The sequence below is a fragment of the Streptomyces sp. NBC_00287 genome, assembly GCF_036173105.1.
Classification (GTDB): Bacteria; Actinomycetota; Actinomycetes; order Streptomycetales; family Streptomycetaceae; genus Streptomyces.
Window position 1 is genome coordinate 6,663,910 of sequence record NZ_CP108053.1, and the last position, 56,641, is coordinate 6,720,550.

At 69.5% G+C, this 56,641-nt stretch carries 55 protein-coding genes (1 of these 55 cut by a window edge); 48 read left to right on the plus strand and 7 right to left on the minus strand.

Annotated features, from left to right (window positions below; all coding sequences use genetic code 11):
• Nucleotides 1-544, minus strand: the start of a protein-coding gene (locus tag OHT76_RS30550; protein ID WP_328874072.1) for an HSP90 family protein. 1,286 nt of this gene lie to the left of the window's left edge; the window shows 544 of its 1,830 coding nt (coding positions 1-544); the start codon lies at nucleotides 542-544; the stop codon falls past the left edge of the window.
• A gap of 188 nt (nucleotides 545-732) precedes the next feature.
• Here OHT76_RS30550 and recG point away from each other — a divergent pair, with 188 nt between their 5' ends.
• The 8 genes from recG (at nucleotide 733) to mutM (ending at nucleotide 7,933) form a co-directional block, all read left to right on the plus strand.
• Nucleotides 733-2,940, plus strand: a complete 2,208-nt coding sequence (recG, locus tag OHT76_RS30555; RefSeq protein WP_328874073.1) for an ATP-dependent DNA helicase RecG — start codon at nucleotides 733-735, stop codon at nucleotides 2,938-2,940.
• Nucleotides 2,941-3,004: 64 nt separating this feature from the next.
• Nucleotides 3,005-3,610 carry a 16S rRNA (guanine(966)-N(2))-methyltransferase RsmD gene (rsmD, locus tag OHT76_RS30560; protein ID WP_328876655.1) on the plus strand — a complete coding sequence of 202 codons (606 nt, stop codon included), beginning with the start codon at nucleotides 3,005-3,007 and terminating at the stop codon, nucleotides 3,608-3,610.
• Between the two features lie 26 nt (nucleotides 3,611-3,636).
• Nucleotides 3,637-4,116, plus strand: a complete 480-nt coding sequence (gene coaD / locus OHT76_RS30565; protein WP_328876656.1) for a pantetheine-phosphate adenylyltransferase — start codon at nucleotides 3,637-3,639, stop codon at nucleotides 4,114-4,116.
• Between the two features lie 58 nt (nucleotides 4,117-4,174).
• Complete coding sequence (locus tag OHT76_RS30570) at nucleotides 4,175-5,206, plus strand: ATP synthase F0 subunit B (protein ID WP_328874074.1); 1,032 nt, start codon at nucleotides 4,175-4,177, stop codon at nucleotides 5,204-5,206.
• A gap of 133 nt (nucleotides 5,207-5,339) precedes the next feature.
• On the plus strand, nucleotides 5,340-5,993 hold the full coding sequence (locus OHT76_RS30575) for a YceD family protein (protein WP_328874075.1): 654 nt from the start codon (nucleotides 5,340-5,342) through the stop codon (nucleotides 5,991-5,993).
• Between the two features lie 2 nt (nucleotides 5,994-5,995).
• A complete protein-coding gene (rpmF, locus tag OHT76_RS30580) occupies nucleotides 5,996-6,169 on the plus strand; it encodes a 50S ribosomal protein L32 (protein WP_003951102.1) in 174 nt (57 codons plus the stop codon).
• A 7-nt stretch (nucleotides 6,170-6,176) separates the two neighbouring features.
• On the plus strand, nucleotides 6,177-6,992 hold the full coding sequence (gene rnc / locus OHT76_RS30585; RefSeq protein ID WP_443049855.1) for a ribonuclease III: 816 nt from the start codon (nucleotides 6,177-6,179) through the stop codon (nucleotides 6,990-6,992).
• A gap of 80 nt (nucleotides 6,993-7,072) precedes the next feature.
• Nucleotides 7,073-7,933, plus strand: a complete 861-nt coding sequence (gene mutM, locus OHT76_RS30590; RefSeq protein WP_328874076.1) for a bifunctional DNA-formamidopyrimidine glycosylase/DNA-(apurinic or apyrimidinic site) lyase — start codon at nucleotides 7,073-7,075, stop codon at nucleotides 7,931-7,933.
• Here mutM and OHT76_RS30595 read toward each other — a convergent pair.
• On the minus strand, nucleotides 7,906-8,307 hold the full coding sequence (locus OHT76_RS30595; RefSeq protein ID WP_328874077.1) for a winged helix-turn-helix transcriptional regulator: 402 nt from the start codon (nucleotides 8,305-8,307) through the stop codon (nucleotides 7,906-7,908). The genes mutM and OHT76_RS30595 overlap by 28 nt on opposite strands.
• 108 nt (nucleotides 8,308-8,415) lie before the next feature.
• Between OHT76_RS30595 and OHT76_RS30600 the strand changes: the two genes are divergently transcribed.
• Nucleotides 8,416-9,000, plus strand: a complete 585-nt coding sequence (locus tag OHT76_RS30600) for a flavodoxin family protein (protein WP_328874078.1) — start codon at nucleotides 8,416-8,418, stop codon at nucleotides 8,998-9,000.
• 55 nt (nucleotides 9,001-9,055) lie between these two features.
• Here OHT76_RS30600 and OHT76_RS30605 read toward each other — a convergent pair whose 3' ends face one another.
• Nucleotides 9,056-10,171 (minus strand): CAP domain-containing protein, encoded by a 1,116-nt coding sequence (locus OHT76_RS30605; RefSeq protein ID WP_328874079.1) that lies wholly within the window; start codon nucleotides 10,169-10,171, stop codon nucleotides 9,056-9,058.
• A 160-nt stretch (nucleotides 10,172-10,331) separates the two neighbouring features.
• Between OHT76_RS30605 and OHT76_RS30610 the strand changes: the two genes are divergently transcribed.
• The 4 genes from OHT76_RS30610 (at nucleotide 10,332) to OHT76_RS30625 (ending at nucleotide 16,579) form a co-directional block, all read left to right on the plus strand.
• Nucleotides 10,332-10,613: an acylphosphatase gene (locus OHT76_RS30610; protein ID WP_328874080.1), complete on the plus strand. Its 282-nt coding sequence runs from the start codon at nucleotides 10,332-10,334 to the stop codon at nucleotides 10,611-10,613.
• Nucleotides 10,614-10,990: 377 nt separating this feature from the next.
• Nucleotides 10,991-11,194, plus strand: a complete 204-nt coding sequence (locus OHT76_RS30615) for a hypothetical protein (RefSeq protein WP_009327638.1) — start codon at nucleotides 10,991-10,993, stop codon at nucleotides 11,192-11,194.
• Between the two features lie 213 nt (nucleotides 11,195-11,407).
• Complete coding sequence (smc, locus tag OHT76_RS30620) at nucleotides 11,408-14,980, plus strand: chromosome segregation protein SMC (RefSeq protein WP_328874081.1); 3,573 nt, start codon at nucleotides 11,408-11,410, stop codon at nucleotides 14,978-14,980.
• A 186-nt stretch (nucleotides 14,981-15,166) separates the two neighbouring features.
• Nucleotides 15,167-16,579, plus strand: a complete 1,413-nt coding sequence (locus OHT76_RS30625; protein WP_328874082.1) for a sugar porter family MFS transporter — start codon at nucleotides 15,167-15,169, stop codon at nucleotides 16,577-16,579.
• 93 nt (nucleotides 16,580-16,672) lie between these two features.
• Here the strand turns inward: OHT76_RS30625 and OHT76_RS30630 are convergent, their stop codons facing one another.
• The gene (locus tag OHT76_RS30630) at nucleotides 16,673-17,644 is read right to left on the minus strand and encodes an LLM class flavin-dependent oxidoreductase (RefSeq protein ID WP_328874083.1); all 972 of its coding nucleotides are present in this window, start codon (nucleotides 17,642-17,644) and stop codon (nucleotides 16,673-16,675) included.
• Nucleotides 17,645-17,749: 105 nt separating this feature from the next.
• Here OHT76_RS30630 and ftsY point away from each other — a divergent pair, with 105 nt between their 5' ends.
• Nucleotides 17,750-18,958: a signal recognition particle-docking protein FtsY gene (gene ftsY / locus OHT76_RS30635; RefSeq protein ID WP_328874084.1), complete on the plus strand. Its 1,209-nt coding sequence runs from the start codon at nucleotides 17,750-17,752 to the stop codon at nucleotides 18,956-18,958.
• Between the two features lie 101 nt (nucleotides 18,959-19,059).
• On the opposite strand, the gene OHT76_RS30640 is transcribed toward ftsY, so the two are convergent.
• Entirely contained in the window at nucleotides 19,060-19,716 is a 657-nt protein-coding gene (locus tag OHT76_RS30640; RefSeq protein ID WP_328874085.1) for a bifunctional DNA primase/polymerase, read from the minus strand.
• Nucleotides 19,717-20,174: 458 nt separating this feature from the next.
• Here OHT76_RS30640 and nsdA point away from each other — a divergent pair, with 458 nt between their 5' ends.
• From nsdA to ftsH, 6 genes are all read left to right on the plus strand, one after another.
• The gene (gene nsdA / locus OHT76_RS30645) at nucleotides 20,175-21,665 is read left to right on the plus strand and encodes a transcriptional repressor NsdA (RefSeq protein WP_328874086.1); all 1,491 of its coding nucleotides are present in this window, start codon (nucleotides 20,175-20,177) and stop codon (nucleotides 21,663-21,665) included.
• A 314-nt stretch (nucleotides 21,666-21,979) separates the two neighbouring features.
• On the plus strand, nucleotides 21,980-23,317 hold the full coding sequence (locus tag OHT76_RS30650) for an ammonium transporter (protein WP_328874087.1): 1,338 nt from the start codon (nucleotides 21,980-21,982) through the stop codon (nucleotides 23,315-23,317).
• Nucleotides 23,314-23,652: a P-II family nitrogen regulator gene (locus OHT76_RS30655; protein ID WP_003997576.1), complete on the plus strand. Its 339-nt coding sequence runs from the start codon at nucleotides 23,314-23,316 to the stop codon at nucleotides 23,650-23,652. The genes OHT76_RS30650 and OHT76_RS30655 overlap by 4 nt, the downstream gene beginning before the upstream one ends.
• Before the next feature lie 30 nt (nucleotides 23,653-23,682).
• On the plus strand, nucleotides 23,683-26,130 hold the full coding sequence (locus OHT76_RS30660; protein ID WP_328874088.1) for a [protein-PII] uridylyltransferase: 2,448 nt from the start codon (nucleotides 23,683-23,685) through the stop codon (nucleotides 26,128-26,130).
• 83 nt (nucleotides 26,131-26,213) lie between these two features.
• Entirely contained in the window at nucleotides 26,214-27,767 is a 1,554-nt protein-coding gene (ffh, locus tag OHT76_RS30665) for a signal recognition particle protein (protein ID WP_328874089.1), read from the plus strand.
• A gap of 96 nt (nucleotides 27,768-27,863) precedes the next feature.
• Nucleotides 27,864-29,801: an ATP-dependent zinc metalloprotease FtsH gene (ftsH, locus tag OHT76_RS30670; RefSeq protein WP_328874090.1), complete on the plus strand. Its 1,938-nt coding sequence runs from the start codon at nucleotides 27,864-27,866 to the stop codon at nucleotides 29,799-29,801.
• 36 nt (nucleotides 29,802-29,837) lie between these two features.
• On the opposite strand, the gene OHT76_RS30675 is transcribed toward ftsH, so the two are convergent.
• Nucleotides 29,838-30,695: an SAM-dependent methyltransferase gene (locus OHT76_RS30675; RefSeq protein ID WP_328874091.1), complete on the minus strand. Its 858-nt coding sequence runs from the start codon at nucleotides 30,693-30,695 to the stop codon at nucleotides 29,838-29,840.
• Between the two features lie 198 nt (nucleotides 30,696-30,893).
• Between OHT76_RS30675 and proS the strand changes: the two genes are divergently transcribed.
• From proS to OHT76_RS30765, 18 genes are all read left to right on the plus strand, one after another.
• Nucleotides 30,894-32,306 (plus strand): proline--tRNA ligase, encoded by a 1,413-nt coding sequence (proS, locus tag OHT76_RS30680; RefSeq protein WP_328874092.1) that lies wholly within the window; start codon nucleotides 30,894-30,896, stop codon nucleotides 32,304-32,306.
• 259 nt (nucleotides 32,307-32,565) lie between these two features.
• Entirely contained in the window at nucleotides 32,566-33,162 is a 597-nt protein-coding gene (locus OHT76_RS30685) for a hypothetical protein (RefSeq protein WP_186282930.1), read from the plus strand.
• A 301-nt stretch (nucleotides 33,163-33,463) separates the two neighbouring features.
• On the plus strand, nucleotides 33,464-33,886 hold the full coding sequence (gene rpsP / locus OHT76_RS30690; protein ID WP_328874093.1) for a 30S ribosomal protein S16: 423 nt from the start codon (nucleotides 33,464-33,466) through the stop codon (nucleotides 33,884-33,886).
• 2 nt (nucleotides 33,887-33,888) lie between these two features.
• Nucleotides 33,889-34,128: an RNA-binding protein gene (locus OHT76_RS30695; RefSeq protein WP_031107040.1), complete on the plus strand. Its 240-nt coding sequence runs from the start codon at nucleotides 33,889-33,891 to the stop codon at nucleotides 34,126-34,128.
• A gap of 88 nt (nucleotides 34,129-34,216) precedes the next feature.
• Complete coding sequence (gene rimM, locus OHT76_RS30700; RefSeq protein WP_328874094.1) at nucleotides 34,217-34,759, plus strand: ribosome maturation factor RimM; 543 nt, start codon at nucleotides 34,217-34,219, stop codon at nucleotides 34,757-34,759.
• Entirely contained in the window at nucleotides 34,759-35,592 is an 834-nt protein-coding gene (gene trmD, locus OHT76_RS30705) for a tRNA (guanosine(37)-N1)-methyltransferase TrmD (protein ID WP_328874095.1), read from the plus strand. Before rimM ends, trmD begins: the two co-directional genes overlap by 1 nt.
• Nucleotides 35,593-35,724: 132 nt before the next feature.
• The gene (gene rplS / locus OHT76_RS30710) at nucleotides 35,725-36,075 is read left to right on the plus strand and encodes a 50S ribosomal protein L19 (RefSeq protein ID WP_328874096.1); all 351 of its coding nucleotides are present in this window, start codon (nucleotides 35,725-35,727) and stop codon (nucleotides 36,073-36,075) included.
• 45 nt (nucleotides 36,076-36,120) lie between these two features.
• Nucleotides 36,121-36,837, plus strand: a complete 717-nt coding sequence (gene lepB / locus OHT76_RS30715) for a signal peptidase I (RefSeq protein WP_328874097.1) — start codon at nucleotides 36,121-36,123, stop codon at nucleotides 36,835-36,837.
• The gene (lepB, locus tag OHT76_RS30720) at nucleotides 36,830-37,924 is read left to right on the plus strand and encodes a signal peptidase I (protein ID WP_328874098.1); all 1,095 of its coding nucleotides are present in this window, start codon (nucleotides 36,830-36,832) and stop codon (nucleotides 37,922-37,924) included. Before lepB (OHT76_RS30715) ends, lepB (OHT76_RS30720) begins: the two co-directional genes overlap by 8 nt.
• Complete coding sequence (lepB, locus tag OHT76_RS30725; protein WP_328874099.1) at nucleotides 37,806-38,774, plus strand: signal peptidase I; 969 nt, start codon at nucleotides 37,806-37,808, stop codon at nucleotides 38,772-38,774. The genes lepB (OHT76_RS30720) and lepB (OHT76_RS30725) overlap by 119 nt, the downstream gene beginning before the upstream one ends.
• 109 nt (nucleotides 38,775-38,883) lie before the next feature.
• Nucleotides 38,884-39,621 carry a signal peptidase I gene (gene lepB / locus OHT76_RS30730; RefSeq protein WP_328874100.1) on the plus strand — a complete coding sequence of 246 codons (738 nt, stop codon included), beginning with the start codon at nucleotides 38,884-38,886 and terminating at the stop codon, nucleotides 39,619-39,621.
• A 19-nt stretch (nucleotides 39,622-39,640) separates the two neighbouring features.
• Nucleotides 39,641-40,117, plus strand: a complete 477-nt coding sequence (locus OHT76_RS30735) for an NUDIX hydrolase (RefSeq protein ID WP_328876658.1) — start codon at nucleotides 39,641-39,643, stop codon at nucleotides 40,115-40,117.
• Between the two features lie 57 nt (nucleotides 40,118-40,174).
• The gene (locus tag OHT76_RS30740; protein ID WP_003965949.1) at nucleotides 40,175-40,483 is read left to right on the plus strand and encodes a DUF2469 domain-containing protein; all 309 of its coding nucleotides are present in this window, start codon (nucleotides 40,175-40,177) and stop codon (nucleotides 40,481-40,483) included.
• An 88-nt stretch (nucleotides 40,484-40,571) separates the two neighbouring features.
• On the plus strand, nucleotides 40,572-40,934 hold the full coding sequence (locus OHT76_RS30745) for a YraN family protein (RefSeq protein WP_328874101.1): 363 nt from the start codon (nucleotides 40,572-40,574) through the stop codon (nucleotides 40,932-40,934).
• Nucleotides 40,934-42,559: a YifB family Mg chelatase-like AAA ATPase gene (locus OHT76_RS30750; protein WP_328874102.1), complete on the plus strand. Its 1,626-nt coding sequence runs from the start codon at nucleotides 40,934-40,936 to the stop codon at nucleotides 42,557-42,559. The genes OHT76_RS30745 and OHT76_RS30750 overlap by 1 nt, the downstream gene beginning before the upstream one ends.
• Nucleotides 42,556-43,716, plus strand: a complete 1,161-nt coding sequence (gene dprA / locus OHT76_RS30755; RefSeq protein ID WP_328874103.1) for a DNA-processing protein DprA — start codon at nucleotides 42,556-42,558, stop codon at nucleotides 43,714-43,716. The genes OHT76_RS30750 and dprA overlap by 4 nt, the downstream gene beginning before the upstream one ends.
• A gap of 283 nt (nucleotides 43,717-43,999) precedes the next feature.
• Nucleotides 44,000-44,842 (plus strand): RNA polymerase sigma factor WhiG, encoded by an 843-nt coding sequence (gene whiG, locus OHT76_RS30760; RefSeq protein WP_328874104.1) that lies wholly within the window; start codon nucleotides 44,000-44,002, stop codon nucleotides 44,840-44,842.
• An 85-nt stretch (nucleotides 44,843-44,927) separates the two neighbouring features.
• Nucleotides 44,928-45,485, plus strand: coding sequence for a TetR/AcrR family transcriptional regulator (locus OHT76_RS30765; RefSeq protein WP_328876659.1), 558 nt, complete (start codon nucleotides 44,928-44,930; stop codon nucleotides 45,483-45,485).
• Between the two features lie 14 nt (nucleotides 45,486-45,499).
• On the opposite strand, the gene OHT76_RS30770 is transcribed toward OHT76_RS30765, so the two are convergent.
• Nucleotides 45,500-46,030, minus strand: coding sequence for a M23 family metallopeptidase (locus OHT76_RS30770; protein ID WP_328874105.1), 531 nt, complete (start codon nucleotides 46,028-46,030; stop codon nucleotides 45,500-45,502).
• A gap of 271 nt (nucleotides 46,031-46,301) precedes the next feature.
• On the opposite strand from OHT76_RS30770, the gene rpsB reads away from it, so the two are divergent.
• The 10 genes from rpsB to OHT76_RS30820 all read left to right on the plus strand — a co-directional run bounded on the left by rpsB (nucleotide 46,302) and on the right by OHT76_RS30820 (nucleotide 56,604).
• The gene (rpsB, locus tag OHT76_RS30775) at nucleotides 46,302-47,213 is read left to right on the plus strand and encodes a 30S ribosomal protein S2 (protein ID WP_328874106.1); all 912 of its coding nucleotides are present in this window, start codon (nucleotides 46,302-46,304) and stop codon (nucleotides 47,211-47,213) included.
• A 158-nt stretch (nucleotides 47,214-47,371) separates the two neighbouring features.
• Nucleotides 47,372-48,208, plus strand: a complete 837-nt coding sequence (gene tsf, locus OHT76_RS30780; RefSeq protein ID WP_328874107.1) for a translation elongation factor Ts — start codon at nucleotides 47,372-47,374, stop codon at nucleotides 48,206-48,208.
• A 186-nt stretch (nucleotides 48,209-48,394) separates the two neighbouring features.
• Entirely contained in the window at nucleotides 48,395-49,153 is a 759-nt protein-coding gene (gene pyrH / locus OHT76_RS30785) for a UMP kinase (RefSeq protein ID WP_328874108.1), read from the plus strand.
• Between the two features lie 143 nt (nucleotides 49,154-49,296).
• Nucleotides 49,297-49,854, plus strand: coding sequence for a ribosome recycling factor (gene frr, locus OHT76_RS30790; RefSeq protein WP_030943211.1), 558 nt, complete (start codon nucleotides 49,297-49,299; stop codon nucleotides 49,852-49,854).
• Complete coding sequence (locus OHT76_RS30795) at nucleotides 49,854-50,987, plus strand: phosphatidate cytidylyltransferase (protein ID WP_328874109.1); 1,134 nt, start codon at nucleotides 49,854-49,856, stop codon at nucleotides 50,985-50,987. The genes frr and OHT76_RS30795 overlap by 1 nt, the downstream gene beginning before the upstream one ends.
• A 118-nt stretch (nucleotides 50,988-51,105) precedes the next feature.
• Nucleotides 51,106-51,555, plus strand: a complete 450-nt coding sequence (locus OHT76_RS30800; RefSeq protein ID WP_328874110.1) for an SRPBCC family protein — start codon at nucleotides 51,106-51,108, stop codon at nucleotides 51,553-51,555.
• An 85-nt stretch (nucleotides 51,556-51,640) separates the two neighbouring features.
• Nucleotides 51,641-52,747: a 23S rRNA (adenine(2503)-C(2))-methyltransferase RlmN gene (gene rlmN, locus OHT76_RS30805; RefSeq protein WP_328874111.1), complete on the plus strand. Its 1,107-nt coding sequence runs from the start codon at nucleotides 51,641-51,643 to the stop codon at nucleotides 52,745-52,747.
• Between the two features lie 124 nt (nucleotides 52,748-52,871).
• Complete coding sequence (locus OHT76_RS30810) at nucleotides 52,872-53,948, plus strand: thiamine ABC transporter substrate-binding protein (protein ID WP_328874112.1); 1,077 nt, start codon at nucleotides 52,872-52,874, stop codon at nucleotides 53,946-53,948.
• A 35-nt stretch (nucleotides 53,949-53,983) separates the two neighbouring features.
• Nucleotides 53,984-55,585 carry an ABC transporter permease gene (locus OHT76_RS30815; protein WP_328874113.1) on the plus strand — a complete coding sequence of 534 codons (1,602 nt, stop codon included), beginning with the start codon at nucleotides 53,984-53,986 and terminating at the stop codon, nucleotides 55,583-55,585.
• Complete coding sequence (locus tag OHT76_RS30820; RefSeq protein ID WP_328874114.1) at nucleotides 55,585-56,604, plus strand: ABC transporter ATP-binding protein; 1,020 nt, start codon at nucleotides 55,585-55,587, stop codon at nucleotides 56,602-56,604. The genes OHT76_RS30815 and OHT76_RS30820 overlap by 1 nt, the downstream gene beginning before the upstream one ends.
• Nucleotides 56,605-56,641 lie beyond the last annotated feature (37 nt).

The following is a 56,641-nucleotide window of genomic DNA, read 5'->3' on the forward strand; positions in this document are numbered from 1 at the left end:
CACCGGCCCGCGCCACCAGATGCACGGTGGTGCCCGGCTCGGGCCGCTCGGCGTCCGGCAGCGTCCGCACGGTGTACGAACCGTCGTCCGTCGCCGTCCACTCCACCGGTGGCGCATCCGGCGTACGGGCGCTGCGGCTGACCACCCGGATCCGCTCGGCGACCACGAAACAGGCCAGCAAGCCGATGCCGAACTGGCCCAGGAAGTCGGAGCGGACCGCCTGAAGACCGTCCGCCCGTTTGGAGCTGCGGCCGATCGTCGCCAGCAGGCTGTGCACATCGGACTCGGTCAGCCCGATACCGGAGTCCTCCACCCGCAGCCCGCCGTCGGCGTCGACGGACAGCCGCACCCGCGCCGGGGCGTCGGGCTGCTCGGCCCGCCGGGCGGTGATGGCGTCCACGGCGTTCTGCAGCAGTTCGCGCAGGTAGACCCTGGGACTGGAGTAGAGGTGATGGGAGAGCAGGTCCACCAGACCGCGCAGGTCGACCTGGAACGTATGAGGGGACTGGGATGCCTGGGATGACTGTGAGGTCTGGGAGTCCATCGTCGCTGCACCGGTGGGGGGAGGGCGTCGGCGCGGGGTCGGGCGGTCCGTGTGAGGCGATGACCGCGAAGGATGGCCGGAGGCGCGTCATCCTAAGGCCCCGGCCACCCGTCTGACCAGGGGTTTCGCCGGACGTATACGGGCCGTGCGGCGGAAGGTCTACGGCATTGTCAGTGCCGTGGTGTGCAATGGATCTCGTGCCCGCACTGCAAGAACCTCTCCAGCAGCCACTGAAGTCGGTGCTCGGCCCCGCCACCGCGAAGGTGATGGCCGAGCACCTCGGCCTGCACACCGTCGGCGACCTCCTGCACCACTACCCGCGCAGATACGAGGAGCGCGGCCAGCTCACCCACCTCGCCGACCTCCCCATGGACGAACACGTGACAGTGGTCGCCCAGGTCGCCGACGCCCGGCTGCACACCTTCGCCTCCGCCAAGGCACCGCGCGGCAAGGGCCAGCGCCTGGAAGTGACCATCACCGACGGCAGCGGCCGGCTCCAACTGGTCTTCTTCGGCAACGGCGTTCACAAGCCCCACAAGGAGCTCCTGCCGGGCACCCGCGCGATGTTCGCGGGCAAGGTCTCCGTCTTCAACCGCCGCCTCCAGCTCGCCCACCCGGCCTATGAGCTGCTGCGCGGCGACGGCGACGAGACGGTCGAGACCTGGGCCGGTGCCCTGATCCCGATCTACCCCGCCACCGCCAAACTGGAGTCCTGGAAGATCGGCAAGGCGCTGCAGACGGTGCTGCCGACGGCCCAGGAGGCCCTCGACCCGCTCCCGGACAGCCTGCGCGAGGGCCGCGGCCTCGTCCCGCTGCCCGAAGCCCTGCTGAAGATCCACCGCCCGCACACCAAGGCGGACATCGCCGACGCCCGCGCCCGCCTCAAGTGGGACGAGGCCTTCGTCCTCCAGGTCGCCCTGGCCCGCCGCAGGCACGCGGACGCCCAACTCCCGGCGGTGGCCCGCAAACCCAAGAAGGCCGGCTTGCTCACGGCCTTCGACGACCGCCTCCCCTTCACCCTCACCGAGGGCCAGCAGAAGGTCTCGCGGGAGATCTTCGACGACCTGGCCACGGAACATCCGATGCACCGGCTGCTCCAAGGGGAAGTGGGCTCCGGGAAAACGATGGTGGCCCTGCGCGCCATGCTCGCCGTCGTCGACGCGGGCGGTCAGGCCGCCATGCTCGCCCCCACCGAGGTGCTCGCCCAGCAACACCACCGTTCCGTCGTCGAAATGATGGGCGAGCTGGCCGAGGGCGGCATGCTGGGCGGCACTGAGCACGCCACCAAGGTCGTGCTGCTGACCGGTTCCATGGGAGCCGCCGCCCGCCGCCAGGCCCTGCTCGACCTCGTCACGGGTGAGGCGGGCATCGTGATCGGCACCCACGCGCTGATCGAGGACAAGGTGCAGTTCCACGACCTGGGCCTGGTCGTGGTCGACGAACAGCACCGCTTCGGCGTCGAGCAGCGGGACGCCCTGCGCGGCAAGGGAAAGCAGCCGCCCCACCTCCTCGTCATGACGGCCACCCCCATCCCGCGCACGGTCGCGATGACCGTCTTCGGCGACCTGGAGACCTCGGTCCTCGACCAACTCCCGGCCGGCCGCTCCCCGATCGCCAGCCATGTGGTCCCGGCCGCCGACAAGCCCCACTTCCTCACGCGCGCGTGGGAGCGCGTGCGTGAGGAGGTCGAGAACGGCCATCAGGCGTACGTCGTGTGCCCCCGTATCGGCGACGAGGAAGTGGATCCCAAGAAGAAATCCGCCGAGGACGAGGCGGAGAAGCGCCCGCCACTGGCGGTCCTCGAAGTGGCCGACCAACTCGCCAAGGGTCCGCTCACCGGTCTCAAGGTGGAGGTCCTGCACGGCCGAATGCACCCCGACGACAAGGACGCCGTCATGCGCCGCTTCGCCGCGGGCGAGACCGACGTCCTGGTCGCCACGACCGTCATCGAGGTCGGCGTCAACGTCCCCAACGCCACCGCCATGGTGATCATGGACGGCGACCGCTTCGGCGTCTCCCAGCTCCACCAGCTGCGCGGCCGTGTCGGCCGAGGCTCGGCACCCGGCCTCTGCCTCCTGGTCACCGAGATGCCCGAGGCAAGCCCGGCCCGCCAGCGCCTGAACGCCGTGGCCGCCACCCTCGACGGCTTCGAACTCTCCCGCATCGACCTGGAACAACGCCGAGAGGGCGATGTCCTAGGCCAGGCCCAGTCCGGCGCCCGCACCAGCCTGCGGATGCTGGCGGTCATCGAGGACGAGGAGATCATCGAGGAGGCGAGGCAAGAGGCGACGGCGGTAGTGGAGGCGGACCCGGAGCTGACCGATCTCCCAGGCCTACGAACGGCCCTGGACGCCCTCTTGGACGAGGAAAGAGAGCAGTACTTGGAAAAGGGGTGAAGTGGACTCACCTCAGGGGCGCGGGGAACTGCGCGACCAGCCACACTGATACCAAAAGCCGCCCATCCACCAAGGACCAAAGATGACCCGCGTGATCGCCGGCGCAGCCGGCGGACGCCGCCTGGCAGTCCCGCCAGGAACCGGCACCCGCCCCACATCTGACCGCGCACGCGAAGGCCTCTTCTCCACCTGGCAGTCCCTCCTGGGCGGCCCCCTGGACGGCGAACGGGTCCTGGACCTCTACGCGGGATCCGGCGCCGTAGGCCTGGAGGCCCTCTCCCGGGGCGCGAGCCACACCCTCCTGGTCGAGGCGGACGCCCGAGCGGCCAGGATCGTCCGAGAGAACGTCAAAAACCTCGGCCTCCCCGGCGCCGAAGTGAGGGCCGGCAAAGCCGAACAGATCATCCAGTCACCGGCGCCGACCGAGCCGTACGACCTCGTCTTCCTCGACCCGCCCTACCGAGTCACCGATCACGATCTTCGCGAGATTCTGCTCACACTCCGGACGGAAGGCTGGCTCGCGGACGACGCGCTCGTCACCGTGGAGCGCAGCACCAGAGGCGGCGAATTCCACTGGCCGGACGGCTTCGAAGCGATCCGGGCCCGTCGCTACGGCGAGGGAACGTTTTGGTACGGTCGCGCCGCCTCTACGTGCGAAGACGCACGATGACCGGACCGGAGAGCGAGGGACCTCAAGTGCGCCGTGCCGTCTGTCCAGGGTCGTTCGACCCCATCACCAACGGACACCTCGACATCATTGCCCGCGCCTCCAGGCTGTACGACGAGGTGTACGTCGCGGTGATGATCAATCAGTCCAAGCGGGGTCTGTTCGAGATCGACGAGCGGATCGAGCTGATCCGCCGGGTCACCGCCGAGTTCGAGAACGTGAAGGTCGAGGCCTTCCACGGCCTCCTCGTCGACTTCTGCAAGCAGCGCGACATCCCCGCCATCGTCAAGGGCCTGCGCGCGGTCAGCGACTTCGACTACGAGCTGCAGATGGCCCAGATGAACAACGGCCTCTCGGGCGTCGAGACCCTCTTCGTCCCGACCAACCCCACCTACAGCTTCCTGTCCTCCTCGCTGGTCAAGGAGGTCGCGACCTGGGGCGGCGATGTCTCGCACCTGGTCCCGCCCGCTGTGCTGGAAGCCCTGAACGAGCGGCTGCACAAGGACTGATGGGGCTACAGTCGTCCCGTCCGTCTCCAACACAGCCGTAGAGAGTGGCGAGCACACCGTGGACGTGCAGAAGAAGCTCGACGAGATCGTCGCGGCGGTCTCCAGTGCCCGGTCGATGCCGATGTCGGCCTCGTGCGTGGTCAACCGCGCCGAGCTGCTCTCGCTGCTCGAAGAGGTCCGCCAGGCCCTGCCCGGCTCCCTCGCGCAGGCCCAGGAGCTGATCGGCGACCGCGAGCAGATGGTCGAGCAGGCCCGCCAGGAGGCCGAGCGGATCGTCCGAACCGCGCACGCCGAGCGCGGTTCGCTGATCTCCGACACGGAGGTCGCCCGCCGCTCCCAGGCCGAGGCCGACCGGATCGTCACCGAGGCCCGCAAGGAGGCCGAGGACATCCGCGCCGAGGCCGACGACTACGTCGACTCCAAGCTCGCCAACTTCGAGGTCGTCCTCACCAAGACCCTCGGCTCCGTCGGCCGCGGCCGCGAGAAGCTCCTCGGCACCGGACCGGGCGTCGACGAGCAGGGCTACGAGGACGAGGACGCTCCCGAGCGCAGCCACGACCCGGAGACCCTGCGCCGTACCGCCGACGAGTACGTCGACGTCAAGCTCGGCGCCTTCGAGGCGGTCCTCGCCAAGACCCTGGAGGCCGTCGGCCGCGGCCGCCAGAAGCTGCACGGCCGGATCGCCTCCGACGACCTCGGCGCCCTCGCCGACGACTTTTCCAGCGTCCAGCACTCCAGCGACGCCGACTACCTCGCCGACCTCGCGGCCCTCGCCGAGCAGGACGCCCAGGCCCCGCAGCAGCAGCCCGAGCAGCCGGAGTACGCCCCGCAGCAGCCGGCGTACGACACCTACGGCGGCTACCAGCAGCCCGCGTACGCCCAGCAGGACCCGTACGGCTATCAGCAGGCCGATCCGTACGCCTACCAGGGTTACGACGCCCAGCAGGCGGCGTACGACCCGCACCAGATGCCCCAGCAGGCCCAGCAGGCCCAGCAGGGCTACGCCCTCGACGAGACCAGCCTCTTCGACACCGGCATGATCAGCGCGGAGCAGCTGCGGGCCTATGAGCAGGGCCGCGGGAACGGCTGAATCCACACCGGATTGGGCCGTTGGCGAAAGGTCCAGTATCCTGGCTCTTCGGTCGCGTGTACGTCCGCGATCAGCGCTGCCCTCGGACACCGAAGGTCAGCGTCCCCCTGAGCTCAGAAGATCGAAAGCAGGAATGGCTCTGAACGCCCGCCTCGACCACCGCAACCCTCTCGTGTTCGACACACACGAGCTGGGGCGGCGGCCTGGCGCGCTCCAGCGCCTGACCCGCACGATCGACGCTCCCAAGGACCTCGGTCTGAAGGACGTCATCGGAGTGCCGGAAGGCGCCCCGGTGGAGCTCGAACTCCGACTCGAGTCGGTCATGGAAGGGGTGCTTGTCACAGGCACCGCCCGTGCACTGGCCGAGGGGGAGTGCGTAAGGTGTCTGGAGCCGCTTCAGCTCGAGCTCGAAGCGGACTTCCAGGAGATGTTCTCGTACCCTGACGCCGACGACCGGGGCCGCGCACACCACGCGGAACCGGGCGACGACGCCGAGGAAGACGAGGACAGGCTCTTTCTCGAGGACGGCATGTTCGACCTCGAACCCCAGCTGCGCGATGCGGTGGTGCTCGCACTGCCGATGCAGCCGGTGTGCCAGGAAGACTGCCCAGGTCTGTGCGCCGAGTGCGGCGCGCGCCTTGCGGACGACCCGGACCACCACCATGACGCCGTCGACATCCGTTGGGCGGCACTGAAGGGACTCGCCGGTTCACTCGGAGACGGCGAGAAGGACGAGATGAGCGGCGCCGAAGCGGAAGCGGGCGTCGACGAGAAGCAGGAGAAGTAGCCGTGGCTGTTCCGAAGCGGAAGATGTCGCGCAGCAACACGCGCCACCGCCGGTCGCAGTGGAAGGCTGCGGTCCCCACCCTGGTTGCGTGCGAGCGCTGCCACGAGCCCAAGCAGCAGCACATCGCGTGCCCGTCTTGCGGCACCTACAACAAGCGCCAGGTCCTCGAGGTCTGAGCGGCTGGTGAGAGGCACTGTGTCCACGCCGAAGAAGAACTCTGCGGAGACCACGGCCTCGTCCCACACGCTGTTGGAAGGGCGGCTCGGGTACAAACTCGAGTCCGCCCTTCTGGTGCGTGCACTGACCCACCGGTCGTACGCATACGAGAACGGCGGTCTGCCGACGAATGAGCGTCTGGAGTTCCTCGGGGACTCCGTGCTCGGCCTCGTCGTCACCGACACGCTGTACCGCACCCACCCCGACCTGCCCGAAGGCCAGCTGGCCAAGTTGCGGGCCGCGGTGGTCAACTCGCGTGCGCTGGCAGAGGTGGGCCGTGAGCTCGACCTGGGTTCCTTCATCCGGCTCGGCCGCGGTGAAGAGGGCACGGGCGGCAGGGACAAGGCATCCATCCTCGCCGACACCCTGGAAGCGGTGATCGGCGCGGTCTATCTCGACCAGGGCCTGGACTCGGCGGCGGAGCTGGTACACCGCCTGTTCGATCCCCTGATCGAGAAGTCCTCGAACCTCGGTGCCGGCCTGGACTGGAAGACCAGTCTCCAGGAGCTCACCGCGACCGAAGGACTCGGCGTGCCCGAGTACCTGGTCACGGAGACCGGCCCCGATCACGAGAAGACCTTCACTGCTGCCGCCCGCGTCGGAGGCGTCTCGTACGGCACCGGCACCGGCCGCAGCAAGAAGGAGGCGGAGCAGCAGGCCGCCGAGTCCGCCTGGCGGTCCATCCGGGCCGCGGCGGACGAGCGCGCCAAGAATGCCGCGGCGGCAGCGCAGGCCGCCGCCGCCGAGGCAGCAGACGCCGACGAGGCGTCCGCCTCCGCCTGACCGAACAAGCGCCATCCGAGCGCCCGCTCCCGTACCGGGGCGGGCGCTCGGCTCATACACCGGCTCTCACGGGGGATCCCATGCCCGAGTTGCCCGAGGTCGAGGTCGTACGACGCGGCCTGGAGCGGTGGGTCGCCCACCGGACCGTCGCCGACGCCGAGGTGCTGCACCCGCGTGCGGTCCGCCGGCACATCGCCGGCGCCGACGACTTCGCGCACCGGCTCAAGGGCCACCGCATCGGCGTCCCGAGCCGTCGCGGCAAGTATCTGTGGCTGCCGCTGGAGGACACGAACCAGTCGGTCCTGGCCCACCTCGGCATGAGCGGCCAGCTCCTGGTCCAGCCGCACGAGGCGCCGGCCGAGAAGCACTTGCGCATCCGGGTGCGGTTCGCCGACGCCCTCGGCACCGAACTCCGCTTCGTCGACCAACGCACCTTCGGCGGACTGTCGTTGCACGACAACACCCCCGACGGTCTGCCCGACGTCATCGCGCACATCGCCCGCGACCCGCTCGACCCGCTCTTCGACGACGAGGCCTTCCACCAGTCGCTGCGCCGCAAGCGCAGCACCATCAAACGGGCCCTGCTCGACCAGTCGTTGATCAGCGGCGTCGGCAACATCTATGCGGACGAGGCCCTTTGGCGCGCCCGCCTGCACTACGACCGTCCGACGGCGACCTTCACCCGCCCGCGCAGCCTCGAACTCCTGGGCCACGTACGGGATGTGATGAACGCGGCCCTCGCGGTGGGCGGCACGAGCTTCGACAGCCTGTACGTCAACGTCAATGGCGAGTCGGGCTACTTCGACCGGTCCCTGGACGCGTACGGCCGTGAAGGTCTGCCGTGCAGAAGGTGCGGTACGCCGATGCTCCGGCGCCCGTGGATGAACCGGTCGAGCTACTTCTGCCCCAAGTGTCAGCGGGCGCCGCGGGTTTCGTCGTAGCGCTGCCGTGCGTCGAGCACGTCGTCCATCTGCCCCTCCAGGAAGTGGATGAGGGTGAGCAGCCGTTCCGCGACGTCGCGCCCCAGCGGGGTCAACTCGTAGTCCACGCGGGGCGGGTTGGTCGGCTGGGCCTCGCGGTGCACCAGGCCGTCGCGCTCCAGCGCGTGCAGCGTCTGGGACAGCATTTTCTCGCTCACGCCGTCGACACGTCGGCGCAGCTCATTGAAGCGCAGCGGCCCCTCGTGCAGGGCGCCGAGCGTGAGCGCGCCCCAGCGGCCCGTGACGTGCTCCAGCGTGCCGCGCGAGGGACAGGCCTTCGCGAACACGTTGTACGGCAGGTCCTGCTCCGCCGTGCGCTCCTGTGTGGTGTCCATACCTCAAGCGTACTCGAGCACAGCGCTAACTTGCGGGTTGCACTAACTAAAAGTTAGTGCTTTCATTTCGGCATTGCCAGCGACCTCCCCCTTCCTGGAGCACCCATCGTGACCACCCCCGTTGTCTCCATCGCCTACCACTCCGGCTACGGCCACACCGCCGTCCTCGCCGAGGCCGTCCGCTCCGGTGCTGTCGAGGCCGGTGCCGAGGTGCACCTGATCAACGTCGCCGAGATCACCGACGAGCAGTGGACGGCCCTCGACGGCTCCGACGCCATCGTCTTCGGCTCGCCCACCTACATGGGCACCGCCTCCGGCCCCTTCCATGTCTTCGCCGAGGCCACCTCCAAGCGCTGGTTCGGCCAGGACTGGAAGGACAAGCTGGCCGCCGGCTTCACCAACTCCGGCTCCAAGAGCGGCGACAAGCTGCACACGCTGCAGTTCTTCCAGATCCTCGCCGCACAGCACGGCATGCACTGGATCAACCTCGGTCTGCACCCGGGCTGGAACAACAGCGAGGGCTCCGAGCACGACCTCAACCGGCTCGGCGTCTTCGCGGGCGCGGCCGCGCAGACCAACGTCGACGAGGGCCCCGACGCCGTCCACAAGGCCGATGTGGCCACCGCCGAGCACCTCGGGCGCCGGGTCGCCGAGGCCGCGCGGGTGTTCACGCGCGGACGGGCCGCCGCCTGAACGAGCAAAGGCTCCCACCCGGTCACCGGATGGGAGCCTTTACGCATACGTGCTTCTAGTACCCGAAGTTCTGCGTCCACCAGGGTCCGCCGGACGCGATGTGCACGCCGACGCCCAGGGTCTTGAAGTCGCAGTTCAGGATGTTGGCCCGGTGGCCGGGGCTGTTCATCCAGGCGTCCATCACCGCGGCCGCGTCGGCCTGGCCCCGGGCGATGTTCTCGCCGCCGAGGTCGGTGATACCGGCCTTGGCGGCCCGGTCCCAGGGGCTCTCGCCATCCGGGTTGGTGTGGTCGAAGAAGTCCCGCTTCGCCATGTCCTCGCTGAAGGCGGAGGCCAGCTCGGACAGGGCGCTGTTGGCGGCGACGGCGCTGCAGCCGACCTTCGCCCGCTCCTCGTTGACGAGCTTCAGCACCTGGGCCGCGGCGGCGGCCTCCTCCGACAGCGTCACCGGCGCGCTGGGCTTCTCCGGCGCCGGCGCCTTGGTGGCGGCCCGCGACGGGGTGGTCTTCGGCTCCTTGGTGGGCGTGGCCTTCGGCTTCTTCGACGGCGTCTTGGTGGGCGCGGCCGACGAGGTCGACGGCGACGCCGACGGTGAGGCCGCCCGCTCCTGGTCACGGCTGGCGGGCGAGCTGTCGTCGCGGCTCTCCGCGCTGCCGGACGTGCCGCCCTGCTCGCTCGGCGAACTGGTCGGGGAATCGGCGGCCTGCACCTTGTCGCCGCTGCCCCCGCCGAGGGTGTAGTTGTCGCCGCCGGGCAGCACGCCCGTGGCGACCGCGACGGTACCGATGGCCACGGCGGCGGAGACCCCGAGCAGTCCGGTGCGCACCGGGGTGACGGCCTTCTTCTTCTTGCGGCGGTGCGAGCTCGCGCGCTGGGAGCCGTCGTCGGGCGTGAAGCCGTCGCTCGCGAAGACGGCGGTGTCCGTGACGCGGGCGTACTCCTGGTCCGCGAACAGGAACGCCTCGGTCTGCGCGTAGGCGCCGGCGTACTCGTCCTGGTGGAGATAGGGCGCGATGCCCACCGTCTCGTCCGGGTGCGAGCCCGGGTAGGAGCCCAGCGTGTACGAGTCCTGCGGGTCAGGGTTCCTCGGGGAGGAACTCTCTGTGTGATTGACCCCCGTGGCGCGGCCCGTGGCGGCGCGGCCGGCGGCGGAGCGTCGGTGGCGTCCCATGTCCTGGCCTTCCTCGTCCGTGCGGTCGACTCGTCCTCTGCGATCAACCAAACCCACTCGATCGAGTGAGTTTCATATGAGATTCATTGGGTCGGGACGGTACCGCATGGCGCTGGGTGTGGAAGTGCCCAGTGAGACATTGGCCGGTTAGGTTGCACTCATGAGCGAGGATGTGCGGCTGGTTGCCTGGGTGCGGGGAAGCGTCCAAGGTGTGGGTTTCCGCTGGTTCACGCGTGCCAAGGCACTCGAGATCGGCGGGCTGAGTGGTTTTGCTCTCAATTTGGACGACGGACGGGTCCAGGTGGTCGCCGAGGGCCCGCGCCCGGGCTGTCAGGGGCTCCTCGACTGGCTCCAGGGCGACGACACGCCCGGCCGCGTGGACGGCGTCACCGAGATCTGGGACACACCTCGCGGGGGATACGACGGCTTCGGCATCCGGTGATCACGAGGCGCGGTCGGCCTCGCGGAAGCGGAGGAGCATGCCACCGGCACCTGCCCCCAGCAGAAAGGAGCAGGTGGTTGCCGAGAAACGCTTGCGCCGACAGGCTCCGCACGTAAGGATGATCGCCACGCCCTCAGGGCCCCGCAGGAGTCGCAGCGCCGCCTTTTCGGCCGCGCGCCCCCGGGACGCCCGTCAATACGGGGCGTGATCGTGTTGACCGTCAAACTTTTTGGTGAGACGCTGAAAGCCCCGCGCACCTTAGCTGTTTGGCATGTAAGAACGGCAGCAAGAACTCAAGAGTGCCAAGCACCGTGGGTGCGAATCCCTCACGACCCACACCGCTTCGGTCGGTCACTCAGTGTGGAGGACCATCCATCATGGCAAAGGCGCTTCTCGGTTACGTCGGCGGCTCCGACCCTCGACTCCTCGCCGAGATGCGACGGCTCCAGCAGCGCGTACAGGACCTGGAATCCGAGCTCGTACGGATCCAGGCGGAGAACGACGCGCTGACGGCTGCCGCTTCTCACGACAGTCTCATGGAGAGCATCGACGCACACCAGGCGGAGCCTGCGCTCACCTGATCGCTGCACCGCTCCACAAAGGCACACGCAGCGGTTGGGAAGCCCATATCAACCGCTAAGTTGTCAGAAGTTGCAAGGGACGCTTCGGCGTCCCTTCTTTCTTGCCCCCGTGCATCCTTTCACTCTCTTTAACGTCTGGTGTGCCCTGCACGTTCATAGGCGAAACCGCGGGTTCATGGAGTGAGACACCCCCGGAAGGTAGAGTCCAGCGGCGTGCACCTCAAGGCCCTGACCCTCCGTGGGTTCAAGTCGTTCGCATCGGCGACCACACTCCGGTTCGAGCCGGGTATCACGTGTGTCGTCGGACCGAACGGCTCGGGCAAGTCCAATGTCGTGGACGCGCTCAGCTGGGTCATGGGCGAGCAGGGCGCCAAGTCGCTGCGCGGCGGCAAGATGGAGGACGTCATCTTCGCCGGCACCACCGGGCGTCCGCCGCTCGGCCGTGCCGAGGTGTCGCTGACCATCGACAACTCCGACGGGGCGCTGCCCATCGAGTACGCCGAGGTCACCATCACGCGGATCATGTTCCGCAACGGCGGCAGCGAGTACCAGATCAATGGTGACACCTGCCGACTCCTCGACATCCAGGAACTGCTCTCCGACTCCGGCATCGGCCGCGAGATGCATGTCATCGTCGGCCAGGGCCAGCTCGACTCTGTCCTGCACGCGGATCCGATGGGCCGCAGGGCCTTCATCGAAGAGGCCGCGGGTGTGCTGAAGCACCGCAAGCGCAAGGAGAAGGCCCTCAGAAAACTGGACGCGATGCAGGCCAACCTCGCGCGCGTCCAGGACCTGACGGACGAACTCAGAAGGCAGCTCAAGCCCCTCGGCCGCCAGGCCGCGGTAGCCCGCAGGGCAGCCGTGATCCAGGCGGATCTGCGCGATGCGCGGCTGAGGTTGCTGGCGGACGATCTCGTACGGCTCCGCGAGGCCCTCCAGACCGAGGTCGCCGACGAGGCCGCTCTGAAGGAACGCAAGGAAGCCGCCGAACTGGAGCTGAAAAAGGCACTCCAGCGCGAGGCGCTCCTGGAGGACGAGGTACGGCAGCTCACGCCCCGCCTCCAGCGTGCCCAGCAGACCTGGTACGAGCTCTCCCAGCTCGCCGAACGCGTTCGCGGCACCGTCTCGCTCGCCGACGCGCGCGTGAAGAGCGCCACCTCCGCACCCCCCGAGGAGCGGCGCGGCCGTGACCCCGAGGACATGGAACGCGAGGCCGCCCGGATCCGCGAGCAGGAGGCCGAGCTGGAGGCGGCCCTGGAGGCCGCCGAACGCGCCCTGGACGACACCGTCGCCCATCGCGCCGAGCTGGAACGCGAACTCGCCCTCGAGGAACGGCGCCTGAAGGATGTCGCCCGCGCCATCGCCGACCGCCGCGAGGGCCTGGCCCGGCTGAACGGCCAGGTGGGCGCCGCCCGTTCACGCGCTGCCTCCGCCCAGGCCGAGATCGACCGCCTGGCCACAGCCCGCGACGAAGCGCAGGAGCGGGCGGTCGCGGCTGAGGAGGAGTACGAGGCCCTGAAGGCCGAGGTCGACGGCCTCGACGCGGGTGACGCGGAGCTGGCGGAGCAGCACGACGCGGCGAAGGCGGCGCTGGCCGAGGCGGAGACGGCGCTCACGGCGGCCCGGGAGGCGGCCACGGCGTCCGAGCGCAAGCGGGCCGCCACTCAGGCCCGACACGAGGCGCTGGCGCTGGGGCTTCGGCGCAAGGACGGCACCGGGGCACTGCTGGGCGCGAAGGACCGACTCACCGGACTGCTGGGTCCGGCGGCGGAGCTGCTGACGGTGGCACCGGGGTACGAGGTGCCGCTGGCGGCCGCTTTCGGAGCGGCGGCCGACGCACTGGCGGTCACCTCACCCTCCGCTGCCGCGGACGCGATCCGGCTGTTGCGGAAGCAGGACGGGGGACGTGCGTCGCTGCTCCTGGCGGGGGCACCGGAGTCGCCGGGAAGGGGTGCGGCCGGCCACGATGAGTCCGCAGCCGCCACACAACCTCACGCAGCCGATTTCGTCCGCGGCCCTTCCGACCTCATGCCGGCCGTGCGCCGTCTCCTCCACAGCATCGTCATCGTCGACACCCTCGAAGACGCCGAGGACCTGATCTACGCGCACCCCGAGCTCACCGCCGTAACCGCCGAAGGCGACCTCCTCGGCGCCCACTTCGCCCACGGCGGCTCCGCAGGCGCACCCAGCCTCCTCGAAGTACAGGCGTCCGTCGACGAGGCAGCAGCCGAGCTGGAAGAGCTGGCCGTGCGCTGCGAGGCACTCACCGAGGCGCAGCACGCCGCGGTCGAGCGCAAAAAGGAGAGTGCCGCCCTCGTAGAGGAGCTCGGCGACCGGCGCCGCGCCGCCGACCGGGAGAAGTCGGCCGTAGCGCAGCAGCTCGGCCGGCTCGCCGGGCAGGCGCGTGGCGCGGCCGGGGAGGCCGAACGGTCCACGGCCGCCGCGGCTCGGGCCCAGGACGCGCTGGAGAAAGCCCTCACCGAGGTCGAGGAACTCGCGGAACGCCTCGCCGTCGCCGAGGAGATGCCGGTCGAGGAGGAACCCGACACCTCCGTACGCGACCGGCTCGCCGCCGACGGCGCCAACGCGCGGCAGACCGAGATGGAAGCCCGCCTCCAGGTCCGTACGCACGAGGAGCGGGTCAAGGGACTCGCCGGACGTGCCGACTCCCTCGACCGAGCCGCCCGAGCGGAGCGCGACGCACGCGCGCGTGCCGAGCAGCGGCGGGCGCGGCTGAGGCATGAGGCCGCCGTCGCCGAGGCCGTTGCCTCCGGTGCCCGGCAGTTGCTCGCGCACGTCGAGGTGTCCCTCGGCCGGGCTCAGCAGGAGCGGGCCGCCGCCGAGGCCGCCAAGGCGATAAGGGAGCAGGAGCTGACCGCCGCCCGGAACACGGGCCGCGACCTGAAGGCCGAGCTCGACAAGCTCACCGACTCCGTGCACCGCGGCGAGGTGCTCGGCGCCGAGAAGCGGCTGCGGATCGAACAGCTGGAGAGCAAGGCGCTGGAGGAACTCGGCGTGGAGCCCGCGGGGCTCGTCGAGGAGTACGGCCCCCACCAGCTCGTACCGCCGTCACCGCCCGCCGAGGGCGAGGAGCTGCCGGAGGATCCGGAGCATCCGCGCAACCGGCCGAAGCCCTTCGTGCGCGGTGAGCAGGAGAAGCGGCTGAAGGCGGCCGAGCGGGCGTATCAGCAGCTCGGCAAGGTCAATCCGCTCGCCCTGGAGGAGTTCGCCGCGCTGGAGGAGCGTCACAAGTTCCTCAGTGAGCAGCTGGAGGACCTGAAGAAGACCCGCGCCGATCTGCTCCAGGTCATCAAGGAGGTCGACGAGCGGGTCGAGCAGGTCTTCACCGAGGCCTACCGGGACACGGCCCGGGAGTTCGAGGGCGTCTTCAGCCGGCTGTTCCCCGGGGGCGAGGGCCGGCTGATCCTGACCGATCCCGACAACATGCTCACCACGGGCGTCGATGTCGAGGCCCGGCCCCCGGGCAAGAAGGTCAAGCGGCTCTCCCTGCTCTCCGGTGGCGAGCGGTCGCTGACGGCCGTAGCGCTGCTGGTGTCGATCTTCAAGGCGCGGCCCAGCCCGTTCTATGTGATGGACGAGGTCGAGGCGGCCCTCGACGACACCAACCTGCAGCGGCTGATCCGCATCATGCAGGAGCTGCAGGAAGCGTCGCAGCTGATCGTGATCACTCATCAGAAGCGGACCATGGAGGTCGCCGACGCGCTGTACGGCGTCTCCATGCAGGGCGACGGTGTGTCGAAGGTCATCAGCCAGCGGCTGCGCTGACCTATCCCCGCTTCATTCAAGACTTGAACACAACTCCTTCATCCTGACCTCCAAAGGTCACATCAATTGCCTCTTGACTTCGAAACCTGAAGGCATAGGGTCTCCAACGTTGCTTTTACCTTCAGGTATCTCGACTTGGAGGGGCTGACCCACCCGGCAGCGTTGCCGGTGCCCGAGGAGTTACACGTGACCAGCACAGCGCAGGCACCCCAGTCAGGAGCGAAGACGCACCCCGAACATCTCGGGCACGTCGTCTTCATCACGGCCGCGGCCGCCATGGGCGGTTTCCTGTTCGGCTATGACAGCTCTGTCATCAACGGCGCCAACGGCGGCATCCAGGACAGGTTCGACCTGAGCTCGGGTGCCACCGGAACGGTCGCCGCCTGCGCTCTGCTCGGCAGCGCGGTCGGCGCGGCCATCGCCGGCCGGATCGCGGACCGTATCGGCCGTATCCGGGTCATGCAGATCGCGGCGGTGCTGTTCGCCGTGTCGGCCGTCGGCTCCGGCCTGCCCTTCGCCGTCTGGGACCTCGCCTTCTGGCGTGTCCTCGGCGGTATCGCGATCGGTATGGCCTCGGTGATCGGCCCCGCCTACATCGCCGAGGTCGCCCCGCCGGCCTACCGAGGCAGGCTCGCCTCCTTCCAGCAGGCCGCCATCGTCATCGGCATCGCCGTCTCCCAGCTCGTCAACTGGGCCATCCTCAACATGGCCGACGGCGAGGAGCGCGGAAAGATCGCGGGCCTGGAATCCTGGCAGTGGATGCTCGGCGTGATGATCGTGCCCGCCCTCGTCTACGGGCTGCTGTCCTTCGCCATCCCCGAGTCCCCGCGCTTCCTGATCAGCGTCGGCCGCATCGACGAGGCCAAGAAGGTGCTCGCCGACGTCGAGGGTGACATCGACCTCGACGCCCGCGTCACCGAGATCGACGACGCCATGCGCAGCGACCACAAGTCGACGTTCCGGGACCTGCTGGGCGGCAAGTTCGGTCTGCTGCCGATCGTCTGGATCGGTATCGGCCTCTCCGTCTTCCAGCAGCTGGTCGGCATCAACGTCATCTTCTACTACTCGAACCTGCTGTGGCAGTCCGTCGGCGTCGACCCGTCGAGCTCGTTCTTCTACTCGTTCGAGACGTCGATCATCAACATCATCGGCACCGTGATCGCGATGATCTTCGTCGACCGGATCGGCCGCAAGCCCCTCGCCCTGATCGGCTCGGTCGGTATGGGCATCTCGCTGGCGCTGGCCGCCTGGGCCTTCTCCTACCAGAACGGCAACGACCCGCTGCCGACCGCCCAGGGTGCCGTGGCGCTGATCGCCGCCAACGCGTTCGTCCTCTTCTTCGCCCTGTCCTGGGGTGTCGTGGTCTGGGTCATGCTCGGTGAGGTCTTCCCGAACAAGATCCGTGCCGCCGCGCTCGGTGTGGCCGCCTCGGCCCAGTGGATCGCCAACTGGGTCATCACGATCACCTTCCCGGACCTGGCGGAGTGGAACCTGTCGCTCACCTACGTCATGTACGCGGTGTTCGCCTTCCTCTCCATCCCCTTCATCCTCAAGTTCGTGCCCGAGACCAAGGGCAAGAAGCTGGAGGAGATGGGCTGACCCTCCCCAGGGAAGCCCCCCGAATCTCGGGGAGAAGGGCCAAGTCCCCGCTGCCCCTCTCCTCGTACTCGTGAAGAGACGTACTGCCCCGGCTCAGCCTGTGAGCCGGGGCAGTACGTCTTCGCACAGCAGCCGCAGACTGCGCCAGCCCTCCGCCACGGGCATCCCGCCGCACAGGGGATGCAGGACGAGGTTGTCCAGGCCCTGCGCCACGCACTCCTCCGGCGTCACGATCCGGTAGACGCCCTCGGCGCGCAGCTCGGTCACGTCCGTGGCCGCCGATCGCACGGCGGACCGGATGTCCCCGGACTGCCAGGAGGCATACGTCCGTGCCTCGTGCAGGAAGTGCTCGCCGTACTCGGCCCAGGCCCGGTCCGGATCCTCGGCGAGATGCAGCAGCGGGGTCTCGGCGGCCGGCATCATCGTCCAGCCCTCGGTGCCGTACTCCATGAGCCGTTCCTTGTAGTACGCCTCCAGCTCCGGCAGATGCGCGCTGGGGAAGAACGGCAGGCCGAGGCGGGCGGCCCGGCGTGCGGCGGCCTTCGAGGAGCCGCCGACGAGCAGCAGGGGGTGCGGCTCGGTGAAGGGGCGCGGGGTGATGCGTACCGTACGGCCGCGGTACTCGAAATCCTCGCCGGTCCAGGCCCTCAGCAGCGTCTCCAGAACCTCGTCCTGGAGCCTGCCGCGCCGCTTCCAGTCCACGTCGAACAGCGCGTACTCCTCGGGCCGGTACCCGATCCCGGCGACCGTGACCAGGCGTCCGCCGCTGATCAGATCCAGTACGGCGATGTCCTCGGCCAGCCGCAGTGGGTCGTGCAGCGGGCCGATGATCGCCGAGACGGTGACCGCAATGCGCTTCGTCGCGCCGAAGACCGCGCCCGCGAAGGTGAACGGGGACGGCAGCCAGTTGTTGGCGGCGCCGTGGTGCTCCTCGGTCTGCACGGTGGTGACGCCGTGCTCGTCGGCGTACGCGGCCATCTCCAGGGCCGTGCGGTAGCGGGCGGCGAGCGAAGCGGGGGTCGCGTCGGGCTCGACGAGGTTGAAGCGTACGACCGTGACGGGCATGGGGGTCCCCCTTCACCGGGCGGGTGTGGGGGAGGACGTTAGCTGACGGAGTGTCAGACATCCAGAGGGGTGTCACCGCACTCCATGGCTGATACTGGACGCGTTATGGACATCGTCATCCTTGCTGTAGTCATCGCCGTGGTCGTGCTCGGTGCGCTCGGCGGGCTCGTCGTCGGCAGCCGGCGCAAGAAGCAGCTGCCCCCGCCGCCCCCCGCAGCGCCCGACATCACCGCCCCTCCGGCCGAGCCGCACGTCGGCGACGAGGCCGAGACGCCGCGCGACGAACCGCGCCGGACCATAGAGGAGGTGGATCTTCCCGGCGGGCCGGCCACAGCCGTCGAGGAACCGCCCGTCGTCGAAGAGCTCCCGCCGGCCGAGATCGAGGTCCCGGAGCCCACCGCGGGCCGTCTCGTGCGGCTGCGCGCCCGTCTGTCCCGCTCCCAGAACGCCCTCGGCAAGGGCCTGCTCACGCTGCTCTCGCGCGAGCATCTGGACGACGACACCTGGGAGGAGATCGAGGAAACGCTGCTCACCGCCGACGTCGGCGTGTTGCCCACCCAGGAGCTGGTCGAGGGTCTGCGTGAGCGCGTGAAGGTGCTCGGCACCCGGACGCCGACGGAGCTGCGCGGCCTGCTGCGCGAGGAGCTGCTCAAGCTGGTCGGCACCGACATGGACCGCATCGTGAAGACCGAGCCGGAGGACCGTAAGCCCGGCATCGTGATGGTCGTCGGGGTCAACGGCACCGGCAAGACCACGACCACCGGCAAGCTCGCCCGGGTCCTGGTCGCCGACGGCAATACCGTCGTGCTCGGCGCCGCCGACACCTTCCGTGCCGCCGCCGCCGATCAGCTCCAGACCTGGGGCGAGCGGGTCGGCGCCCACACCGTGCGCGGTCCGGAGGGCGGCGACCCCGCCTCCGTCGCCTTCGACGCGGTGAAGGAGGGCAAGGAGATGGGCTCCGACGTCGTCCTCATCGACACCGCGGGCCGACTGCACACCAAGACCGGCCTCATGGACGAGCTCGGCAAGGTCAAGCGGGTCGTGGAGAAGCACGCGCCGCTCGACGAGGTGCTGCTCGTGCTGGACGCGACCACCGGTCAGAACGGGCTGGTGCAGGCCCGGGTCTTCGCCGAGGTCGTCGACATCACCGGCATCGTCCTGACCAAGCTGGACGGTACGGCGAAGGGCGGCATCGTGGTCGCCGTGCAGCGCGAGCTGGGCGTGCCGGTCAAGCTGATCGGGCTGGGCGAGGGCGCGGACGATCTGGCGCCGTTCGAGCCGGAGGCGTTCGTTGACGCCCTTATCGGAGAGTGACCCGACCTACCAAAGTTGGTATGTGAAGAAGCGCCCGCCTCCCAAGGTGCAGTTGGGGGTCGGGCGCTTCGCTCTGACGCCTACGCGCGGGACCGGTCGGCCTACGCGCGGGACCGGTGCGCCACGTACGCCAGCGTCCCCAGCAGCAGCCGTGCCGCCGGAGGCTTCGTCGCCGAGTCCAGTGCGGGGGAGCGCAGCCAGCGCACCGGGCCGAGGCCGCCGCGGTCGGACGGTGGGGCCGTGATGTACGTGCCGGGGCCCAGGCCTCGTAGGTCCAGGGACGTCGGGTCGTCCCAGCCCATGCGGTAGAGCAGTTCGGGGAGTTCGGCCGCCGCTCCGGGGGCGACGAAGAAGTGGGCGCGGCCGTCCGGGGTGGCGGTGACCGGGCCGAGGGGCAGGCCCATGCGCTCCAGCCGGGCCAGTGCGCGGCGCCCGGCGGGTTCGGCCACCTCGATCACGTCGAACGCCCGGCCGACCGCCAGCATCACCGCGGCGCCCGGGTACTCCCCCCAGGTGCGGGACACCTCGTCGAGGGTGGCGCCGGCCGGGACCCGGGGCGCGAAGTGCAGGGGATGGGCGCCGGGGTCGGGGCAGTCCGCGCGGCCACAGGAACAGTCGCCCGCCGCCGCTCGTGCTCCCGGCACCACGTCCCAGCCCCACAGACCGGTGAACTCGGCGACGCTGGTGCACTCCGACGACCGGCCGCGTCGACGCGTGCCGGAGCGGATCTCGCGGATGCCGGCGATCGTGAAGCCCATGCCCCCTCCAACTGGTCCGGCGCGCCGGTGGTTACGACGCGAATGCATAGCGTGACCCTCTGTGTCCACCTTGTGCCTTCTCGCGCCCGGCTCCACACACTTCGAGCGGCGCTCGGAAGCAACTTGGGTAGTGCACCCGGCGGCGCGCGCCCCCGAGTGCACCGCTCCGCCCACTTCTGGTCGGTCTATGTCAAGTGAATCGCGTGGAGCCGAGCGGGAGTTCATTCGAAGGGGTGGCGAATGGTGGCGTTTCCGGGATCGCCATGGCTGGACGGGTGATCGTAGGATTACTTTGAGTGCACGAGCCCTGGAGGCACTTGCACTTGTGGGTATGCCGGAGGCAACTCGGCTTTCCGTTCGAAGGGTGAGAACTTCCGGACGGGCAGCCGTATTTACCGGCATTCTGATAGGGCTTGGCGCACTCGGTGACAAGTGGTCCAAGGGATGGGGGCGTTCCAGTGAGCGGCAACAGCGGAAGCGACACGAGCGCCGGCGGCGCAACGCACGCTGACAAGCGCCCGAACGAGCTGCTCACGTCCTGGTTCGTGCGCAGCGGCTGGTCGAAGGGCGAACTCGCCCGCCAAGTCAACCGCCGGGCCCGCCAGTTGGGCGCCAACCACATCTCCACCGACACCTCCCGGGTACGCCGCTGGCTGGACGGCGAGAATCCGCGCGAGCCGATCCCGCGGATCCTGTCCGAGCTGTTCTCCGAGCGGTTCGGCTGTGTCGTCTCCGTCGAGGACCTCGGCCTGCGCGCCGCCCGCCAGTCACCATCGGTGTCCGGAGTCGACCTGCCCTGGACGGGCCCGCAGACCGTCGCCCTGCTCAGCGAGTTCTCGCGCAGCGACCTGATGCTGGCGCGGCGCGGCTTCCTCGGGACCTCGCTGTGCCTGTCCGCGGGCCCGTCCCTCATCGAGCCCATGCAGCGCTGGCTGGTCCCCGCCCCGTCCGCCCCGCGCAGCGAACCCGAGCCCCCCGCCCAGGCCCGCCGCGGCCGGCTCTCCAAGCCCGAGCTGGAACTGCTGGAGTCCACCACCGTGATGTTCCGGCAGTGGGACGCCCAGTGCGGTGGCGGCCTGCGCCGCAAGGCGGTCGTGGGCCAGCTCCACGAGGTGACCGACCTCCTCCAGGAACCCCAGCCCGAGTCCACCACCCGCATCCTGTTCAAGGTCGCCGCCGAACTCGCCGAACTGGCCGGCTGGATGTCGTACGACGTCGGACTCCAGCCCACCGCCCAGAAGTACTTCGTGCTCGCCCTGCACGCCGCCAAGGAGGCCGGCGACCGGCCGCTCGGCTCGTACATCCTCTCCAGCATGAGCCGCCAGATGATCCACCTGGGCCGTCCCGACGACGCCCTGGAACTGGTCCACCTCGCCCAGTACGGCAGCCGTGACTGCGCGAGTCCGCGCACCCAGTCGATGCTGTATGCGATGGAGGCCCGCGCGTACGCCAACATGGGCCAGCCCGGCAAGTGCAAGCGGGCCGTGCGGATGGCCGAGGACACCTTCGGCGAGGCCGAGGAATGGGACGAGCCCGACCCCGACTGGATCCGCTTCTTCTCCGAGGCCGAGCTCTACGGCGAGAACTCCCACTCCTACCGCGACCTCGCCTATGTCGCGGGCCGCAGCCCGACCTACGCGTCACTGGCCGAGCCGCTGATGCAGCGGGCCGTGGACCTCTTCGCCAAGGACTCCGAACACCAGCGGTCCTATGCGCTCAACCTCATCGGCATGGCCACCGTGCATCTCCTCCAGCGCGAGCCCGAGCAGAGCGCGCAGTACGCCACCGACGCCATGACGGTCGCCAAGAAGGTGCGCTCCGAGCGCGTCAACACTCGTATCCGAAAGACCGTCGACACGGCCGTACGCGATTTCGGTGATCTGCACGAGGTCGTGGACCTCACCGACCGGCTCGCCGTGGAACTCCCGGAGACCGCGGAAGCCGTCTGAATCCCTTGAGCCCCGGCCGCGGCCGGCCCTCCCGAACTGCCCGACTCGGCTCCCCCATGCCAGGTCATCGGAAGGTCGCCCGCGGCCGGCCCATACCTTCATCCGAAGGTTGCGCCACGATAACGATCGACACAGCCGGAATCCGGCAGTTCATCGATGCGTAACACCCACAGCGCCTTCGTCACGGCGGCGAAACAACGAGGGGCTTCCACCGAAACCGCGCTGCGCCAATCTCTTGGCGCATAACCGGCCCACCCCTCAATCCGCTCAGGCTTCGCCCGCACGGGGCCGTACCAAACGACGAGGAGACGCCGATGGCACCAGCCATCACGCTTGCCGCAGAGACGGAGCTCTCTGCCGCCAACACAGGTTTCATGCTTATCTGCTCCGCCCTGGTGATGCTCATGACACCGGGACTGGCCTTCTTCTACGGAGGCATGGTCCGCGTCAAGAGCACCCTGAACATGCTGATGATGAGCTTCATCAGCCTGGGGATCGTCACCATCCTGTGGGTGCTGTACGGCTTCTCCATGGCGTTCGGCACCGACTCCGGCAGCATCATCGGATGGAACTCCGACTGGGTCGGCCTCAGCGGTGTCGAGACCGGCGAACTGTGGGGCTCGTACAACATCCCGCTGCTCGCCTTCATGGTCTTCCAGCTGATGTTCGCGATCATCACGCCCGCCCTGATAAGCGGTGCCCTCGCCGACCGCGTGAAGTTCGGCGCCTGGGCGCTGTTCGTCGCGCTGTGGGCCACGATCGTCTACTTCCCCGTCGCCCACTGGGTATGGGGTGAGGGCGGCTGGGCCTTCGACCTGGGCGTCATCGACTTCGCCGGTGGTACGGCGGTCCACATCAACGCCGGTGCCGCGGCCCTCGGTGTGATCCTGGTCATCGGCAAGCGCGTCGGCTTCAAGAAGGACCCGATGCGTCCGCACAGCCTGCCGCTGGTCATGCTCGGCGCAGGGCTCCTGTGGTTCGGCTGGTTCGGCTTCAACGCCGGCTCGTGGCTCGGCAACGACGACGGCGTCGGCACGCTGATGTTCGTCAACACGCAGGTCGCCACCGCCGCCGCCATGCTGGCCTGGCTCCTCTACGAGAAGATCCGCCACGGCGCGTTCACCACGCTGGGCGCCGCCTCCGGCGCGGTCGCCGGTCTGGTCGCCATCACCCCGTCGGGTGGTGCGGTCTCCCCGGTCGGCGCCATCGCGGTCGGCGCCATCTCCGGTCTGCTCTGCGCCATGGCGGTCGGCCTGAAGTACAAGCTCGGCTACGACGACTCGCTCGACGTCGTCGGCGTCCACCTGGTCGGCGGCATCGTCGGCTCCCTGCTGGTCGGCCTCTTCGCCAGCGGCAAGGGCCAGTCCACGGTTGAGGGCCTCTTCTACGGCGGCGGCCTTGAGCAGTTCTGGAAGCAGTGCGCCGGTGTCGGTGCCGTCCTCGCCTACTCCCTGATCGTCTCCGCGATCCTCGCCTTCATCCTCGACAAGACCATCGGTATGCGGGTCCCCGAGGACGACGAGGTCGCCGGTATCGACCAGGCGGAGCACGCCGAGACCGCATACGACTTCAGCGGTGCCGGTGGCGGCGCCGCTCGGAGCGCCGTCCCGGCCCCGGCCGCCGACACTGCGAGCAAGAAGGTGGACGCATGAAGCTCATCACCGCAGTCGTCAAGCCCCACCGGCTCGACGAGATCAAGGAAGCCCTCCAGGCCTTCGGCGTGCACGGCCTGACGGTCACCGAGGCCAGCGGCTACGGTCGTCAGCGGGGCCACACCGAGGTCTACCGCGGTGCCGAGTACACCGTCGACCTGGTCCCGAAGATCCGTATCGAGGTCCTCGCCGAGGACGACGACGCCGAGCAGCTCATCGACGTCATCGTCAAGGCGGCCCGCACCGGCAAGATCGGTGACGGGAAGGTCTGGTCCCTGCCGGTCGAGACGGCCGTACGGGTCCGCACCGGCGAGCGCGGTCCGGACGCGCTCTAAACGCACAGAAGTAAAGACAGGAGTCGCTGGGTGACGAGTACGGACGTTCGCAAGGATGCAGAGGACTCGGGACCCAGCGGCTACGCGGCGGCCCGGCTGCGCCTCCTCACCGAGGGGGCGCGGTCCGGGCCGCCGCGCCGTACCGCCCTCGCGGAACTCACCGACGACTGGCTGACCGGCCTCTTCGCCGCCGGCGCCGAGAGCCTGCGCGGGGTCTCCCTGGTCGCCGTCGGCGGCTACGGCCGTGGTGAGCTGTCCCCACGCAGCGACCTCGATCTGCTCCTGCTGCACGACGGCTCCGACGCGGACGCGGTCGCCGCCCTGGCCGACCGCATCTGGTACCCCGTCTGGGACCTCGGCCTCGCCCTCGACCACTCGGTACGGACGCCCGCGGAGGCCCGTAAGACGGCCGGCGAGGATTTGAAAGTCCAACTCGGCCTCCTGGACGCCCGCCACATCGCCGGCGACCTCGGCCTGACCGCGGGACTGCGTACGGCCGTGCTCGCCGACTGGCGCAACCAGGCGCCCAAACGCCTGCCCGAACTCCAGGAACTCACCGCCGAACGCGCCGAGCGCCAGGGGGAGTTGCAGTACCTCCTGGAACCCGACCTCAAGGAAGCCCGCGGCGGACTGAGGGACGCCACCATCCTGCGCGCCGTCGCCGCCTCCTGGCTGGCCGACGCCCCGCGCGAGGGCCTCGACGACGCCCGGCGCCGACTGCTCGACGTACGCGACGCCCTGCACCTGGCCACCGGGCGCGCGACCGACCGGCTCGCGCTCCAGGAACAGGACCAGGTCGCTGCCGAACTCGGCCTGCTCGATGCCGACACCCTGCTGCGGCAGGTGTACGAGGCGGCGCGGGTCATCTCGTACGCCAGTGATGTCACCTGGCGTGAAGTGGGGCGCGTACTGCGGTCGCGCGCCGTGCGGCCCCGGCTGCGCGCCATGCTGGGCGGCGGCAAGCCGGTGACGGAACGGTCGCCGCTGGCCGAGGGTGTCGTGGAGCAGGACGGCGAGGTGGTGCTCGCCCGTGCCGCGCGCCCCGAGCGCGACCCCGTGCTCCCCTTGCGCGCCGCGGCCGCCGCCGCGCAGGCCGGACTCCCGCTCTCCCTGCACGCCGTACGGCGTCTGGCCGCCACCACGCGCCCGCTGCCCACACCCTGGCCCGCCGAGGCCCGGGAACAGCTCGTGACCCTGCTCGGCTCCGGCCGTCCGACGATCGAGGTCTGGGAGGCGCTGGAGGCCGAAGGCCTGATCACCCGCCTGCTGCCCGACTGGGAGCGGGTGCGCTGCCGCCCCCAGCGCAACGCCGTGCACATCTGGACCGTCGACCGGCACCTCATCGAGACCGCCGTCCGCGCCTCCGAGTTCACCCGCCGCGTCCACCGCCCCGACCTGCTCCTGGTCGCCGCGCTGCTGCACGACATCGGCAAGGGCTGGCCCGGCGACCACTCGGTGGCCGGCGAGATCATCGCGCGCGATGTGGCGGCCCGGATCGGCTTCGACCGCGAGGACGTCGCCGTACTCGCCGCCCTCGTACGTCATCATCTGCTGCTCGTCGACACCGCCACCCGGCGTGACCTGGAGGACCCGGCCACGGTCCGTTCGGTCGCCGATGCGGTCGGCTCGCAGGGCACGCTGGAGCTGCTGCATGCGCTGACCGAGGCGGACGCGCTGGCCACCGGGCCCGCCGCCTGGTCGTCCTGGCGTGGCTCGCTCGTCGCCGACCTGGTCAAACGCGTCTCGGCGGTGCTGGCCGGGGACGCCCCGGAGGAGCCGGAGGCCGCCGCGCCGACCGCCGAGCAGGAGCGACTTGCCATCGAGTCGGTCGCGACGGGCAGCCCGGTGCTGGCGCTGCGCGCGCAGACCGAGCCGCCCACGGACGACCAGCCCACCGGCGACCCCGAGCCGCTCGGTGTGGAGCTGCTCATCGCGGTACCGGACCAGCCGGGCGTCCTGCCCGCGGTGGCCGGCGTCCTGGCGATGCACCGCCTGACGGTGCGGACGGCCGAGCTGCGCGCTCTGGACCTCCCCGACGGCGTCGAGGGCTCGGTCCTGCTGCTGAACTGGCGGGTCGCCGCGGAGTACGGCTCGCTGCCGCAGGCGGCCAGGCTCCGGGCGGACCTGGTCCGGGCCCTGGACGGCACCCTGGACATCGCCGCCCGCCTCGCGGAGCGCGACGCCGCCTACCCCCGCCGCCGAGGCGTACTGGCCCCACCCGCCAGGGTCACCGTCCACCCGGCCGCCTCCCGCCTCGCCACGGTGATCGAGGTCCGCGCCCAGGACGCCCCGGGACTTCTCTTCCGTATCGGCCGAGCTCTGGAGGAGGCACGCGTGCGCATGCGGAGCGCGCATGTGTCGACGCTGGGCGCGAATGCCGTGGATGCCTTTTATGTCACAGGCCCCGAGGGGACGCCGCTGCCGCGTGAGGAGGCCTCTGCGGTGGCCCGGAAACTGGAGGAGACCTTGCGGGGCTGAACGGGGATCCCGGCAACTCGTGCAGCCGGGATACCCTGGAGGGCGATTCCCAGCTGCCACCGACCCCGAGGACCGCGAGCGCCGTGTTCGATACTCTCTCCGATCGCCTCTCAGCGACTTTCAAGAACCTGCGCGGCAAGGGACGGCTCTCCGAGGCGGACATCGACGCCACCGCGCGCGAGATCCGCATCGCGCTCCTCGAAGCCGATGTCGCGCTGCCGGTCGTCCGGACGTTCATCAAGAGCGTCAAGGAGCGCTCGCTCGGTGCCGAGGTCTCCAAGGCGCTGAACCCGGCGCAGCAGGTCCTGAAGATCGTGAACGAGGAGCTCGTCACGATCCTCGGCGGCGAGACCCGGCGTCTGCGCTTCGCCAAGCAGCCCCCCACCGTCATCATGCTGGCGGGTCTGCAGGGTGCCGGTAAGACCACCCTCGCGGGCAAGCTCGGCTACTGGCTGAAGGAGCAGGGGCACTCCCCGCTGCTCGTCGCCGCCGACCTCCAGCGTCCGAACGCCGTGAATCAGCTCAGCGTCGTGGCCGAGCGCGCCGGTGTGGCCGTGTACGCGCCGGAGCCGGGCAATGGCGTCGGTGACCCGGTCAAGGTCGCCAAGGACTCCATCGACTTCGCGAAGTCCCGGGTCCACGACATCGTGATCGTCGACACCGCCGGCCGGCTCGGTATCGATCAGGACATGATGCAGCAGGCCGCTGACATCAGGGACGCCGTCAGCCCCGACGAGATCCTCTTCGTCGTCGACGCGATGATCGGTCAGGACGCGGTCAACACCGCCGAGGCCTTCCGCGACGGCGTCGGCTTCGACGGCGTGGTGCTCTCCAAGCTCGACGGTGACGCCCGCGGTGGTGCCGCCCTGTCGATCCGCCAGGTCACCGGCAAGCCGATCATGTTCGCGTCGAACGGCGAGAAGCTCGACGACTTCGACGCCTTCCACCCGGACCGGATGGCCTCCCGCATCCTCGACATGGGTGACCTGCTCACCCTGATCGAGCAGGCGGAGAAGACCTTCGACCAGGCCGAAGCCCAGAAGATGGCCGAGAAGCTGGCCTCCAAGAAGGGCCAGGACTTCACCCTCGACGACTTCCTGTCCCAGATGGAACAGGTCAGGAAGATGGGCAGCATCAGCAAGCTGCTCGGCATGCTGCCCGGCATGGGGCAGATGAAGGACCAGATCAACAGCCTCGACGAGCGGGACGTCGACCGCACCGCCGCGATCATCAAGTCGATGACCCCGGCCGAGCGCCAGGAGCCGACGATCATCAACGGCTCGCGCCGTGCCCGTATCGCCAAGGGCTCCGGTGTCGACGTCAGCGCGGTGAAGAACCTGGTCGAGCGGTTCTTCGAGGCCCGCAAGATGATGTCCCGCATGGCCCAGGGCGGCGGTATGCCGGGCATGCCGGGGATGCCGGGCATGGGCGGCGGTCCCGGCCGTTCGAAGAAGCAGCCCAAGAAGGCCAAGGGCAAGCAGCGCTCCGGCAACCCGATGAAGCGCAAGCAGCAGGAGCAGGAGGAGGCCGCCCGCCGCGCGGCCGCGGCCCAGAACGGCGGCGCCTTCGGTCTGCCGGGCCAGCAGGGCGGCCAGGACTTCGAGCTGCCGGACGAGTTCAAGAAGTTCATGGGCTGAGTTCCGTATACGGCGATGAGGGCGTCCCTGTTCCACGGGGGCGCCCTCGGCGCATGCTGGGGTGCCGGTGTCCGGGGCGTGTCGTAACGTCCCGATATGACCAACCCCGCGCCGCCGCGTAAGTCGCCGGATCAGCCCTGGCGGACCGAGGGCACCCCGGAGGAGCCGCCGAAGCCGTCGCGGGGCGGGCGCAGGCCTCGGGGCGGCTGGTGGGGGCTGATCGTCGCCGCGCTGGTCGTGTATCTGATCGCCAACGTGGTGCTGTCTTTCTTCAATGACGGCGACGAGCCGACGATCTCGTACACGGAGTTCACCAAGCAGGTCGACAACGCCAACGTCTCCAAGATCTACGCCAAGGGCGATGCGATCCAGGGCCAGCTGAAGAAGGAGCAGGACGACCCCGAGGGCGACGGGAAGTACACCAAGTTCAAGACGGAGCGGCCGACCTTCGCGGACGACCAGCTCTGGGAGGACCTGACCGAGAACAACGTGACCGTGACGGCGGAGCCGGTCGTCCAGCAGCGCAGCTTCCTGTCGAACCTGCTGATCGCGCTGGCGCCGATGCTGCTGCTGGTCGTCCTGTGGATCTTCATCGCACGGCGGATGCGCGCGGGGATGGGCGGCGCGGGCGGGATGTTGGGCCGTAAGGCGCCGCCGAAGCCGGTGGAGCTGGAGCCGGGGCAGAAGCGCACGACGTTCGCGGACGTGGCCGGGATCGACGAGGTCGCCGGCGAGCTCAATGACGTCGTGGACTTCCTGAAGAACCCCGACGCCTATCGCCGGATGGGCGCCAAGATGCCCCGGGGCGTGCTGCTGGCGGGTCCGCCCGGTACCGGCAAGACGCTGCTGGCGCGGGCGGTGGCGGGGGAGGCGGGGGTGCCGTTCTTCTCGGCGTCGGCGTCCGAGTTCATCGAGATGATCGTGGGTGTCGGTGCTTCACGCGTGCGTGAGCTGTTCGCGGAGGCGCGCAAGGTGGCGCCGTCGATCATCTTCATCGACGAGATCGACACCATCGGGCGGGTCCGGGGCGGCGGGGCCGGCATGGGCGGGCATGACGAGCGCGAGCAGACCCTGAACCAGATCCTGACGGAGATGGACGGTTTCTCGGGCTCGGAGGGCGTGATCGTGGTCGCGGCCACCAACCGCGCGGATGTGCTCGACCCGGCGCTGACGCGGCCGGGGCGCTTCGACCGGGTGGTCATGGTCTCGCCCCCGGACCGGGGTGGCCGTAAGGCGATCCTGGAGATCCACACCCGGGAGATCCCGCTCTCCGAGGACGTCGACCTCGGCCAGGTCGCCCGTACAACGCCGGGCATGACCGGCGCGGAGCTGGCCAACCTCGCCAACGAGGCCGCGCTGCTCGCGGTCAAGCGGCAACAGGAGCGGGTGACCCAGGGCGATCTGTCGGAGGCGCTGGAGAAGGTCCAACTCGGCGCCGAACGGCCGCTGGTGATGCCCGAGGAGGAGCGGCGCAGAACGGCGTACCACGAGAGCGGGCACGCCCTGCTCGGCATGCTGCAGCCGGGCGCCGACCCGGTCCGCAAGATCACCATCGTGCCGCGCGGCCGGGCGCTGGGCGTGACGCTGTCGACGCCGGAGGCGGACAAGTACGCCTACACCGAGGAGTACTTGCGCGGCCGGATCATCGGCGCGCTCGGCGGGATGGCGGCCGAGCAGGTGGTCTACGGGGTGGTCACCACCGGCTCGGAGAGCGACCTGGAGCAGGTCACCAACATCGCGCGCGGGATGGTCGCGCGCTGGGGCATGAGCGAGCGGGTGGGCCGCCTGTCGGCCCTGCCGAACGACGCCCAGCAGGCTTATGGACTCGCGGCGGCCCCGCAGACCCTGGATGTGATCGAGGGCGAGATGCGGCGGATCGTCGACGAGTGCTACGAGGAGGCCTGCCGCAAGCTGCGCGATCACCTGGGCCAACTGGACGCGCTGGCGGAGGCGTTGCTGGCGAGCGAGACGCTGGAGGAGGTGGACGCGTACCGGATCGCGGGGGTCACGCGGCTGAGGAAGGAGGAGGGGTAGGCACCTTTGCCGGGAGGCCCACCCCTCGAGGCTTGCTCAGGGGACGCGGGCGATCAGGTACCGGAAGACATTCGGCATCCACACGGTCCCGTCGAGCCGTTGATACGGATGCAGCGCCTCCGTCAGCTCCTTGTCCACCTGCGCCGGGTCGGTCGCGGAGATCGCCGCGTCGAAGAGCCCCGTCGACAGCAGTCCTCGTACGGCGCTGTCGACGTCGGCGTATCCGAAGGGGCACGCCACCCGTCCGGAGCCGTCGGGGCGCAGTCCTGAGCGCTGGGCGACCTCCTCCAGGTCGTCGCGAAGGGCGGGGCGCCAACTGCCCGCGCTGCGCAGCGGATCGGCCAGTTTGGTGGCCACGCGCAGCACGGACGACGTGGTGCAGCGTTCCGGCGGACCCCAGCCGGCCAGCACCACGGGCGCCCCCCGCTCGGCGAGTTGCTTCGCCCCTTGAAGCAGTTCGCCGAGTCCCTCCGAGTCGCCCGCGAGGCACCCGATGGGCTCGAAAGCGGTCACCAGGCTGTACGCGGGCGTCTCCGCGTCGGCCGCGCCCCCGGGGGAGCCGTCCGTGAGCCGGATGCCGGCACGCGCGCGTACGCCCCACGGCTCGGGCAGCAGCCGCTGCCGGGCCAGAGCGAGCCGTTCGGGGCGGGAGGGTTCGACACCGGTGACGGCTGCTCCTCGGGAGGCCGCCATCAGCAGGGCGAGCCCGGAACCGCAGCCGAGGCCCAACAGCCGGGTGCCGGAGCCCACTTCGAGCCGCTCGTAGACGGCCTCGTAGAGCGGTACCAGCATCCGCTCCTGGATCTCGGACCAGTCACGCGCGCGTGCCCACAGGTTCACACGGGGCGTGGGTCCCGTGTGAGACAGGTGTTGCCGCACGAGCGTAGGTGTCATCGAAAGCGCCCCAATCCGCCGAGAGTTGCCGCTGTGCCCGTTTCCTGAGCCCCCGTGACGTGCGCTAGCTCTCCCCCCGTATGCCAGGAAACTCCGCCCTCGACCCGGCGTCCAGGGGTCGTCGGGCCCTGCTTGTGGCTGGGCCGTGCCTGTGGCGAGAATTCACATTCCGGCAACGTGGGCCCGTACCATCGCGCCATGGCAAAAGCACCCGTACTCACACCGCGGGCGGACGATTTCCCGCGCTGGTACCAGGATCTGATCAACAAGGCCGAGCTGGCCGACAACGGGCCGGTGCGCGGCACGATGGTGATCCGACCGTACGGGTACGGACTGTGGGAGCGGATGCAGGCGGAGATGGACGCCCGCATCAAGGAGACGGGCACCCAGAACGCGTATTTCCCGCTGCTGATCCCGCAGTCGTACTTCGCGAAGGAGGCCGACCACGTCGAGGGCTTCGCGCCCGAGCTGGCGGTGGTCACGCACGGCGGGGGCAAGGAACTCGAGGAACCCGCGGTCGTCCGGCCCACCTCCGAGATGATCATCAACGACTACTTCTCGAAGTGGGTGCAGAGCTACCGCGATCTGCCGCTGCTGATCAACCAGTGGGCGAACGTGGTCCGTTGGGAGCTGCGGCCCCGGCTGTTCCTTCGTACGACCGAATTCCTGTGGCAGGAGGGCCACACCGCGCACGCCACCCATGAGGAGGCGCGCGACTTCGCCGCGCACATCCAGAGCGAGGTCTACGGCGACTTCCTGCGCAACGTCCTCGCGATGGACTTCGTCTCGGGTCGGAAGACCGTCAAGGAGCGCTTCGCGGGGGCCATCAACACCCTCACGCTCGAAAGCATGATGGGCGACGGCAAGGCCCTCCAGATGGTCACCAGCCATGAGCTGGGCCAGAACTTCGCCAAGGCCTTCAACACCTCGTATCTGTCGAAGGACGGCAAGCAGGAGCTGGTCTGGCAGACCTCGTGGGGTTCGACGACCCGCATGATCGGTGCCCTGGTGATGACTCACGGGGATGACAACGGCCTGCGGGTCCCGCCGCGGCTCGCGCAGATCCAGGTCGTCGTCCTCGCGATCAAGGGCGATGAGGCAGTTCTGGCCAAGGTCCGCGAGATCGGCGACCGGCTGAAGGCGGCGGGCATCCGGGTGCAGGTCGACGACCGTACGGACACCCCCTTCGGGCGGCGCGCGGTCGACTGGGAGCTCAAGGGCGTGCCGGTACGGATCGAGATCGGGCCCCGCGACCTGGAGAACGGCACCGCGATGCTCGCGCGCCGGATTCCGGGCGGCAAGGAGCCGGTGGGCGTCGAGTCCCTGGTAGAGCTGCTGCCCGGGATCCTGGAGGAGGACCAGGCGCTGCTGCTGGAGCAGTCCCGAGCGCGGCGCGAGTCGCGTACGACCGAGGTGTCGACCATCGAGGAGGCCGTCGAGGCGGCCGCCGACGGCTGGGCGCGCATTCCGTGGGCGGTGCTCGGCGAGGCGGGCGAGACCAAGCTCGCCGAGCGCTCGCTGACCGTACGGTGTCTGCTCGCCGAGGACGGGTCGGTGCCGGTGGACGAGGACGCGCCCGGTAACGTCGCGATCGTCGCGCGCGCTTACTGAGACGAGGCAGAAGGCGCGAGAGCGACCGAAAGGCCTCTTGCGCCTCTGCGGGACACTGCTTCCCCGCCGCGCGGAGACGGCATACGCGCGGGTGCGTACGTCAGACTACGCACCACCTTGTGGTGAGCTGCGAGGCTTCTCCGCAGATCAGCGCACCCGCCCTCGTCCGGACGCATCAGCGGCAACTGACGGGTACGTGCAAATTATTTGGGATGGCCCGGAATCGGAACACTGGGGCACCCCGGCTCGTTGTCATTACGTGAGCACGACACAGACACCACCTGTTCTCGCCGCAGAACTGGCGCAGGCGTGGGCCGATATTCAGCGGCACCACCCCGAGCTGCCGGATCTCGCCGCGCCAGAGTCCCTGATCGGAGAGTCGTCGTCCGCGTGCGGACACGAGCTCTCCTTCGAGCGGCTGCTTCATGAGGCGGTGCACGGCATCGCCGCCGCCCGCGGAGTCCGCGACACCTCCCGTGCCGGCCGCTACCACAACCGCAGATTCCTCGCCATCGCCGAGGAGCTGGGCCTGGACCACCCCGATGAACCGCACCCCAGCAGCGGTTTCTCGCTGGTCACGCTCAACCCGGAGGCCAAGCGGCGCTACCGCCCGACGATCGAGCGCCTCCAGCGCGCCCTGAAGGCGCACACGGCGGCCACTTCGGCGGACACGGCCCGCTCCTTCCGCGGCCCGGCGGCCCGGCACGGCTCCTCCGGCGGCGGCGTACGGGTCAAGGCGGTCTGCGACTGCGGCCGCAATGTCCGCGTCGTCCCGTCGGTCCTGGCCCAGGCCCCGATCGTCTGCGGCGGCTGCGGAAAGCCGTTCCGGATTCCCGAGGTCGTGGGCGCGGCGTAACCACCGACCGAGTACCGGCATCTCGTGGCTGCCGGTCGAGTGGGTGAGGTGCGTGCGCCGGGGTGCCGCTTACGGTTGTGGCGGCACCCACGGCGCCGGGTCCTGCTCAGGCATGCCCGCGCGCGGCCGCCCTCGGTCCGAACCGAGCCGCAGGGTGTGGCACAATGGCTAGCTGTACTCGACAGCCGCACAGGACCCCTCTCTCCTCCGGCTGACGCGTCCATCGGGCACTCGGGTACCGCAACCCCACGCGGCCATCTCGCCGTGCCCAACCACGTCAAAACCAGGAGAACCCACTCCCGTGGCAGTCAAGATCAAGCTGAAGCGTCTGGGCAAGATCCGTTCGCCTCACTACCGCATCGTCGTCGCCGACTCCCGTACCCGTCGTGACGGTCGTGCGATCGAGGAGATCGGTCTGTACCACCCGGTGCAGAACCCCTCGCGTATCGAGGTCAACGCCGAGCGCGTGGCGTACTGGCTCTCCGTCGGCGCCCAGCCGACCGAGCCCGTGCTCGCCATCCTCAAGAAGACCGGCGACTGGCAGAAGTTCAAGGGCGAGCCCGCCCCGGCGCCGCTGCTCCAGCCGGCCGAGAAGGCCGCGCGCCCCTCGTTCGAGGCCCTGAGCGGCGACGACGAGGGCAAGGGTGAGGCCATCACCCAGAAGAAGAAGGCGGAGAAGAAGGACGAGGCTGCTGCCGAGTCCTCTGAGTCGGCCGAGGCCTGAGCATGCTCGAGGAGGCTCTCGAGCACCTCGTGAAGGGCATCGTCGACAACCCTGACGATGTGCAGGTCGCATCCCGCAATCTGCGCCGCGGGCAAGTGCTCGAGGTCCGGGTCCACCCCGACGACCTCGGCAAGGTGATCGGCCGCAACGGCCGCACCGCACGCGCTCTGCGCACCGTCGTGGGCGCCATCGGCGGCCGCGGTATCCGTGTCGACCTCGTCGACGTGGACCACGTCCGCTGACGCCGAACGCAGCACCGGCTCGGGCCGGGGAGGGCCACTGGGCCGTCCCCGGCCCGCAGTCGTACGTACGACAGGAGATCTTCGAAAAGTGCAGCTCGTAGTCGCCCGGATCGGCCGCGCCCACGGCATCAAGGGCGAGGTCACCGTCGAGGTACGTACCGACGAGCCGGAACTCCGGCTCGGCCCCGGAGCCGTACTGGCCACCGATCCCGCATCAGTGGGCCCGCTCACCATCGAGACCGGCCGTGTGCACAGCTCGCGGCTGCTGCTGCGCTTCGAGGGCGTGCACGACCGCACCGCCGCCGAGGCCCTGCGCAACGTCCTCCTCATCGCCGACGTCGACCCCGACGAGCTGCCCGAGGAGGAGGACGAGTACTACGACCACCAGCTGATGGACCTGGACGTGGTGACCAAGGACGGCGAGGAGGTCGGCCGGATCACCGAGATCTCGCATCTGCCCTCGCAGGACCTGTTCATCGTCGAGCGGCCCGACGGCAGCGAGGTGATGATCCCGTTCGTCGAGGAGATCGTCACCGAGATCGACCTCGCCGAGCAGAAGGCGGTCATCGATCCGCCGCCCGGTCTGATCGACGACCGCGCGGAGATCGACTCGTCGCGGGAAGAGTCGTAATGCGGCTCGACGTCGTCACGATCTTCCCCGAGTACCTGGAGCCCCTGAACGTCTCCCTGGTCGGCAAGGCACGCGCGCGTGGACAGCTGAACGTCCAGGTGCACGATCTGCGCGGCTGGACCTACGACCGTCACAACACGGTCGACGACACGCCGTACGGCGGTGGCCCGGGCATGGTCATGAAGACCGAGCCCTGGGGCGACGCCCTGGACTCCGTCCTCGCCGACGGCTACGAGACGGGCTCCCACGCGCCCGCGCTGATCGTCCCCACGCCCAGCGGCCGTGCCTTCACCCAGGAACTGGCCGTGGAGCTCTCCGAGCGCCCCTGGCTGATCTTCACCCCGGCCCGCTACGAGGGCATCGACCGACGGGTCATCGACGAGTACGCCACCCGGATGCCGGTCTACGAGGTGTCCATCGGCGACTATGTCCTCGCCGGCGGTGAGGCGGCCGTACTGGTGATGACGGAGGCCGTGGCCCGGCTGCTGCCCGGCGTCCTCGGCAACGCCGAGTCGCACCGGGACGACTCCTTCGCGCCCGGCGCCATGGCCAACCTCCTGGAGGGGCCCGTCTACACCAAGCCGCCCCAGTGGCGCGGCCGTGGCATCCCGGACGTGCTGATCAGCGGGCACCACGGCAAGATCGCCCGGTGGCGGCGGGACGAGGCCCTCAAGCGCACCGCGGCCCACCGGCCGGATCTGATCGAGCGCTGCGACCCCAAGGCCTTCGACAAGAAGGACCGCGAGATGCTCTCCATCCTGGGCTGGGCACCGGATCCCGAGGGCGAACCCCATGGTCGATTTTGGCGCAGGCCGGACGGCGTGGAAGAATAGGCCCCTGTTGTGCGCCGTCCGGCGTGCGCCCCTGCCACAGGGGGACACGACGCCCGCCCCGACGCGAACAGCATCCTCTTGGAAACTAGCTCCCGCCTATGACCTGTGGCATGGGTGAAGAAAGCAGACGAAATGTCTCACCTGCTCGACTCCGTCGACACCGCGTCGCTGCGCAGCGACGTCCCGGCCTTCCGCCCGGGTGACACCGTCAACGTCCACGTCCGCGTCATCGAGGGCAACCGCTCCCGTGTGCAGCAGTTCAAGGGCGTAGTCATCCGTCGCCAGGGCGCCGGTGTCCGCGAGACCTTCACGGTCCGCAAGGTCTCCTTCTCCGTCGGCGTCGAGCGCACCTTCCCGGTGCACACCCCGATCGTGGAGAAGATCGAGCTCGTCACCAAGGGTGACGTGCGCCGCGCCAAGCTGTACTACCTCCGTGAGCTCCGCGGCAAGGCCGCGAAGATCAAGGAGAAGCGCGAGAACTGAGCGCTTTCCGGACGTCACAGCGGGGCCGGATAGCATCTGGCCCCGATGGACACCGAAGCACAGCCGACGGAGCGCGACCGCTCCTCCCGCCCTTCCGAAGCCGAGGACACCTCGGATCCGAGAGGGCCGGAGGGACGGTCGCGTTTCGCGTTGGTGTCGCGGATCTCCGCCTGGCTGCCCGGCGGGCGGATCACCCTGACCCTGCTGGTCTGCCTGGTCTTCCTGCTGCTGCTCAGCACGTTCGTGCTCCAGCCGTTCCAGATTCCCAGCGGATCCATGGAGCGCGGATTGAGGATCGGGGACCGCGTTCTCGTAAATAAGTTGGCGTACCGTTTCGGTGCCCAGCCGCGGCGTGGCGATGTCGTCGTCTTCGACGGAACCGGGTATTTCGGGGACGCCGACTACATCAAGCGCGTTGTCGGTGTGGGGGGAGACCATGTGGTCTGCTGCGACAAGGAGGGGAGGATCCAGGTGAACGGCCGGTCGGTCGACGAGTCGGCGTTCCTGTACCCCGGGGACGGCGCCTCCAGCGTGTCCTTCGACGTCGTCGTGCCCGACGGCACCCTCTTCGTCCTCGGCGACCACCGCAGCGCCTCCAGCGACTCCCGCGACCACCTGGGCTCCCCGGGCGGCGGCATGATCCCCGTCGAGGACGTCGTCGGCCGGGCCGACTGGATCCTCTGGCCCACCGACCACTGGACCCGCCTGGAGCGCCCCGACGCGTACGCGCGCGTGCCGGCCCCGGAGGGTGCGCATGGGTAACCGTGGCAAGCCACGCGGGGCACCCTCCAGCGCTGCCGACAACCTCCTGCCCACCGGCGTCCGGCGCGCCTCCGGCTCCGGCGGCGGCCGTACGCGCGCGGAGCGGCGCAAGCTCCAGCGCAAGGTCAAGCGACGGCGCAGGCGCAGCGCCATCAAGGAGATACCGCTCCTCGTCGGTGTCGCGGTGCTGATAGCCCTCGTACTGAAGACTTTTCTCGTCCAGGCCTTCGTGATCCCGTCGGGCTCGATGGAGCAGACGATCCAGATCGGCGACCGGGTCCTGGTCGACAAGCTCACCCCGTGGTTCGGCTCCAAGCCGCAGCGCGGGGACGTCGTCGTCTTCAAGGACCCCGGCGGCTGGCTCAAGGACGAGCAGCCCACCGCCAAGAAGGAAGACCCCGTCGTCGTCAAGCAGATCAAGGAAGGGCTCACCTTCATCGGTCTGCTGCCGTCCGACAACGAGAAGGACCTCATCAAGCGGGTCGTCGGCGTCGGTGGTGACCGGGTCCAGTGCTGCGACGCGCAAGGGCGGGTCACCGTCAACGGCGTCCCCTTGCAGGAGGACTACCTCTACCCCGGGAACGCCCCTTCCCTGACCGAGTTCGACATCACCGTCCCCCAGGGGCGGCTGTGGGTGATGGGCGACCACCGGGCCGACTCCGCCGACTCCCGTTCGCACCAGGACCAGAACGGCGGCACGGTGTCCGAGGACGAGGTCGTGGGCCGCGCCATGGTCATCGCCTGGCCCTTCGGGCACTGGGGCACGTTGGACGAACCGAAAACCTACGCATCCGTCTCCGACTCGGCCACCGGGTCGACCGCGGCCCCGCAGCTGTCGCATAGGGTTGCCTCCGACGATCCGAACGGAACGATCCGACTCCCGAGCCCTGGGGAACTCCCGCTCGTTATGGGAGTGGTGGGCCTGCATCGTCTTTGGGGCAGGCAGCGGCACAGAGTAAGGAGTTGGCGTGGGGGATGTGGCGGTAGGCGCACGATCCGGGCACGACGGCGAGGACCGCGGACGCCCCGTGGAAGCGGCCGACCAGGTCTCGAACGGCGCCCTGACCTCGGGGAGTTCCGGGAGTGACGCCGGAGCGGCCGAGGACGGTACGGCGTCGCGCACCGATACGGACGGGCACGGTCCCGGCGACTCGGCGCCCACGCCGAAGAAGCCGCGCTCCTTCTGGAAGGAGCTGCCGATCCTGATCGGCATCGCGCTCGTCCTCGCGCTGCTGATCAAGACGTTCCTCCTGCAGGCGTTCTCGATCCCCTCCGACTCGATGCAGAACACCCTCCAGCGGGGTGACCGCGTCCTGGTCGACAAGCTCACCCCGTGGTTCGGCTCCGAGCCCGACCGCGGCGAGGTGGTCGTCTTCCACGATCCCGGCAAGTGGCTGTGGGGCGAGCCGGCGCCCGAGCCGAACGCGCTGCAGACGTTCCTCAGCTGGATCGGCCTGATGCCCTCGTCCGAGGAGAAGGACCTCATCAAGCGCGTCATCGGCGTCGGCGGTGACACGGTCGAGTGCGAGGGCACCGGCCCGCTGAAGGTCAACGGCAAGGCGCTGAACGAGCCGTACGTCTACCCCGGCAACACCCCCTGCACCAATGACGACCAGGGCGGCCAGTTCAAGGTGAAGGTCCCCGAGGGCTTCATCTGGGTCATGGGTGACCACCGGCAGAACTCGCGTGACTCGCGCTACAACCAGGGCGACAAGTACAAGGGCATGGTCCCGGTCGACGAGGTCGTCGGGCGCGCCATCGTGAAGGCCTGGCCGATCAACCGCTGGGGCACCCTGCCGGTTCCCGACACCTTCGACCAGCCGCTCGACGCGCGGGCGTCCGCCGCGGCCGCACTGCCGTACGCACCGCAAACGCTCGCTTTCGCGGGTGTCGTACCGCTGGCGCTGTGGCGCCGCCGCCGCCTCACCGCTCAATAGCCGCGCAGCACGGGGCCCGGCGGTCTTCCCCAGGATCTCGGGGAGGCCGCCATGGTCTTTTCCCGGCGCGATATGGTGCCCCGGCGCGGACTGTGGAATGGGAGCGGACGTGGGAAACGACAAGGGGAAGTCGGGCACCGACCTGGGCGGAATACTGTCCGGGCTGGCCGTGGCCCTCGGCTTGGTGCTGTTCCTCGGCGGGTTCGCCTGGGGGGTGGTGGTGTACCGGCCGTACACCGTGCCGACCACTTCCATGGCGCCCACGATCGACGCCGGTGACCGGGTGCTGGCGCAGCGCGTCGACGGCGACGAGGTGCGCCGCGGTGACGTCGTCGTCTTCCGGGACACGTCGTGGGTCACCAATGCGAATGTGCTCAAGCGTGTGGTCGCGGTCGGCGGTGACACGGTCTCCTGCTGCACCGACGGCAAGCTGACCGTCAACGGCAAGCAGATCGAGGAGTCGTATCTGCCCGAGGGCAGCCTGGCCGAGATCAAGGACTTTCCGACCGTGACGGTCCCCAAGGGCCGGCTGTTCCTTCTCGGCGACGAGCGTCATGGCTCCCTGGACTCCACGGCCCACCTCACCGACGCCGCCCAGGGCACCGTGGCGCGCAGTGCCGTGTCGGCCCGGGTGGACGCCGTCGTATGGCCCATGGACGGCATGCTGCAGCGCGCGACCGGCTTCGAGACGCTGGGTGGTGTGTCCTCGCCGGGTCCGCTCCGTACGATCGTCGCCCTGGTCGTCGTCGGAGCGGTGCTGATCCTGGGCGGTGCGGCGTACGGCCCGGTCGCCAAACGGCTGGCCGGCCGCTCCCGGAGGCGGACGGAGCTCGCGGGTGCCCGCTGAGGACACGTACACGGGCGGGATGCGTAAGGTGGCCCGGGTCGTTCTGCTGGACCCCGAGGACCGGATCCTGCTGCTGCACGGGCATGAGCCGGACGATCGGAGCGACGACTGGTGGTTCACGCCGGGCGGGGGCGTCGAGGGCGACGAGACCCGTGAACAGGCCGCTCTGCGGGAACTCGCGGAGGAGACCGGCATCACCGAGGTCGAACTCGGACCGGTGCTGTGGCGGCGGATGTGCTCGTTCCCGTTCGCGGGGCGCCGCTGGGACCAGGACGAGTGGTACTACCTGGCCCGTACGACGCAGACGGCGACTCGGGCCATGGGCCTCACCGAGCTGGAGCGGCGCAGTGTCGCCGGAGCGCGCTGGTGGACGTGTCAGGAACTGACCCAGGCACATGAGACGGTGTATCCGACCAGACTCGCCGAGCTGCTGCGCAGGCTGCTCGACGAAGGTCCCCCCGCCGGGCCCGTGACCCTTGACACCGAAATCGTCTAGAGGCTTACGGGACTGGCGCACAATGGTGGGGATCGCACGGCTGAAGGGGAACATGCCATGAGCGCCGAGGACCTCGAAAAGTACGAGACCGAGATGGAGCTCAAGCTCTACCGGGAGTACCGCGATGTCGTCGGTCTGTTCAAATATGTGATCGAGACCGAGCGGCGCTTCTACCTGACCAACGACTACGAGATGCAGGTGCACTCGGTCCAGGGTGAGGTGTTCTTCGAGGTGTCCATGGCGGATGCCTGGGTGTGGGACATGTACCGGCCGGCCCGCTTTGTGAAGCAGGTTCGTGTGCTGACATTCAAGGACGTGAACATCGAGGAGCTGAACAAGAGCGACCTCGAACTCCCGGGCGGGTGACGGAGTTATCCACAGGGAGTGACTTGTCCACCAAGATCCTTTTCTTGGGGGCGGATGCGTGATCGTCGGTGCCGGAGGTGGTGCCGACATGAACGCACGCAGTGCACTCGGCAAGTACGGAGAAGGGCTGGCCGCGAGGAGGCTGGCCGAGACCGGGATGACGGTCCTGGAGCGCAACTGGCGCTGCGGCCGGACCGGCGAGATCGACATCGTGGCGCGGGACGGGGACGCGCTGGTCGTCTGTGAGGTCAAGACCCGCAGGGGCGACTGCTTCGAACACCCGATGGCCGCGGTGACCCCCGAGAAGGCGGAACGCCTGCGGCACCTGGCCGAACGCTGGATCCAGTCCCACGGAGGAGCACCACCCGGCGGCGTCCGCATCGACATCGTGGGCGTCCTCCTCCCCGAGCGCGGCGCCCCCGTGGTCGAACATGTGCGGGGGGTGGCGTGATGGGTTTCGCACGCACCTGTTCGGTGGCCCTGGTCGGAGTCGAGGGCGTGGTCGTCGAGGTCCAGGCCGACCTCGAACCGGGCGTCGCGGCGTTCACCCTGGTGGGCCTCCCGGACAAGAGCCTGACGGAGAGCCGGGATCGGGTTCGGGCGGCTGTGGTGAATTCGGGGGCCGAGTGGCCGCAGAAGAAGCTGACAGTCGGGCTCAGTCCGGCGTCGGTCCCGAAAGCCGGCAGCGGCTTCGACCTGGCTGTCGCCTGCGCGGTCCTGGGCGCCGCGGAGCGGATCGATCCGCGGGTGCTCGCCGACATCGTGATGATCGGGGAGCTGGGCCTGGACGGCCGGGTACGGCCCGTTCGCGGAATCCTCCCGGCGGTGCTGGCCGCGGCCAACGCCGGTTACGAACAGGTGGTCGTCCCGGAGTGCGCCGCTGCCGAGGCCTCCCTGGTGCCGGGCGTCTCCGTGCTGGGGGTGCGCAGCCTGCGCCAGCTGATCGCCGTACTGGCCGACGAACCCGTGCCCGACGAGGAACCGCACGAACCGGGCCGCCCGGATCCGCTGCTCGCCGGACTGCGGGTGCCGGGCACGGGCGCGGCCACCGGAATGCACAGCGCCGGAGCGGCACAGCAGGACAGCGGCCATGACCTCGCCGACGTCGTGGGCCAGCGCTCGGCCCGTACGGCGGTGGAGGTCGCCGCGGCCGGCGGGCACCATCTGTTCCTGGAGGGGCCGCCCGGTGCGGGCAAGACGATGCTCGCCGAGCGGCTGCCGGCGATCCTGCCCCGGCTGGCCAGGCAGGAGTCGCTGGAGGTCACGGCGGTGCACTCGGTGGCGGGCCTGCTGCCTCCGGGCAAGCCCCTGATCGACGTCCCGCCCTACTGCGCCCCGCACCACTCGGCGACGATGCAGGCGCTGGTCGGTGGCGGCCCCGGGATCGCACGGCCGGGCGCGGTGTCGCTCTCCCATCGAGGCGTCCTGTTCCTGGACGAGACCCCCGAGTTCAGCAGCCAGGCTCTGGACGCCCTCCGGCAGCCCCTGGAGTCCGGGCATGTCGTGATCGCACGCAGCGCGGGTGTGGTCCGGTTCCCGGCGAAGTTCCTGATGGTGCTCGCGGCCAATCCCTGCCCCTGTGGGCGGTTCTCCCAGAACGACGACTTCTGCGAATGCCCGCCCGCAGTGATCCGCCGGTACCAGGCAAGGCTCTCCGGACCGCTGCTGGACCGGGTCGATCTGCGGGTCGAGGTGGACCGGGTCACGCGCGCCGAGCTCACCGAGCGCGGTGCCCGGGGCGAGTCCACGGCGACGGTGGCCGCACGGGTACAGGAGGCCAGGGACCGGGCGGCGGCCCGGCTGGCCGGCACCCCGTGGCGGACGAACAGCGAGGTGCCGGGCCGGGAGCTGCGCAGTCGTTGGTACTCCACGCCCGGCGCGATGGACGAAGCGGAGCGCAATCTGGAACGCGGCGTGCTGACAGCGCGCGGTCTTGACCGTGTCCTGCGCGTCGCCTGGACCGTCGCCGACCTCGTCGGCCACGACCGGCCCGACGCGACGGACGTCGCCCTGGCCCTGCAACTGCGCACAGGGGTCCCCCGAGGGGTGCCCATGGCCATCGGGGCGTTGACATGAGCCCCGCCGATGATCCGGACGAGGAGCTCCATGACCGGGTGTTCCTCGCCCGGGTGCTCGAGCCCGGGGACGAGGTCGCGGGACGGTGGCTACGGGAACTGGGAGCTCGGGAAGTCGCGCGGCGGCTGCGGGAGAAGGGAGCCAGGCTTGACGGGGTGAGCGAGCGGCGGTGGGCCGGGTTGTTGGGGCGGGCTGAGCGGGCAGTGCCTGAGCGGGATCTGGGCGATGCCCGGGCGGCGGGCGTTCGGTTTGTGTGTCCGGGGGATGCCGAGTGGCCTGGGCAGCTCGATGATCTCGGGGATGCGCGGCCTGTTGGGCTTTGGGTTCGGGGGATGCCCAGCTTGCGGATGTGGGCGCTGCGGTCCGTTGCCGTTGTGGGGGCGCGGGCCTGTACCGAGTACGGATCCCATATGGCCGCCGTCCTTGGCTCCGGGCTGGCTGAGCGGGGGTGGGTGGTGGTTTCCGGGGGTGCCTATGGCATTGACGGGGCTGCCCATCGGGGTGCTCTTGCTGCCGGTGGGGCCACCGTCGCCGTGCTTGCCTGTGGGGTTGATCGGCCCTATCCGCGTGGGCACACCCAGTTGATCACCAGGATTGCCGAACAGGGGCTCGTCATCGGGGAGTTGCCTCCCGGGGACCATCCGACGCCCAGCAGGTTCATCGTGCGGAATCGAGTGATCGCTGCCCTGACCAGGGGCACTGTCGTCGTCGAGGCCGCTCATCGCAGTGGGTCGCTGGCCACCGCTCGGGCGGCGCAGCGGCTGGGGCGCCACACGATAGGGGTACCGGGGCCGGCGACCAGTGGGCTCTCGGCCGGGGTGCATGAATTGCTGCGCGGGGACGCCGTCCTCGTCACCGATGCCGCGGAAGTTGTCGAGCTCGTCGGGGACATGGGGGAGCTCGCTCCGGATCGGCGCGGGCCCGTCCTGCCGCGGGATCTGCTGGAGCCGGGTGCGCGCCGGGTGCTGGCCGCGCTGCCCGGGCAGCGCGCGGCCCCGGCCGACGAGATCGCCCGTGCGGCGCAGACGACCGAGGACGACGCCATCGCCCGGCTGTACGAACTCCGGGCACTCGGTTACGTCGAACGACACGGCGATGGCTGGAAGTTGACACGCCAGGCGATGATCTCGGTCCGCGGAGGTCGGAGTCGATGTTGACCGAGCGTGTTCGGCCGTCCGGGGGAACCGCGACGCCCTTGGGAATTCCCGGAGTTGGTGTGCGCGGTCGATCACGCAGAGCGACCGCCATGCCCCGGGGGGACGCCTAGCGGAACGTATCTGCGCCCTCCCCGAGCCCTGGCCTTCGCACACCGCGACACTCCAGTCACGCTACGCTCACGTGGATTCCGGTGCAGACCGGCAGCTCGACCCCCAGACCCGTACCAGACCGACAGCTCACCCAGGCACCCGCACTTCACGGCAGAACGGCACAAGGCGACGAATGCCCCAGCACACCTCCGGGTCCGACCGGGCGGCGATCCCCCCAGCCGCCCGTGACGGTGGCAGCGTGCGGCCGCCCGCTCCCTCGACGCTCGACGAGCTGTGGCGGTCGTACAAGGCGACGGGGGACGAGCGGCTGCGTGAGCAGCTGATCCTGCACTACTCGCCGCTGGTGAAGTACGTGGCGGGACGGGTGAGCGTCGGGCTGCCGCCCAACGTGGAGCAGGCCGATTTCGTGTCCTCGGGGGTGTTCGGGCTGATCGACGCGATCGAGAAGTTCGACATCGACCGGGAGATCAAGTTCGAGACGTACGCGATCACCCGGATCCGGGGCGCGATGATCGACGAACTACGGGCACTCGACTGGATTCCGCGCTCGGTGCGGCAGAAGGCACGGAACGTCGAGCGGGCGTACGCCACGCTGGAGGCGCGGCTGCGGCGGACGCCGTCGGAGGGGGAGGTGGCCGACGAGATGGGCATCGCGGTGGACGAACTGCACGCGGTGTTCAGTCAGTTGTCGCTGGCCAACGTGGTGGCGCTGGAGGAGCTGCTGCATGTGGGGGGTGAGGGCGGGGACGGGCTGAGCGTCATGGACACGCTTGAGGACACCGCCGCGGACAACCCCGTCGAGGTGGCCGAGGACCGGGAGCTGAGACGGTTTCTGGCGCGGGCGATCAATACCCTGCCCGAGCGGGAGAAGACCGTCGTGACGCTCTACTACTACGAGGGGCTCACGCTCGCCGAGATCGGGAATGTGCTTGGGGTGACCGAGAGCCGGGTGAGCCAGATCCATACGAAGTCGGTGCTTCAGCTGCGGGCGAAGCTGGCGAGTTTCGGACGGTGAGTCCGAGCGGGCGGCCGGGAGCCACTCCCGTCGTGGGCGGCGCGTCCGTAGAGTGGTTGGCGTGCCAAGGATTCGAGCGGCCTCCGTGGCCGAGCACCGGTCGATGCAGCGAGCCGCCCTGCTGGACGCGGCTCGTTCCCTGTTGTCCGAGGGCGGTACGGAGGCGCTGACCTTTCCGGCCCTCGCCGAGCGGACGGGGCTTGCGCGGTCGTCCGTGTACGAGTACTTCCGGTCTCGGGCCGCCGTGGTCGAGGAGCTGTGCGAGGTCGACTTTCCGGTCTGGGCCGCTGAGGTTTCGGCGGCGATGGAGCGGGCGGAGTCGGCCGAGGGCAAGGTCGAGGCGTATGTGCGGGCACAGCTGGCCTTGGTGGGGGACCGGCGGCACCGGGCCGTGGTGGCCATTTCCGCGAGTGAGCTGGATGCGGGGGCCCGGGAGAAGATCCGGGCCGCGCACGGCGGGCTGGTCGCGATGATCGTCGAGGCGTTGCGGGACATGGGGCATACGGAGCCGCGGCTGGCGGCGATGCTGCTGCAGGGGGTCGTGGACGCGGCGGTGCGGCGGATCGAGCTGGGGGCGGCGGAGGAGCCCCCGGCCATCACGGACGCGGCGGTGTCCATGGCGCTGCGGGGGGTTCGGGGCTGAGCGCTCCGCTCCGGCTAGGGAAGTGGTACGCCGAGTACCGGCAGCAGTCTCGACGGGCCCCTGTGCAGCAAGGCCAGTGGGTTCAGGTACGTGTCTCCCCTCCGTAAGCCCCAGTGGACGCACGACGTCGGGCAGTGGGACGTGGGCTCGCCCACCGTGCCGACCACCTGGCCCGCCCTTACCTCCGCCCCCTTTTTGACCTCCGGGTCGATCGGCTCGTACGTCATTCGGAGGGGTGGGGTGCCTGTGTTCGTCAGTTCGATGGAGAGGACGCCTCGGCCCGCCACCTGTCCCGCGAAGAAGACTCGGCCGGCTCTCACCGCTCGTACCGGTGTGCCCATCGGTGCTGCCAGGTCCACCCCTCGGTGGCCGGCGGCGTAGGGAGTCGGTGGGGGGTCCCAGCCGCGCAGGACCGTGGGGTCGGGCACCGGCCAGGCGGTGATGGCTGTCGCCGTGGGGGACATCGGTGCCTCGGGTCCCGCATCGGGCAGCAGCAAGGCCGTCAGTGCCAGCGCCGCCGTAGCCGCGCATTGTTTTGCTCGCATCCCCACAGACTCCCCGCACCCCGTCGATCATGGCGCAATCTGTGGATCACCCTGCGGTTGTGGACAGCGGCGTCACCCGCTGCCTTCGCGGTCCCGTACACTTCTTCTGGCGATCCGGGTCACCGGGTCGACTTCGCACGCCCCGACATCGGGTCGACAAAACGACCCGTGTCAGCGCTCCTCGGTCCTTCGTGGCACGGCGCATGTGGGCGTCAGGCGCGGGAGCCGTCCGGCATCCGCGGCACAACCGAGAAACTCAAGGAGAACGGCCATGGCCGTCGTCACGATGCGGGAGCTGCTGGAAAGCGGCGTCCACTTCGGTCACCAGACCCGTCGCTGGAACCCGAAGATGAAGCGCTTCATCTTCACCGAGCGCAACGGCATCTACATCATCGACCTGCTCCAGTCGCTGTCGTACATCGACCGCGCCTACGAGTTCGTCAAGGAGACCGTCGCCCACGGCGGCACGGTCATGTTCGTCGGCACGAAGAAGCAGGCGCAGGAGGCCATCGCCGAGCAGGCCACCCGCGTCGGCATGCCCTTCGTCAACCAGCGCTGGCTGGGCGGCATGCTCACCAACTTCTCCACCGTCTACAAGCGTCTGCAGCGCCTCAAGGAGCTCGAGCAGATCGACTTCGAGGACGTGGCCGCCTCCGGCCTCACCAAGAAGGAGCTCCTGGTCCTCTCGCGTGAGAAGGCCAAGCTGGAGAAGACCCTCGGTGGTATCCGCGAGATGTCCAAGGTGCCCAGCGCCGTCTGGATCGTGGACACCAAGAAGGAGCACATCGCGGTCGGTGAGGCCCGGAAGCTCAACATCCCGGTCGTCGCCATCCTCGACACCAACTGCGACCCCGACGAGGTCGACTACAAGATCCCGGGCAACGACGACGCGATCCGCTCCGTCACCCTGCTCACCCGTGTGATCGCCGACGCCGTCGCCGAGGGCCTCATCGCCCGTTCCGGCGTGGCGACGGAGGGCAAGGGCGAGAAGGCCGCGGGCGAGCCGCTCGCCGAGTGGGAGCGCGACCTGCTCGAGGGTGAGAAGAAGGCCGAGGAGGCTCCGGCTGCCGCCGAGGCCGCCGCTGAGGCGCCCGCCGAGGCCGCTGCCGAGGCTCCGGCCGCTGAGGCCGCCCCCGAGGCTCCGGCTGCTGAGGCCCCGGCCGCTGAGGCCGAGCAGGCCTGACCCGTCAGCGTCAGTGGTGACGGCGGGGGCGGTGACATCAAGTCCGCCCCCGCCGTTCACCCGTAGGTCAGCGGTGGGTCGTAGATCCGCGTCTACATGTGGATCGCAGACTCCGCAGATCTTCGATCTTCCAGACTTCGAGAAAGATTTCGAGACTCATGGCGAACTACACCGCCGCCGACGTCAAGAAGCTCCGTGAGCTCACGGGCGCCGGCATGATGGACTGCAAGAAGGCGCTGGACGAGGCCGAGGGCAACGTCGACAAGGCCGTCGAGGCGCTCCGTATCAAGGGCCAGAAGGGCGTCGCCAAGCGCGAGGGCCGCTCCGCCGAGAACGGCGCCGTGGTGTCCCTCATCGCCGACGACAACACCTCCGGTGTCCTGGTCGAGCTGAAGTGCGAGACGGACTTCGTCGCCAAGGGTGACAAGTTCCAGGCCGTCGCCAACCAGATCGCGCAGCACGTCGCCGCGACCTCCCCGGCCGACCTCGAGGCCCTGCTCGCCTCCGAGATCGAGGCCGGCAAGACCGTCCAGGCGTTCGTCGACGAGGCCAACGCCAACCTCGGCGAGAAGATCGTCCTCGACCGCTTCGCGCAGTTCGCCGACGGTTTCGTCTTCGCCTACATGCACCGCACCATGCCCGACCTGCCCCCGCAGATCGGTGTCCTGGTCGAGCTGGACAAGGCCGACGCCGACCTGGCCAAGGGTGTCGCCCAGCACATCGCCGCCTTCGCGCCGAAGTACCTCTCCAAGGAGGACGTGCCGGCCGACGTCGTCGAGTCCGAGCGCCGCGTCGCCGAGGAGACCACCCGCGCCGAGGGCAAGCCCGAGGCCGCCCTGCCGAAGATCGTCGAGGGTCGCCTCAACGGCTTCTTCAAGGACGCCACGCTGCTCGGCCAGCCGTACGCGCTCGACAACAAGAAGTCCGTCCAGAAGGTCCTGGACGAGGCCGGTGTCACCCTGAAGCGCTTCACGCGTATCAAGGTCGGCATCTGAGTCCGTACCGCGATCGACGCTCGACCCCGATAAGGTCGACAGCAGTCGTCCGCGTACGCCGTCACTTGTGTGGCGGACGACAGCAGATCTGACGAGGAGGCCATTGCCGCGCATGGGATACGAACCAGTTCCCATCGGCAATGGCCTTCTTCGTATGTGCGACCCGTTCAAAGAATTGAGAATTCCATGACCACCAAGGCCCAGAAGAGCGACGACGGCAAAGTACGCGGCCGGTATCTGCTGAAGCTGTCCGGAGAGGCCTTCTCCGGCGGTGGGGGCCTCGGCGTGGACCCGGACGTGGTGCACAAGATCGCCCGCGAGATCGCGGCCGTCGTCCGCGACGGGGCGCAGGTCGCGGTCGTCATCGGCGGCGGCAACTTCTTCCGCGGCGCCGAACTCCAGCAGCGCGGCATGGACCGCGCCCGCTCCGACTACATGGGCATGCTCGGCACCGTGATGAACTGCCTCGCCCTCCAGGACTTCCTGGAGAAGGAGGGCATCGACAGCCGGGTCCAGACCGCCATCACTATGGGCCAGGTCGCCGAGCCGTACATCCCGCTGCGCGCCGTGCGCCACCTGGAGAAGGGCCGCGTGGTCATCTTCGGCGCCGGTATGGGCATGCCGTACTTCTCCACCGACACGACCGCCGCCCAGCGCGCCCTGGAGATCGACGCCGAGGCGCTGCTGATGGGCAAGAACGGCGTGGACGGGGTCTACGACTCCGACCCGAAGACCAACCCGGACGCGGTCAAGTTCGACTCCCTCGGCTACGGCGAGGTCATCACCCGCGACCTCAAGGTCGCCGACGCCACCGCCGTCACGCTGTGCCGCGACAACAAGCTTCCGATCCTCGTCTTCGAGCTTCTGGTGGAGGGCAATATCGCCCGCGCCGTCAAGGGTGAGAAGATCGGCACGCTTGTGGGTGAGCAGGACAGCCGGGACTGACAGGCAACACCTACGGACCCTGACCGGGGGATGGACAATGTCCTGCCGGTCGGGAACCGTGCAGGAAGAAGACGCGACGCAGCCGGCCGCCGCCCCCGCAAGGAACCGCAGCCGGGCCTACTCAAGACACGCAGGAGCAAGTGGTGATCGAAGAGACCCTCCTCGAGGCCGAGGAGAAGATGGAGAAGGCCGTCGTGGTCGCCAAGGAGGACTTCGCCGCGATCCGCACCGGCCGTGCGCACCCGGCGATGTTCAACAAGATCGTGGCCGACTACTACGGCGCGCCGACGCCGATCAACCAGCTGGCTTCGTTCTCCGTGCCGGAGCCGCGCATGGCGGTCGTGACCCCGTTCGACAAGACCGCGCTGCGCAATATCGAGCAGGCGATCCGCGACTCCGACCTGGGCGTCAACCCGAGCAACGACGGCAACATCATCCGTGTGGTGTTCCCCGAGCTCACCGAGGAGCGCCGCCGCGACTACATCAAGGTCGCCAAGGGCAAGGCCGAGGACGCGCGCGTGTCCATCCGCTCGGTGCGCCGCAAGGCCAAGGACGCGATCGACAAGCTGATCAAGGACGGCGAGGTCGGCGAGGACGAGGGCCGCCGTGCGGAGAAGGAACTCGACGACTCCACCCACAAGTACGTGGCGCAGGTGGACGAGCTCCTGAAGCACAAGGAAGCGGAGCTGCTCGAGGTCTGATGAACGACTCTTCCTGGGGAGCGCCGCCACAAGCCGGGTACTGGGGGCCGTCCGACCAGGGGCCTGTCCAGGGGGCTGCCCCGGCGGGTCCCGCGTACGATGCGCCTGAGGCGCAGCACACTCGCCCCATGCCCATCGTGCCCGACGGACCCGCCGTACCTCGATACGGCGACGACCAGGATGACGACCGGGGGGCCGCTCGGCTGAGTGGCCCCTTGTTCCGCGACGAGACGCCGCGGGCGCACACCCACGGGAACGCGCCGCAGAATCCGGAGCCCATGCACGACGCCCCGCAGCCGGCGCCCCGACCTCAGAAGAAGAGCGCCGGGCGCGATCTGGGTGCGGCGATAGGGGTCGGTATCGGGCTCGGCGCGGTGATCGTCGCCTCGCTGTTCGTCTACAAGGCCGTGTTCGTCGGCGTCGTGGCCGTCGCCGTCGTCGTGGGTCTGTGGGAGCTGACCAAGCGGCTCGACGAGCGCAAGGGCATCAGAGCGCCGCTCGTACCGCTCGCGGTCGGCGGTGCGGCGATGGTCGTCGCCGGTTACGTCCGAGGCGCCGAGGGCGCCTGGGTGGCGATGGCGCTCACCGCGCTGGCCGTACTGGTCTGGCGGATGACGGAACCGCCGGAGGGCTACCTCAAGGACGTCACCGCCGGCGTCTTCGCGGCCTTCTACGTCCCGTTCCTGGCGACGTTCGTCGCGATGATGCTCACCGCCGACGACGGCCCGGCACGCGTGCTGACGTTCCTGCTGCTGACGGTGGTCAGCGACACCGGGGCGTACGCGGTCGGCTGGCGCTTCGGCAAGACCAAGCTCGCTCCGCGCATCAGCCCCGGCAAGACCCGCGAGGGGCTGCTGGGGGCGGTTTCGTTCGCCATGGTCGCCGGCGCGCTGTGCATGCAGTTCCTGATCGACGACGGCACCTGGTGGCAGGGCCTGCTGCTGGGCCTCGCGGTGGCGGCGAGCGCCACGCTGGGTGACCTCGGCGAGTCGATGATCAAGCGCGACCTGGGCATCAAGGACATGGGCACGCTGCTGCCGGGACACGGCGGAATCATGGACCGCCTGGACTCCCTGCTGCCCACGGCTCCGGTGGTGTGGCTGCTGCTCGTGCTGTTCGTCGGATCCGGCTGAGCCTCGCACGGACCCCGGACGAGCCCCCGCTTCGGCGGGGGCTCGCCTGTTCTGTTGGGCGGTCCGGTGGGACGATTTGGGGTATACGGCGGTGTACGCCCTCAAAGGGAGTTCAACCATGGCCATCATCCGAGAATCCATCGACGTCGACCGCACACCCGAAGACGTCTACGCGTATATCACCGACCCCTCCCACCTGCCCGAATGGCAGCTGAGCGCCGTCAAGGCGGAGCCGCTGGAGGAGGGGCCCGTCCACCCCGGCTCGCGAGTCAAGGTCACCCGTCGCCTCGGCAACCGTGAGTTTCCGATGACCGTGGAGTTCGACGACCTCGTCCCGGCGCGCAGCTGGGATCTGCACGGGGTCGAGGGGCCCGTCCGGCCCCGTACCCACGGTTCGATCGAACCCCTCGACGACGGCCGCCGCTCCCGCGTGACGATAGAGATCGACTTCGAAGGACACGGCCTGGGCAAGGTCCTGGTGCCCCTCGTCGTCCGACCCCAGGTCCGCAAGGAGCTCCCGAAGGACGAGGCACTCCTCAAGCAGCGGCTGGAGGGGACCACCGCGTAAATCCACGGCGTAAGACCAGCGCGTAAGACCACCGGGAAACGGGCGGCCCTGGCCACACCATTCGATCTGCGACACTGGTACGGCCATGCCTAAGCCCGGAGAACTCACATTCGTCGCCCCGCGCGGAGCCAAGAAGCCGCCGCGGCACCTTGCCGATCTTTCGCCCGCCGAGCGTAAGGACGCCGTCGCGGCGGTCGGGGAGAAGCCGTTTCGTGCCAAGCAGCTCTCGCAGCACTACTTCGCGCGGTACACCCACGACCCCGAGCAGTGGACCGACATCCCCGCCGGGTCGCGCGGCAAGCTGCGCGAGGAGCTGTTCCCTGAGCTGATGACGGTCGTACGGCATCTGTCGACCGACGAGGGGACCACCCGCAAGACGCTGTGGCGGCTGTTCGACGGGACGCTCGTCGAGTCCGTGCTGATGCGGTACCCGGACCGGGTCACCATGTGCATCAGCTCGCAGGCGGGGTGCGGGATGAACTGCCCCTTCTGCGCCACCGGGCAGGCCGGGCTCGACCGGAATCTGTCCACCGCCGAGATCGTCCATCAGATCGTCGACGGTATGCGCGCGCTCCGGGACGGTGAGGTGCCCGGGGGTCCGTCGCGGCTCTCCAACATCGTCTTCATGGGCATGGGCGAACCGCTCGCCAACTACAACCGGGTCGTGGGCGCCATCCGGCGGCTCACCGACGCCGAGCCGGACGGGCTCGGGCTGTCCCAGCGCGGGATCACCGTGTCGACGGTCGGGCTCGTGCCCGCCATCCACCGGTTCTCCGACGAGGGCTTCAAGTGCCGGCTGGCGATCTCGCTGCACGCGCCCGACGACGAGCTGCGCGACACCCTCGTCCCCGTGAACACCCGCTGGAAGGTCCGCGAGGTCCTCGACGCCGGGTTCGAGTACTCCGCCAAGTCGGGGCGCCGGCTGTCCATCGAGTACGCGCTCATCCGGGACATCAACGACCAGGCCTGGCGAGGCGACCGGCTCGGGCGGATGCTCAAGGGCAGGCCCGTGCATGTGAATCTGATTCCGCTGAACCCGACTCCGGGCTCCAAGTGGACCGCCTCCCGGCCGGAGGACGAGAAGGCGTTCGTCGAGGCCATCGCCTCGCACGGAGTGCCGGTGACGATCCGGGACACCCGTGGTCAGGAGATCGACGGGGCCTGCGGTCAGCTCGCGGCCACCGAGCGGTAGTCTGATCGTCGTACATCTTCAATATCCGACAGGGGAGCGCGACAGCGCTGAGAGTGCGGCGATCGGGCCGCAGACCCTCTGAACCTCGCCCAGGTCATTCTGGGTAGGAAGTTCGGTCATCACCGTGAACAACAAGAAGTATCCGGCTGTCTGCGTAGGCCTCGGTCTCGTCCTGCTGTCCGCGTGCGGGTCGTCCGACGACGGAGAGTCCTCCAGGGGCTCCAAGACCGTCACCCTCGTGAGCCACGACTCGTGGGCCGTGTCCAAGGACGTCCTCGCCGCCTTCGAGAAGGAGTCCGGCTACCAGGTCAAGGTCCTGGAGGACGGCGACGCCGGGCAGGCCGTCAACAAGGCCATCCTCACCAAGGACAACCCGCAGGGCGACGTCTTCTTCGGCGTCGACAACACCCTGCTGTCCCGGGCCCTCGACAACGGGCTCTTCCAGTCGTACGAGGCGAAGGGCTCCGACCTGATCCTGCCGGAGTACCGGGCCGACGAGGACAAGCACCGCGTCACGCCCGTCGACACCGGCGACATCTGCGTCAACTACGACAAGCAGTACTTCGAGGACCACAAGCTGACCCCGCCGTCCTCCTTCGACGACCTGATCAAGCCGGAGTACAAGAACCTCCTGGTCACCGAGAATGCCTCCACCTCCTCACCGGGTCTCGGCTTCCTGCTCGGCACCGCCGCGCAGTACGGCGACGACGGCTGGCAGGACTACTGGAAGAAGCTCAAGGCCAACGGCGTCAAGGTCGTCGACGGCTGGGAGCAGGCCTACAACGAGGAGTTCTCCGGCTCCGCCGGCGGCAAGGCCGCGAAGGCCGACCGGCCGCTCGTCGTCTCGTACGCCTCCTCGCCGCCCGCCGAGGTGATCTACGGCGACCCGAAGCCGACCACCGCGCCCACCGGGGTCGCGGAGGGCACCTGCTTCCGGCAGGTGGAGTACGCGGGACTGCTGAGCAACGCCGAGAACACCGAGGGCGGCAAGGCACTCCTCGACTTCATGCTCACCAAGACCTTCCAGGACGACATGCCGCTGAACATGTTCGTCTACCCGGTGCGTGAAGGCGCCCAGGTGCCCGAGGAGTTCACCGAGTACGGCCCGCTGGCCGAGGACCCCGAGACCATGGACCCGGCCAAGATCGCCGCCAACCGTGACGACTGGGTCAAGTCATGGACGTCGCTGGTACTGAAGTAGCCCGCCGCGGAAGGTACGCGGCGCGGCTCGGCCTCATGGCCCTGCCCGTCGCGTTCTTCGGCGTCTTCTTCGCCTACCCCGTCGCCGCGATCGTCGCGCGCGGTCTGCGGGTCGACGGGGTCTGGCAGCTCGGCCGGATCGGGGATGTCCTGACCCAGCCGGACATCCGGCACGTCCTGTGGTTCACCACCTGGCAGGCCCTCGCCTCCACCGCGCTGACCCTGCTGGTCGCGCTGCCCGGCGCGTATGTGTTCGCCCGCTACGACTTCCCCGGCAAGCAGATCCTGCGGGCCGTGGTGACGGTGCCGTTCGTGCTGCCGACGGTCGTCGTCGGTACGGCCTTCCTGGCGCTCGTCGGACGTGGCGGACTGCTCGACGAGTGGTGGGGCGTACGGCTGGACACGACCGTGTGGGCGATCCTGCTGGCGCATGTCTTCTTCAACTACGCGGTCGTCGTGCGCACCGTCGGCGGGCTCTGGGCGCAGCTCGATCCTCGGCAGGAGGAGGCGGCGCGGATGCTCGGGGCGTCACCTCTGAAGGCCTGGCGGCAGGTCACCCTTCCGGCGCTGGGCCCCGCCGTGGCCGCCGCCACCCTGATGGTCTTCCTGTTCACCTTCACCTCCTTCGGTGTCGTGCAGATCCTCGGCGGCCCGACCTTCTCCACCCTCGAAGTGGAGATCTACCGCCAGACCTCCGAGATCTTCGACCTGCCCACGGCCGCGGTACTGACGATCATCCAGTTCGTGGCGGTGAGTGCGATCCTCGCGCTGCACGCGTGGACGGTACGGCGCAGGGAGAGCGCGCTCCGGCTGGTGGACGCGTCGGTCACCGCCCGCCGTCCGCGCGGGGCCGGGCAGTGGGCGCTGCTGGCCGGGGTCCTCGCCTCCATCGCCGTACTGATCGTCCTGCCGCTCGCCGTGCTCGTGCAGCGCTCTCTCGACGCGCCCGACTTCGCCTACTACCGGGCCCTGACCAGCGGCGACAGCGGAGTCTTCCTGGTGCCGCCGATCGAGGCGATCGGGAACTCGCTGGAGTACGCCGTCGTCGCCACCGTCATCGCCGTGCTGATCGGAGGCCTCGCCGCCGCCGCGCTGACCCGGCGGGACGCGGGCCGGTTCGTACGTGGATTCGACGCGCTGCTGATGCTGCCGCTCGGGGTGTCCGCGGTAACCGTCGGGTTCGGGTTTCTGATCGCCCTGGACGAGCCGCCGCTGGATCTGCGGGCCAGCTGGATCCTGGTGCCGCTCGCACAGGCGCTGGTCGGCGTGCCCTTTGTCGTACGGACCATGCTGCCGGTGCTGCGCGCCGTCGATCACCGGTTGCGGGAGGCTGCGGCTGTGCTGGGGGCGTCGCCCTGGCGGGTGTGGCGGGAGGTGGATCTGCCCATGGTGCGGCGGGCCTTGCTGATCGCCGCCGGGTTCGCCTTCGCGGTGTCGCTGGGGGAGTTCGGGGCGACCGTGTTCATCGCGCGGCCGGACAATCCGACGCTGCCGGTCGCCGTGGCCAAGCTGCTCGGGCGGGCCGGGCAGCTCAACTACGGCCAGGCGATGGCCCTTTCGACGATTCTGATGGTGGTGTGCGCGGTGGCGCTGCTGGTGCTGGAGCGGCTGCGGACGGATCGGACGGGGGAGTTCTGATGCTCTTGAGCCTTGAGGACGCGACTGTGCGGTTCGCTGGGCGGGCCGTGCTCGACGCCGTGGATCTGTCGGTCGCCGAGCACGAGGTGGTGTGTGTCCTCGGGCCCAGCGGCAGCGGGAAGTCGACGCTGCTGCGGGCGGTGGCCGGGCTGCAAGCCCTCGACGCCGGGCGGGTGTTGCTCGACGGGCGCGACCAGAAGGGCATCCCCGCGCATCGGCGTGGGGTCGGGCTGATGTTCCAGGACCATCAGCTCTTTCCGCAGCGGGACGCGGGCGGGAACGTCGCCTTCGGACTGCGGATGCACGGGGCGTCGAAGCGGCAACAGGCCGACCGAATCCAGGAGTTGCTCGAACTCGTCGGCCTTCCTGGTGCCGCGGGCCGGGCCGTCGCCGCCCTTTCCGGCGGGGAGCAGCAGCGGGTGGCGCTGGCCCGTGCGCTGGCGCCGAGGCCCCGGCTGCTGATGCTCGACGAGCCGCTCGGACAGCTCGACCGCTCGCTGCGGGAGCGGCTGGTGGTGGAACTGCGGGAGCTGTTCAGCGAGTTGGGCACGACGGTGCTGGCCGTCACGCACGACCAGGGCGAGGCCTTCGCGCTCGCCGACCGGGTCGTGGTGATGCGGGACGGACGGATCGCCCAGGCCGGTACGCCACTTGAGGTGTGGCAGCGGCCGGCCGACGAGTTCGTGGCTCGCTTCCTCGGCTTCGACAACGTGGTTCCGGCGACCGTCGCAGGGCAGGCCGCCGACACCCCCTGGGGCAAGCTGCCGGTGCCCGACGACACCGCCGAGGGCGCCCGCACGCTCCTCGTCCGGCCCGCCGGGGTCCGCCTGGTGGCTGCCGAACAGGGCCTTCGCTGCACGGTCGCCGCGCGCACCTTCAAGGGCACCCATGTCGCCGTACACCTGCAACCCGAGGACGCGCCCCGGCTGGAGGCCGCGTGCGCGCTCAGGGAGGCGCCGGAGGTCGGGGACGAGGTCGGGGTGGAGTTCGACGTGGAAGAGATCGTGGTGCTCGGCTGATCGGCTGGTCGTGGCTGACGGGTTACGTCGGCTTCCA

Bases quoted from the DNA above. Each gene is read 5' to 3' on its own strand.
- ftsH (WP_328874090.1), top strand. From the start codon at position 27,864: ATGACCAACCCCGCGCCGCCGCGTAAGTCGCCGGATCAGCCCTGGCGG.
- OHT76_RS30605 (WP_328874079.1), bottom strand. From the start codon at position 10,171: ATGGGACGCCACCGACGCTCCGCCGCCGGCCGCGCCGCCACGGGCCGC.
- OHT76_RS30750 (WP_328874102.1), top strand. From the start codon at position 40,934: ATGGGTTTCGCACGCACCTGTTCGGTGGCCCTGGTCGGAGTCGAGGGC.
- OHT76_RS30770 (WP_328874105.1), bottom strand. From the start codon at position 46,030: ATGCGAGCAAAACAATGCGCGGCTACGGCGGCGCTGGCACTGACGGCC.
- dprA (WP_328874103.1), top strand. From the start codon at position 42,556: ATGAGCCCCGCCGATGATCCGGACGAGGAGCTCCATGACCGGGTGTTC.
- pyrH (WP_328874108.1), top strand. From the start codon at position 48,395: ATGACCACCAAGGCCCAGAAGAGCGACGACGGCAAAGTACGCGGCCGG.
- OHT76_RS30740 (WP_003965949.1), top strand. From the start codon at position 40,175: ATGAGCGCCGAGGACCTCGAAAAGTACGAGACCGAGATGGAGCTCAAG.
- mutM (WP_328874076.1), top strand. From the start codon at position 7,073: ATGCCCGAGTTGCCCGAGGTCGAGGTCGTACGACGCGGCCTGGAGCGG.
- OHT76_RS30800 (WP_328874110.1), top strand. From the start codon at position 51,106: ATGGCCATCATCCGAGAATCCATCGACGTCGACCGCACACCCGAAGAC.
- proS (WP_328874092.1), top strand. From the start codon at position 30,894: ATGGCAAAAGCACCCGTACTCACACCGCGGGCGGACGATTTCCCGCGC.
- OHT76_RS30610 (WP_328874080.1), top strand. From the start codon at position 10,332: ATGAGCGAGGATGTGCGGCTGGTTGCCTGGGTGCGGGGAAGCGTCCAA.
- tsf (WP_328874107.1), top strand. From the start codon at position 47,372: ATGGCGAACTACACCGCCGCCGACGTCAAGAAGCTCCGTGAGCTCACG.
- whiG (WP_328874104.1), top strand. From the start codon at position 44,000: ATGCCCCAGCACACCTCCGGGTCCGACCGGGCGGCGATCCCCCCAGCC.
- OHT76_RS30655 (WP_003997576.1), top strand. From the start codon at position 23,314: ATGAAGCTCATCACCGCAGTCGTCAAGCCCCACCGGCTCGACGAGATC.
- OHT76_RS30575 (WP_328874075.1), top strand. From the start codon at position 5,340: ATGGCTCTGAACGCCCGCCTCGACCACCGCAACCCTCTCGTGTTCGAC.
- OHT76_RS30695 (WP_031107040.1), top strand. From the start codon at position 33,889: ATGCTCGAGGAGGCTCTCGAGCACCTCGTGAAGGGCATCGTCGACAAC.
- OHT76_RS30735 (WP_328876658.1), top strand. From the start codon at position 39,641: ATGCGTAAGGTGGCCCGGGTCGTTCTGCTGGACCCCGAGGACCGGATC.
- rpsB (WP_328874106.1), top strand. From the start codon at position 46,302: ATGGCCGTCGTCACGATGCGGGAGCTGCTGGAAAGCGGCGTCCACTTC.
- OHT76_RS30650 (WP_328874087.1), top strand. From the start codon at position 21,980: ATGGCACCAGCCATCACGCTTGCCGCAGAGACGGAGCTCTCTGCCGCC.
- rlmN (WP_328874111.1), top strand. From the start codon at position 51,641: ATGCCTAAGCCCGGAGAACTCACATTCGTCGCCCCGCGCGGAGCCAAG.
- rplS (WP_328874096.1), top strand. From the start codon at position 35,725: ATGTCTCACCTGCTCGACTCCGTCGACACCGCGTCGCTGCGCAGCGAC.
- recG (WP_328874073.1), top strand. From the start codon at position 733: ATGGATCTCGTGCCCGCACTGCAAGAACCTCTCCAGCAGCCACTGAAG.
- lepB (WP_328874097.1), top strand. From the start codon at position 36,121: ATGGACACCGAAGCACAGCCGACGGAGCGCGACCGCTCCTCCCGCCCT.
- OHT76_RS30675 (WP_328874091.1), bottom strand. From the start codon at position 30,695: ATGACACCTACGCTCGTGCGGCAACACCTGTCTCACACGGGACCCACG.
- OHT76_RS30615 (WP_009327638.1), top strand. From the start codon at position 10,991: ATGGCAAAGGCGCTTCTCGGTTACGTCGGCGGCTCCGACCCTCGACTC.
- OHT76_RS30640 (WP_328874085.1), bottom strand. From the start codon at position 19,716: ATGGGCTTCACGATCGCCGGCATCCGCGAGATCCGCTCCGGCACGCGT.
- ftsY (WP_328874084.1), top strand. From the start codon at position 17,750: ATGGACATCGTCATCCTTGCTGTAGTCATCGCCGTGGTCGTGCTCGGT.
- OHT76_RS30815 (WP_328874113.1), top strand. From the start codon at position 53,984: ATGGCCCTGCCCGTCGCGTTCTTCGGCGTCTTCTTCGCCTACCCCGTC.
- trmD (WP_328874095.1), top strand. From the start codon at position 34,759: ATGCGGCTCGACGTCGTCACGATCTTCCCCGAGTACCTGGAGCCCCTG.
- OHT76_RS30745 (WP_328874101.1), top strand. From the start codon at position 40,572: ATGAACGCACGCAGTGCACTCGGCAAGTACGGAGAAGGGCTGGCCGCG.
- OHT76_RS30595 (WP_328874077.1), bottom strand. From the start codon at position 8,307: ATGGACACCACACAGGAGCGCACGGCGGAGCAGGACCTGCCGTACAAC.
- OHT76_RS30630 (WP_328874083.1), bottom strand. From the start codon at position 17,644: ATGCCCGTCACGGTCGTACGCTTCAACCTCGTCGAGCCCGACGCGACC.
- OHT76_RS30795 (WP_328874109.1), top strand. From the start codon at position 49,854: ATGAACGACTCTTCCTGGGGAGCGCCGCCACAAGCCGGGTACTGGGGG.
- OHT76_RS30820 (WP_328874114.1), top strand. From the start codon at position 55,585: ATGCTCTTGAGCCTTGAGGACGCGACTGTGCGGTTCGCTGGGCGGGCC.
- lepB (WP_328874098.1), top strand. From the start codon at position 36,830: ATGGGTAACCGTGGCAAGCCACGCGGGGCACCCTCCAGCGCTGCCGAC.